Annotated in this window: 45 protein-coding genes; 20 read left to right on the top strand and 25 right to left on the bottom strand. The window is 71.6% G+C overall.

Annotation, left to right across the window (positions count from 1 at the left end):
- From ACFY3J_RS18365 to ACFY3J_RS18330, 8 genes are all read right to left on the bottom strand, one after another.
- Positions 1-1,266 (bottom strand): nucleobase:cation symporter-2 family protein (locus ACFY3J_RS18365; RefSeq protein WP_390841259.1); only part of this gene is annotated, 1,266 nt, incomplete at its 3' end.
- 320 nt (positions 1,267-1,586) lie between these two features.
- The gene (locus tag ACFY3J_RS18360) at positions 1,587-2,972 is read right to left on the bottom strand and encodes an 8-oxoguanine deaminase (protein WP_390841252.1); all 1,386 of its coding nucleotides are present in this window, start codon (positions 2,970-2,972) and stop codon (positions 1,587-1,589) included.
- A 67-nt stretch (positions 2,973-3,039) separates the two neighbouring features.
- Positions 3,040-4,449, bottom strand: coding sequence for a nucleobase:cation symporter-2 family protein (locus tag ACFY3J_RS18355; RefSeq protein WP_390841251.1), 1,410 nt, complete (start codon positions 4,447-4,449; stop codon positions 3,040-3,042).
- A gap of 62 nt (positions 4,450-4,511) precedes the next feature.
- On the bottom strand, positions 4,512-5,447 hold the full coding sequence (gene pucL / locus ACFY3J_RS18350; RefSeq protein ID WP_376403067.1) for a factor-independent urate hydroxylase: 936 nt from the start codon (positions 5,445-5,447) through the stop codon (positions 4,512-4,514).
- Between the two features lie 8 nt (positions 5,448-5,455).
- Positions 5,456-5,857, bottom strand: a complete 402-nt coding sequence (gene uraH, locus ACFY3J_RS18345; protein WP_384185219.1) for a hydroxyisourate hydrolase — start codon at positions 5,855-5,857, stop codon at positions 5,456-5,458.
- A 22-nt stretch (positions 5,858-5,879) separates the two neighbouring features.
- Complete coding sequence (gene uraD / locus ACFY3J_RS18340; protein ID WP_384185215.1) at positions 5,880-6,389, bottom strand: 2-oxo-4-hydroxy-4-carboxy-5-ureidoimidazoline decarboxylase; 510 nt, start codon at positions 6,387-6,389, stop codon at positions 5,880-5,882.
- A gap of 120 nt (positions 6,390-6,509) precedes the next feature.
- The gene (locus ACFY3J_RS18335; RefSeq protein ID WP_361412247.1) at positions 6,510-6,872 is read right to left on the bottom strand and encodes a helix-turn-helix domain-containing protein; all 363 of its coding nucleotides are present in this window, start codon (positions 6,870-6,872) and stop codon (positions 6,510-6,512) included.
- Positions 6,869-7,120, bottom strand: a complete 252-nt coding sequence (locus ACFY3J_RS18330; protein ID WP_376499508.1) for a hypothetical protein — start codon at positions 7,118-7,120, stop codon at positions 6,869-6,871. The genes ACFY3J_RS18335 and ACFY3J_RS18330 overlap by 4 nt, the downstream gene beginning before the upstream one ends.
- Positions 7,121-7,290: 170 nt before the next feature.
- Here ACFY3J_RS18330 and ACFY3J_RS18325 point away from each other — a divergent pair, with 170 nt between their 5' ends.
- The 5 genes from ACFY3J_RS18325 to ACFY3J_RS18305 all read left to right on the top strand — a co-directional run bounded on the left by ACFY3J_RS18325 (position 7,291) and on the right by ACFY3J_RS18305 (position 12,244).
- Positions 7,291-8,130 carry a TIM barrel protein gene (locus tag ACFY3J_RS18325; RefSeq protein WP_390841250.1) on the top strand — a complete coding sequence of 280 codons (840 nt, stop codon included), beginning with the start codon at positions 7,291-7,293 and terminating at the stop codon, positions 8,128-8,130.
- Between the two features lie 67 nt (positions 8,131-8,197).
- Positions 8,198-9,091 (top strand): 2-hydroxy-3-oxopropionate reductase, encoded by an 894-nt coding sequence (locus ACFY3J_RS18320; protein WP_384185208.1) that lies wholly within the window; start codon positions 8,198-8,200, stop codon positions 9,089-9,091.
- A 196-nt stretch (positions 9,092-9,287) separates the two neighbouring features.
- Positions 9,288-10,751 carry a catalase gene (locus ACFY3J_RS18315; RefSeq protein WP_384185205.1) on the top strand — a complete coding sequence of 488 codons (1,464 nt, stop codon included), beginning with the start codon at positions 9,288-9,290 and terminating at the stop codon, positions 10,749-10,751.
- Between the two features lie 463 nt (positions 10,752-11,214).
- Complete coding sequence (locus ACFY3J_RS18310) at positions 11,215-11,451, top strand: hypothetical protein (protein ID WP_141357001.1); 237 nt, start codon at positions 11,215-11,217, stop codon at positions 11,449-11,451.
- A gap of 211 nt (positions 11,452-11,662) precedes the next feature.
- Positions 11,663-12,244 carry a TIGR04222 domain-containing membrane protein gene (locus ACFY3J_RS18305; RefSeq protein WP_390841249.1) on the top strand — a complete coding sequence of 194 codons (582 nt, stop codon included), beginning with the start codon at positions 11,663-11,665 and terminating at the stop codon, positions 12,242-12,244.
- Between the two features lie 91 nt (positions 12,245-12,335).
- Here ACFY3J_RS18305 and gcl read toward each other — a convergent pair whose 3' ends face one another.
- Both gcl and ACFY3J_RS18295 read right to left on the bottom strand, forming a co-directional pair.
- On the bottom strand, positions 12,336-14,120 hold the full coding sequence (gene gcl, locus ACFY3J_RS18300; protein WP_390841248.1) for a glyoxylate carboligase: 1,785 nt from the start codon (positions 14,118-14,120) through the stop codon (positions 12,336-12,338).
- A 422-nt stretch (positions 14,121-14,542) separates the two neighbouring features.
- A complete protein-coding gene (locus ACFY3J_RS18295; RefSeq protein WP_384185195.1) occupies positions 14,543-15,298 on the bottom strand; it encodes a helix-turn-helix domain-containing protein in 756 nt (251 codons plus the stop codon).
- A 234-nt stretch (positions 15,299-15,532) separates the two neighbouring features.
- Here ACFY3J_RS18295 and ACFY3J_RS18290 point away from each other — a divergent pair, with 234 nt between their 5' ends.
- Positions 15,533-16,198 (top strand): DUF4097 family beta strand repeat-containing protein, encoded by a 666-nt coding sequence (locus tag ACFY3J_RS18290; RefSeq protein WP_384185360.1) that lies wholly within the window; start codon positions 15,533-15,535, stop codon positions 16,196-16,198.
- A gap of 190 nt (positions 16,199-16,388) precedes the next feature.
- Here the strand turns inward: ACFY3J_RS18290 and ACFY3J_RS18285 are convergent, their stop codons facing one another.
- The gene (locus ACFY3J_RS18285; RefSeq protein ID WP_384185357.1) at positions 16,389-18,002 is read right to left on the bottom strand and encodes an AMP-binding protein; all 1,614 of its coding nucleotides are present in this window, start codon (positions 18,000-18,002) and stop codon (positions 16,389-16,391) included.
- 5 nt (positions 18,003-18,007) lie between these two features.
- The gene (locus ACFY3J_RS18280; RefSeq protein WP_384185192.1) at positions 18,008-19,681 is read right to left on the bottom strand and encodes an AMP-binding protein; all 1,674 of its coding nucleotides are present in this window, start codon (positions 19,679-19,681) and stop codon (positions 18,008-18,010) included.
- 126 nt (positions 19,682-19,807) lie between these two features.
- On the opposite strand from ACFY3J_RS18280, the gene ACFY3J_RS18275 reads away from it, so the two are divergent.
- The 7 genes from ACFY3J_RS18275 (at position 19,808) to ACFY3J_RS18245 (ending at position 29,935) form a co-directional block, all read left to right on the top strand.
- On the top strand, positions 19,808-20,644 hold the full coding sequence (locus ACFY3J_RS18275) for a response regulator transcription factor (protein ID WP_384185189.1): 837 nt from the start codon (positions 19,808-19,810) through the stop codon (positions 20,642-20,644).
- A 730-nt stretch (positions 20,645-21,374) separates the two neighbouring features.
- Positions 21,375-22,676, top strand: coding sequence for a Dyp-type peroxidase (locus ACFY3J_RS18270; RefSeq protein WP_390841247.1), 1,302 nt, complete (start codon positions 21,375-21,377; stop codon positions 22,674-22,676).
- An 82-nt stretch (positions 22,677-22,758) separates the two neighbouring features.
- Positions 22,759-23,796, top strand: a complete 1,038-nt coding sequence (locus ACFY3J_RS18265; RefSeq protein WP_384185184.1) for a cytochrome D1 domain-containing protein — start codon at positions 22,759-22,761, stop codon at positions 23,794-23,796.
- Positions 23,797-24,197: 401 nt separating this feature from the next.
- A complete protein-coding gene (locus ACFY3J_RS18260) occupies positions 24,198-24,635 on the top strand; it encodes a Dps family protein (protein ID WP_390841258.1) in 438 nt (145 codons plus the stop codon).
- A gap of 10 nt (positions 24,636-24,645) precedes the next feature.
- Positions 24,646-25,842 (top strand): RNA-guided endonuclease InsQ/TnpB family protein, encoded by a 1,197-nt coding sequence (locus ACFY3J_RS18255; protein ID WP_390841246.1) that lies wholly within the window; start codon positions 24,646-24,648, stop codon positions 25,840-25,842.
- A 171-nt stretch (positions 25,843-26,013) separates the two neighbouring features.
- The gene (locus tag ACFY3J_RS18250; RefSeq protein WP_384185176.1) at positions 26,014-28,854 is read left to right on the top strand and encodes an AAA family ATPase; all 2,841 of its coding nucleotides are present in this window, start codon (positions 26,014-26,016) and stop codon (positions 28,852-28,854) included.
- A 295-nt stretch (positions 28,855-29,149) separates the two neighbouring features.
- The gene (locus tag ACFY3J_RS18245) at positions 29,150-29,935 is read left to right on the top strand and encodes a S1 family peptidase (RefSeq protein WP_384185175.1); all 786 of its coding nucleotides are present in this window, start codon (positions 29,150-29,152) and stop codon (positions 29,933-29,935) included.
- 125 nt (positions 29,936-30,060) lie between these two features.
- Here ACFY3J_RS18245 and ACFY3J_RS18240 read toward each other — a convergent pair whose 3' ends face one another.
- The 3 genes from ACFY3J_RS18240 to ACFY3J_RS18230 form a co-directional block, all read right to left on the bottom strand.
- Positions 30,061-31,200, bottom strand: coding sequence for a winged helix DNA-binding domain-containing protein (locus ACFY3J_RS18240; RefSeq protein WP_390841245.1), 1,140 nt, complete (start codon positions 31,198-31,200; stop codon positions 30,061-30,063).
- A gap of 76 nt (positions 31,201-31,276) precedes the next feature.
- Positions 31,277-31,777 (bottom strand): TIGR03668 family PPOX class F420-dependent oxidoreductase, encoded by a 501-nt coding sequence (locus ACFY3J_RS18235; RefSeq protein WP_384185170.1) that lies wholly within the window; start codon positions 31,775-31,777, stop codon positions 31,277-31,279.
- Between the two features lie 14 nt (positions 31,778-31,791).
- Positions 31,792-32,433, bottom strand: coding sequence for a phosphoribosyltransferase (locus ACFY3J_RS18230; protein WP_390841244.1), 642 nt, complete (start codon positions 32,431-32,433; stop codon positions 31,792-31,794).
- Positions 32,434-32,583: 150 nt separating this feature from the next.
- On the opposite strand from ACFY3J_RS18230, the gene ACFY3J_RS18225 reads away from it, so the two are divergent.
- Together ACFY3J_RS18225 and ACFY3J_RS18220 are read left to right on the top strand one after the other, a co-directional pair.
- Entirely contained in the window at positions 32,584-32,886 is a 303-nt protein-coding gene (locus tag ACFY3J_RS18225) for a DUF3040 domain-containing protein (protein ID WP_384185165.1), read from the top strand.
- A gap of 141 nt (positions 32,887-33,027) precedes the next feature.
- Positions 33,028-33,813: a polysaccharide deacetylase family protein gene (locus ACFY3J_RS18220; protein WP_390841242.1), complete on the top strand. Its 786-nt coding sequence runs from the start codon at positions 33,028-33,030 to the stop codon at positions 33,811-33,813.
- Between the two features lie 56 nt (positions 33,814-33,869).
- Here ACFY3J_RS18220 and ACFY3J_RS18215 read toward each other — a convergent pair whose 3' ends face one another.
- Positions 33,870-34,361, bottom strand: a complete 492-nt coding sequence (locus ACFY3J_RS18215) for a GNAT family N-acetyltransferase (protein ID WP_384185159.1) — start codon at positions 34,359-34,361, stop codon at positions 33,870-33,872.
- Between the two features lie 97 nt (positions 34,362-34,458).
- Between ACFY3J_RS18215 and ACFY3J_RS18210 the strand changes: the two genes are divergently transcribed.
- Positions 34,459-34,899, top strand: a complete 441-nt coding sequence (locus tag ACFY3J_RS18210) for an SRPBCC family protein (protein WP_225078309.1) — start codon at positions 34,459-34,461, stop codon at positions 34,897-34,899.
- A gap of 16 nt (positions 34,900-34,915) precedes the next feature.
- Here the strand turns inward: ACFY3J_RS18210 and ACFY3J_RS18205 are convergent, their stop codons facing one another.
- The 5 genes from ACFY3J_RS18205 to ACFY3J_RS18185 all read right to left on the bottom strand — a co-directional run bounded on the left by ACFY3J_RS18205 (position 34,916) and on the right by ACFY3J_RS18185 (position 41,587).
- A complete protein-coding gene (locus ACFY3J_RS18205) occupies positions 34,916-36,067 on the bottom strand; it encodes an XdhC family protein (RefSeq protein WP_384185156.1) in 1,152 nt (383 codons plus the stop codon).
- A 68-nt stretch (positions 36,068-36,135) separates the two neighbouring features.
- Positions 36,136-37,593 (bottom strand): NCS2 family permease, encoded by a 1,458-nt coding sequence (locus ACFY3J_RS18200; RefSeq protein ID WP_384185154.1) that lies wholly within the window; start codon positions 37,591-37,593, stop codon positions 36,136-36,138.
- Positions 37,594-37,746: 153 nt separating this feature from the next.
- A complete protein-coding gene (locus ACFY3J_RS18195; protein ID WP_384185151.1) occupies positions 37,747-40,128 on the bottom strand; it encodes a xanthine dehydrogenase family protein molybdopterin-binding subunit in 2,382 nt (793 codons plus the stop codon).
- A gap of 2 nt (positions 40,129-40,130) precedes the next feature.
- Positions 40,131-40,697, bottom strand: a complete 567-nt coding sequence (locus ACFY3J_RS18190; protein WP_384185149.1) for a (2Fe-2S)-binding protein — start codon at positions 40,695-40,697, stop codon at positions 40,131-40,133.
- Positions 40,697-41,587, bottom strand: coding sequence for an FAD binding domain-containing protein (locus tag ACFY3J_RS18185; RefSeq protein WP_384185146.1), 891 nt, complete (start codon positions 41,585-41,587; stop codon positions 40,697-40,699). The genes ACFY3J_RS18190 and ACFY3J_RS18185 overlap by 1 nt, the downstream gene beginning before the upstream one ends.
- 344 nt (positions 41,588-41,931) lie before the next feature.
- On the opposite strand from ACFY3J_RS18185, the gene ACFY3J_RS18180 reads away from it, so the two are divergent.
- Both ACFY3J_RS18180 and ACFY3J_RS18175 read left to right on the top strand, forming a co-directional pair.
- On the top strand, positions 41,932-43,605 hold the full coding sequence (locus ACFY3J_RS18180) for a PucR family transcriptional regulator (RefSeq protein WP_390841241.1): 1,674 nt from the start codon (positions 41,932-41,934) through the stop codon (positions 43,603-43,605).
- 167 nt (positions 43,606-43,772) lie between these two features.
- Positions 43,773-44,552, top strand: a complete 780-nt coding sequence (locus ACFY3J_RS18175; protein WP_384185141.1) for a hypothetical protein — start codon at positions 43,773-43,775, stop codon at positions 44,550-44,552.
- Positions 44,553-44,624: 72 nt separating this feature from the next.
- Here ACFY3J_RS18175 and ACFY3J_RS18170 read toward each other — a convergent pair whose 3' ends face one another.
- Positions 44,625-45,473, bottom strand: a complete 849-nt coding sequence (locus ACFY3J_RS18170; RefSeq protein ID WP_390841240.1) for a GntR family transcriptional regulator — start codon at positions 45,471-45,473, stop codon at positions 44,625-44,627.
- 182 nt (positions 45,474-45,655) lie between these two features.
- Here ACFY3J_RS18170 and ACFY3J_RS18165 point away from each other — a divergent pair, with 182 nt between their 5' ends.
- Positions 45,656-46,489: a (2Fe-2S)-binding protein gene (locus ACFY3J_RS18165; protein WP_390841239.1), complete on the top strand. Its 834-nt coding sequence runs from the start codon at positions 45,656-45,658 to the stop codon at positions 46,487-46,489.
- 327 nt (positions 46,490-46,816) lie between these two features.
- Entirely contained in the window at positions 46,817-47,854 is a 1,038-nt protein-coding gene (locus tag ACFY3J_RS18160; protein ID WP_384185133.1) for a DUF2637 domain-containing protein, read from the top strand.
- Positions 47,855-47,919: 65 nt separating this feature from the next.
- On the opposite strand, the gene ACFY3J_RS18155 is transcribed toward ACFY3J_RS18160, so the two are convergent.
- The 3 genes from ACFY3J_RS18155 to ACFY3J_RS18145 all read right to left on the bottom strand — a co-directional run.
- Positions 47,920-48,426 carry an ATP-binding protein gene (locus tag ACFY3J_RS18155; RefSeq protein ID WP_384185129.1) on the bottom strand — a complete coding sequence of 169 codons (507 nt, stop codon included), beginning with the start codon at positions 48,424-48,426 and terminating at the stop codon, positions 47,920-47,922.
- Positions 48,427-48,561: 135 nt separating this feature from the next.
- A complete protein-coding gene (locus tag ACFY3J_RS18150) occupies positions 48,562-50,304 on the bottom strand; it encodes a pyruvate dehydrogenase (protein WP_390841238.1) in 1,743 nt (580 codons plus the stop codon).
- A gap of 65 nt (positions 50,305-50,369) precedes the next feature.
- Positions 50,370-51,703, bottom strand: a 1,334-nt coding sequence (locus tag ACFY3J_RS18145) for a protein phosphatase 2C domain-containing protein (RefSeq protein WP_390841236.1), incomplete at its 5' end; no start/stop codon positions are given.

The raw sequence follows: 51,703 nt of genomic DNA, 5'->3' as shown, positions 1-51,703 counted from the left end.
CAGCGTGAAAGGGAGGTCGTCGTCATGTCCGGCAGATTCCCATGTGGGTGAACCACTCGATCCCCGAACGATCACCGAAGGTTTAATTTCAAGCTCAGGGAAGGCGTGGTAGAAGTTCGGCACCGTGATCGGGATGATGCCGACGGCGATCGAGACGGCGACGATCAGGACGTTGTTGTCCTTGTCGAGGCCGGCCCGGGCCAGGGTCTGGATGCCGCTGGCGGCCACCGAGCCGAACAGGACCACGCCCGCGCCGCCGAGCACCGGGCGCGGTACGACGGCGATGAGCGAGGCGGCCATCGGGCACAGGCCCATCAGGACCAGGAAGCCGCCGCCGAAGGCCACCACGAAGCGGCTGCGGATCCGGGTCATGGCCACCAGGCCGATGTTCTGCGCGAAGGCGCTGCACATGAAGCCGTTGAACAGGGGACTGACGGCGGAGCCGAGCGTGTCGGCGCGCAGACCGGCGGCGATCGTCTTCTCGTTCACCGGGCGTTCGACGATCTCACCGAGGGCCAGCATGTCCGCGGTGGACTCGGTCATCGAGACCACCATCACCACGCACATCGACAGGATCGCGGCGACCTGGAACTGCGGCGCGCCGAAGTGGAAGGGGGTCGGGAAGCCGACCACCTGGGCGTCCGTCACCGGGCCGAAGTCCGTGACCCCGAACGGAATCGCTATGACCGTGCCGGCGATCAGCCCGAGCAGGACCGCGATCTGCTTGACGAAGCCGCGGGTGAAGCGGCGCAGCAGCAGGACGATGACCAGGGTGATGCCGGCCAGGGTGAGGTTCGTCGCCGAACCGTAGTCGTGCGCGGCCGGATTGGGGCCCTGGGCCCAGCCGAAGGAGACGGGCAGCAGGGAGACACCGATCAGGGTGATCACGGTGCCGGTGACCACCGGCGGGAAGAAGCGGATCGCCTTGCAGAAGATGGGCGCGGCCAGGAAGCCGAGGACACCCGCCACGATCACCGCGCCGAAGATGATCGGCAGGGCGTCGGACTTGTCCTTGGTGGAGGCGACGATCGCCGTCATGGGGGCGACACCGGCGAAGGTGACGCCGTTGACGAAGGGGAGCCGGGCGCCGATCTTCCAGATGCCGAGGGTCTGCAGGAAGGTGGCGAGACCGGCCGTGAACAGGCAGGCCCCGGTGAGGAAGGTCAGTTCGGTGCCGGACAGGCCGATGGCCGCGCCGACGATCAGAGGCGGGGCGACCACACCCGCGTACATGGCGGCCACATGCTGCAGGCCGCTGGTCGCCATCTTCAGGATGGGGAGTTTCTCGTCCACGGGATGGATGGTGGACTCGGCTGGCTGTCGTGCCTCGTCACGGGACGTGGGGTGAGCGGTCACGGCGGCTCCTCCGGTCGGTTAACACGTCGTCTTCGACGTGGATGTCAAAGAGGTGGTGCGTGCGGTCGTGCGGGACCGGGGACGGGCCCTCGGCGGGGCCCGCGGGGCGAACGGAGACCGTTCCGGGGCGCGTGTCCAAGCGCGCCCCGGAGCCGGCCCGCCGCGGACCCCGCTCGGGTCCACGGCTACCGGTCGGGAGCCGTCCCTCCCGTCCGGAGTTCCTCAGTCGGTCAGCTCTGCGCGGTGATGCGCGCCAGCCGCTGTGCTTCGGCCCGCGTGGCACGGGCGATGGCGTCCTCGTCGGCGGTCAGCAACCGGCCGTCCTCGACGATCTGCCGCCCGTCCACGAAGGAGGCGGTGACCGGTGCCGCCGCGCCCAGTACCAGGGCGGTCACCGGGTCGGCGATCGAGGCGTGGGCCAGCGTGTCCATCCTCCACAGCACCAGGTCGGCCAGCTTGCCCGGCTCCAGCGAGCCGATCTGGCCGGCCCGGCCGAGCACCTGGGCGCCGCCGTAGGTGCCCAGGCGCAGCGCCTGACGGGCGTTCAGGGCCGCCTCGCGGTGTGCGCCGAGGCGGTTGATCAGCAGGGCGTTGCGCAGTTCGGTGTGGAGTTCGCCGGACTCGTTGGAGGCGGTGCCGTCGACACCGAGGCCGACCGGGACGCCCGCCGCCAGCATGTCGGGGACCCGGGCGATTCCGGCCGCGAGGCGGGCGTTGGAGGAGGGGCAGTGCGCCACACCGGTCTTCGTGCGGGCGAAGGCGGCGATGTCGGAGTCGTTCATGTGGACGCAGTGCGCCATCCACACGTCCTCGCCCAGCCAGCCCGTGGACTCGAAGTAGTCGGTGGGGCCCATGCCGAACAGTTCGTGGCAGAACTTCTCCTCCTCGACCGTCTCCGAGCCGTGGGTGTGCAGCCGTACGCCGAGCCGGCGGGCCAACTCCGCGGCCTGCTGGAGCAGTTCGGTGGAGACGGAGAACGGGGAGCAGGGGGCGACGGCGACCTGCGTCATGGCGTCGAAGGAGGCGTCGTGGTGCCGCCGAACGGTCTCCTCGGTGGCGGCGAGCGCGCCCTGGAGCGTCTCCACGGCGAAGTCCGGCGGCAGTCCGCCGTCCTTCTCGCCGCGGTCCATCGAACCGCGGGCCAGGGTGAACCGCACGCCCGTCTCGCGGGCCGCCCGGATGATCGCGCCGGACAGGTCTCCGGAGCCGTGCGGGAAGACGTAGTGGTGGTCCATGGCGGTGGTGACGCCGCCGCGGGCCATCATCGCCAGCGACCCCTGGGCCGCCGCGTACACCATCTCCTCGTCGATGCGCGCCCAGGTCGGGTAGAGCGCGACGAGCCAGTCGAACAGGTTGTGGTCGGTGGCCAGGCCCCGGGTGATCCACTGGTAGAAGTGGTGGTGGGTGTTGACCAGACCGGGCGTGGCCAGATGGCCGCTCGCGTCGATCCGGCGCACCACGTCCTTCAGCCCCTCGGGGGCCTTGCCCGCGCCGACCGACTCGATCCGGTTGCCGGCGAGGACGAGGTGTCCGAAGGCGTACTCCGTGTCGTCCGCGTCCACGGTCGCGATCGCGCAGTTCTCGATGACGACGCGCTGGGCTGCCGATGGTGCCATTGCGCTTCCTTGTCTTTGGTGGCGGCCCGTGGACGTGGGGCGTCCACGGGGAGGGCACGGCAGGACCCTAGGAGGATTTGAGTGCCGGAGCCGTGCTGCTCCGGGTGCCGAGGTGGTGGAAGAACAGGTTGAGCATGACGGCGACGATGGCGCCGGCGCTGATTCCGGAGCCGAGGACGGTCTGCGCCCAGGCGGGGAACCGGGTGTAGAAGGTGGGCGCGGCCAGCGGGATGATGCCGGCGCCGAGGGCCACGGCGACCAGGATGATGTTGGAGCTGTCGTCCAGTCCGGCCTCGGACAGGGTGCGGATGCCGCTGACGGCGATCGAGCCGAAGAGCACGATGCCCGCGCCTCCGAGGACCGGCATGGGCACCAGGGAGACGACCGCGCCGAGGACCGGGAAGGCGCCGAGGAGCAGCAGGGCGGAGCCGGCGACGGCGACGACGTAGCGGCTGCGCACCCGGGTCAGCGAGACGACGCCTACGTTCTGGGCGAAGGCGGAGGTGGGGAAGCCGCCGAAGACGGGGCCGAGCAGGGTGGCGAGGCCGTCGGTGCGCAGGCCGCGGGTGATGGTCCGGGCGTCGGCGCGGCGGTCGCAGATCTCGCCGAGGGCGAGCATGCCGGCGCTGGACTCGGTCATCAGCACCAGCATCACGATGCACAGCGACAGGATGGCCGCGGGCTGGAACACGGGGGCGCCGAAGGCGAAGGGGGTGGGCAGCGCGGCGACCGGGGCGGACGCGATGCCTCGGAAGTCGGCCATGCCGAACGGAAGGGCGGCCAGGGTGCCGATGAGCAGTCCGAACAGCAGGGCGACCTGTTTGACGAAGCCCTTGCCGAAGCGCTGGATCAGCAGGATCACCACGAGGGTGAACGCGGCGAGGGCGAGGTTCTTCATGGAGCCGAAGCCGGCGGCGGTCCGGTCGCCGCCCTGCGCCCAGCCGACGGGCACCGGCATCAGCGTGACCCCGATGAGGGTGATCACCACGCCGGTGACCAGTGGCGGGAAAAACTTCAGCAGCCGTCCGAAGAACGGGCCGACGGCCAGGCAGAAGGCGCCGGCGACCATCACCGCGCCGTAGATCGCGGGGAGTTGGTGGCCCTTGGCGTTGTTCTCGGCGATGGCGAGGATGGGGGCGATGCCGGCCGAGGAGGCGGCGTTCACGAACGGCAGGCGGTTGCCCACGAGTTGCTTGATGCCGATGGTCTGGAGGATCGTCGCGACGCCGGCGATCAGCAGGCTGGCGGCGATGAGCCGGGTGCGGCCCGCGATGTCGAGGCCGCAGGCCTGGCCGATGATGAGCGGAGGGGTGACAACGCCCGCGTACATGGCGGCGATGTGCTGGAGTGCGGCGGGGACGAGCCGCGAGGGGTGGAGCTTCTCGTCGACCGGGTGCACGGACGTGACGGCGTCCTCGGTGTGCACCGGCGGGGTGGAACACGGGCCTTCGACGGGCCCTTGAGCAGGCAGTGCCATTTCGTTCCCTCCGGTGTGGCGCGCCACCGGTCCGGAGCGGGTCCGGTGGCGCGCGTCCCGCGTCAGAGGTTTGTCATGTCGACCGGGATGAGCTGCTCGGCGCCGTCCCGCAGGATGGTGGCCTCGATCAGGCCATAGGGGCGGTCGGCGGCGTAGTAGACGGCGCCGTCCTTGGCATCGTTCTCGATCCCGAAGGGCGACAGGTCCGAGCGGAAGTGGTGCTTGTTGGGCATCGAGAAGCGGATCTCGTCGACCTCGTCGCGGGAGTTCAGCACTCGCACACCCATTTCGAAGAGGGTCTGCTGGAGCGAGTACGAGTAGGTCTCGGCGAACGCCTGCAGCGCGTGCTTGCGCACCCCGTTGTACGAGCGCTCCCAGTCGGGGGCGTGCGAGTCGATGCCGTTCCAGTTGTGCCGCCACCAGGTGGAGACGGTGGTGGCGAGGATGCGGTCGTGGTCCTCCTCGAGGGAGGTGTACTTGTCCTTCAGGAAGCCGAAGAACTCGGAGTTGGTCGAGTTCAGGACGGTCAGGTCCTTGAATCCGGAGAGCACCTGGATTCCGTGGCCGTCGTAGGTGATCTGGGCGACGCGGGTCTCCTGGCCCTTGCGGACGAAGGAGTGGGCGATCTCGTCCGAGCCGACGAAGCGCGCGCCGGACTGCGAGGTCTCGATCCGCTCCCAGGCGTACTCTTCGACGCGGATGCGGGCCCGGTGGATGGGCTCGGTGTTGTCCACGAAGTGGCGGGCGAGCTTGACGCCGAAGTCCTCGGCGCTCTGGATCCCGTGTTCCTTGGCGAAGGCGAACACCGTGTTCTTGGTGGTGTCGGTCGGCAGGACGTTCGCGTTGGAACCGCTGCGGTGGACCTCCTCCATGTCGCCGGAGAGGGCGATGGAGACGTTCAGGTCCTTGATGTGGTGCGTGTCGCCGTCACGCGTGATCTTGACAACTCGGTTCTCGGCCTTGCCGTACTGGTTCTGTCCCAGGACGAAACGGGTCATGGTGTCGGTCAGCTCCCTCGGTAAACGGAGTAGCCGAACGGGTTGAGCAGCAGCGGAACGTGGTAGTGCTCACCGGGCACCACCGCGAAGGCGATGGTGACCTCGGGGAAGAACACCGGCCGGCCGTTCTCGCTGTCCCGGAGCGCGGGGGCGTCCTGCTGGGCCGCGGCTTGTTTCTTGGCGAAGTACGTCTCGGTGTCGAACTCGAGCCGTACGTGGGTGGTGCCCTCCGGCGGCGCCGGAAGGTCCTTGCACCGCCCGTCGGCGTCGGTCGAGGATCCGCCGAGCGCCTGCCAGTCCGCATCCCGCCCGGAACGGGCCAGGATGCGGACGGCGACGCCCGCTGCGGGGCGGCCGGCGGAGGTGTCCAGGATGTGCGTGGACACGGAGGCGGTGGTCTCGGTGCTCATGTTTTCCTCTTCGGGCGTCTTCTCAGGCGTCTTCGAGCAGTCGGGCGAGCCGGATGCGGTTGATCTTCCCCAGTTCGCTGCGGACGATCTCGCGTTCCTGCTCCGGCGCGTTGCCGATCCGCTCCTTGAGCGCGTCGCGCATCTGCTCGCCGGTCCGGCCGGTGGCGCAGATGAGGAAGACGTGGCCGAACTTGTCCTGGTAGGCCAGGTTGAGGTCGAGCATCTCGGCCTTGAGTTCCTCGGAGGCGCCGGCCATGCCGCGCTGTTCGCGGGCCGAGGCCGGGTCGCCGGGCTTGGGACGGCCTATCGGCGGGTGGCCGGCCATCGCCTCCCCGAGGTCCGCGGGGGTCAGCTCCGACATGGCGGCGTCGCTCGCGGCTTCGAGGTCGTCGGGGGTGCCGCAGGGGCGGGCCGCCAGCATCCGCTCGACCCATGTTGTGCTGGCGCACGCTTCCAGAAGGGCGGCTCGGGCCGCGGCTTCGGGGAGGGCGTTGAATCGGGCGAGGCCCGGTGGCGTTGAGGTCGAAGTCACGGGAGCCTCCGTGGGCTGTTGACGGCCTTCGCGTTGAACGGGCTGCGGATAGCTAACGCCCTGTCGAACACTGCGTCAACAGTTTGTTGAAAATTCCGGGACGACGGGCCCGGTGGCGGCTCAGCCCTGCTTGTCGCGGTTGAGGTAGTTGTAGACGGTGAAGCGGCTGACGCCCAGCGCGCTCGCCACGGTCTCCACCCCATGCCGGACGGAGAAGGCTCCGCGCGCCTCGAGCACCCGCACGACCTCCTGCTTGGCCTTGCGGTCCAGGTCCGCGAGCGGCATGCCCTGCCTGCGCTCCATGGCGGCCAGGATGTGGTCCAGCGAGTCGGCGAGCTGCGGCAGGCGTACGGCGACGGCCACGGCACCCTCCCAGGAGAGCACGACGTCGTCGGGGCCGGCCTCGTCGGGCGGGAGCATCCGGCCGCCGATCGCGTCGACCAGCGGCTTCAGGGCCGCGATGAAGGGCTCCTCCCCGATCACCTCCCGTCCTCCCCGATCACGGTGACCTGAAGGGAGATCCGGGTGGCGCCGGCCCGGAGGGTCCTGCGCAGCAGGGCGTCCACGGCGTCCAGGACGGCGTCGGCACCCCCCTCGGCCGTGTTGCCGAACGGGCCGACGTCCACGGCGTCCAGCTCGGCGGCCTCGACGACCTCCCGCGCCACCACCGCGTGCGCGGGGGCCTCGTCCAGGTCGAAGGGTTCGGTCGTGAACTCCACTCTCAATCGCACGCGCACAACCTAACGTGCGGGCCGCTTTCCGGGCAGTCCCGGCGACCGGGATCCACACAGGCGCCCACACCCTCTTGACAAGCCACGACACCCCCCGGCAGTCTTCCATTAGGCAGAAACAAACTTCCGCCATACGGAATACGGCGACAACGGAAGGGAGCGCGGCCCTGATGGGATTCGCAGACCAGCGCTTCAACGTCAACCTGTCGATCCTCTTCACGGAACTCCCGCTCCTGGAGCGGCCGGCGGCCGCCGCCGCGGCCGGCTTCACCGCGGTCGAACTGTGGTGGCCGTGGATCGACTCCCCCACCCCGGAGCGTTCCGAGACCGATGCCCTGAAGAAGGCGATCGAGGACGCGGGCGTACAGCTCACCGGCCTGAACTTCTACGCGGGCAAGCTCCCGGGCCCCGACCGCGGCGCACTGTCCGTCCCCGGTGAGGAGTCGGAGAGGTTCCGCGCCAACATCGACGTGGCCGCGGATCTCGCCCAGTCCCTCGGCTGCACGGCCCTCAACGCCCTGTACGGCAACCGGGTCGAGGGCGTGGACCCGGCCGAGCAGGACGCGCTCGCGCTGGACAACCTGGTCCTCGCGGCCCGGGCCGCCGACCGGATCGGCGCGATCCTGCTGATCGAGGCACTGAACAAGCCGGAGTCGCCGCTGTACCCGCTGGTGAGCGCGCCCGCCGCCGTCGAGGTGGTGGACAAGGTGAACGCGGCGTCGGGCCTCGGCAACGCCAGGTTCCTGATGGACCTGTACCACCTGTCCATGAACGGCGAGGACCTGCCGTCGGTGATCGAGCGGTACGCCGCGCGGACCGGCCACGTCCAGATCGCCGACAACCCCGGCCGCGGCGCGCCCGGCACGGGCTCGCTCCCACTGGAGGACCTCCTCGGCCAGCTGGGGAAGGCCGGCTACGACGGCTGGGTCGGCCTGGAGTACAAGCCGGGCGACAGGCCGAGCGCCGAGGCCTTCGCGTGGCTGCCGGCCGAGGCCCGAGCGGCCCGCTGACCAGCCCCGGCACCTTCCAGGGCCCCGACTCCCAGACGCAGCACAGAAGTTAGAGAGGCACCCGCACATGACCACCACCCTTCCCAAGGTCGCCTGGATCGGCCTCGGCATCATGGGCTCCCCCATGTCCGAGAACCTGATCAAGGCGGGCTACGCCGTCACCGGCTACACGCTGGAGCAGGCGAAGCTGGACCGGCTGGCCGCCGCGGGCGGCACCGCGGCGGGCTCGATCGCCGAGGCGGTCCGGGACGCCGACGTGATCGTCACGATGGTGCCCGCGTCGCCGCAGGTCGAGGCCATCGCCTACGGCGCGGACGGCATCCTGGAGAACGCGCGCTCCGGCGCGCTGCTGATCGACATGTCCTCGATCACCCCGCAGACCTCGATCGACCTGGCCGCCGCCGCCAAGGACAAGGGCATCCGGGTCCTGGACGCCCCCGTCTCCGGCGGTGAGGCGGGCGCCGTCGAGGCGGTGCTGTCGATCATGGTCGGCGGCGAGCAGGCCGACTTCGACACGGCCAAGCCGCTCTTCGAGGCCCTGGGCAAGACGATCGTGCTGTGCGGCCCGCACGGCTCCGGCCAGACCGTGAAGGCCGCCAACCAGCTGATCGTCGCCGTGAACATCCAGGCGTGCGCCGAGGCCGTGGTCTTCCTGGAGAAGTCGGGCGTGGACCTGAAGGCGGCGCTGGACGTCCTCAACGGCGGCCTGGCGGGCTCGACCGTGCTGACGCGGAAGAAGGACAACTTCCTCCAGCGGGACTTCAAGCCGGGCTTCCGCATCGACCTGCACCACAAGGACATGGGCATCGTGACGGACGCGGCCCGCACCGTAGGCGCCGCCCTGCCCGTCGGCGCGGTGGTCGCCCAGCTGGTGGCCTCCCTGCGCGCGCAGGGCGACGGAGGCCTGGACCACTCGGCCCTGCTGCGGGCCGTGGAGCGCCTGTCCGGCGCCCAGGTCTGACGGACCCCAGACCTCCGGACGGCGCCGCCGCCGACACCAGTCATGTCGCGCCCAGGCGGCGGCGCCGTCCGGATCCACCACCCCTTGTTCAACAAACTGTTGACGCGTCGATCACACCGATCCTAGGCTCCACGCAAGCGGAAACTCCACGAAGCGGAAACGCATTTCCGCTGCTCCTCTGCACGGAAGGTCCCTGATGTCGAAGCGCGTCCTCACGACCGAGTCCGGCGCCCCGGTCGCCGACAACCAGAACTCCGCCTCCGCCGGCATCGGCGGCCCCCTCCTCCTCCAGGACCAGCACCTGCTGGAGAAGCTGGCGCGCTTCAACCGCGAGCGGATCCCGGAGCGCGTGGTGCACGCCCGCGGCTCCGGCGCCCACGGCCACTTCGAGGTGACCGACGACGTCACCGGTTACACCCACGCCGATTTCCTGAGCACGGTCGGCAGGCGCACCGAGGTGTTCGCGCGCTTCTCCACGGTGGCGGACTCCCTCGGCGGCGCGGACGCGGTGCGCGACCCGCGCGGCTTCGCGGTGAAGTTCTACACCGAGGAGGGCAACTACGACCTCGTCGGCAACAACACGCCGGTGTTCTTCGTCAAGGACCCGGTGAAGTTCCCCGACTTCATCCACTCGCAGAAGCGCGACCCGTTCACGGGCCGTCAGGAGCCGGACAACGTCTGGGACTTCTGGGCGCACTCCCCCGAGGCCACGCACCAGGTGACCTGGCTGATGGGCGACCGCGGCATCCCCGCCTCGTACCGCCACATGAACGGCTACGGCTCGCACACGTACCAGTGGACGAACGCCGAGGGCGAGGCCTTCTTCGTCAAGTACCACTTCAAGACCAACCAGGGCATCCGCTGCCTGTCCACCGAGCAGGCCCAGGAGATCGCGGGCACGGACCCGGCCTCCCACCAGACGGACCTGCTCCAGGCGATCGAGCGCGGGGTGCACCCGTCCTGGACGCTGTACGTCCAGATCATGCCGGCGGCCGAGGCGGCCGACTACCGCTTCAACCCCTTCGACGTGACCAAGGTCTGGCCGCACAGGGACTACCCGCTGCGGCGGGTGGGCCGGCTGGTCCTGGACCGCAACCCGGACAACGTGTTCGCCGAGGTCGAGCAGGCCGCGTTCTCCCCGAACAACTTCGTGCCGGGCGTCGGCCCGTCGCCGGACAAGATGCTCCAGGGGCGGCTGTTCGCCTACGCCGACGCCCACCGCTACCGCCTGGGTGTCAACCACACCCAGCTCGCGGTGAACGCACCGAAGGCCGTGCCCGGCGGCGCGGACAACTACGGCCGTGACGGCCTCATGGCGTCCAACTCCCAGGGCCGGTACGCCAAGAACTACGAGCCGAACTCCTACGACGGCCCCGTCGAGACCGGCCGTCCGCTGTCGGCCCCGCTGGCGGTGACGGGCCACACGGGCACCCACGCGGCGCCCCCGCACACCAAGGACGACGACTTCTTCCAGGCCGGCGAGCTGTACCGGCTGATGTCCGAGGAGGAGAAGCGGCGTCTGGTCGCGAACATCGCCGGCGGCCTCTCGCAGGTCTCCCGCGACGACGTGATCGAGAAGAACCTCGCGCACTTCCACGCCGCCGACCCGGACTACGGCAGGCGCGTGGAGGAGGCGGTACGCGCCCTGCGCGAGGACTGACACCGAGACCCGCGTACGGGGTCCAACGGGAGGTCATGCCCCGGACCCCGTACGCGTACGGCCCGCCCGGGCCGTCGGGCGACCCGGATGAGGGGTGGCCGCCCGATGGCCGTGCGGGCGCGTGGACCGCGGCGGCGTGCGAGCCAGTGCGGTGGTGAAGGCGACGGAGCGTTCTCCCGACCGGAGGGAGGACGTCCCGGAGCCGTCGCACCCGCCGCGGTCCCGGCCACCCGCCTCGCCCAGAACGGTCCTGCCGCGAGGCCCCTGATCCCGTCCGGCGGCGCGAATGTCCTGTCGCGCCCAGTCTCGCGCCGTCGGACGGCAACCAAGCGGACCGCAGGAGGAGCGCCGGACCCGGGTCGGAACCCGGGTCCGGCGCTCCTCGTCGTCCACCAGGTCCCGGTGTCCCCGGGGTGCGGACCGGGAGCCGGCGCAGGAGGCTGAGGGTCAGGAGGCTGAGGACATGGACAACCCCACGAAGCATCCGCACATCGTGGTGCACGCACCGGCCCTGGACGGCTCCCGGCGGGTGACCGAGGGCGACGTGACCCTCGGACTCGCGTCCCACCTGGACGACGTGGTCGAAATCCTGCGACTGGCCGACCTGGACCGCGTGGAGGTCGAGGAAAGCGACCTCATCGAATGGCAGGGCGGCGGCCCCGAGACCTGGCCGGGCCTACCGGAACACGACGACACCTGAACGTACGGAGCAGCCGGGCCGCCGCATGGCCGGCGGACGGTGCGGCTGGGGTGTCTACCGCAGTGGGCGTACCGCGGGTACGGCATGCTCAAATCATGCTCTGAAGTAGGGGCGGCAGGTATCGGGCAGCCCCGGATGCGGGCACATTCTCCTCGACGGGGCCCGCCGGTACGGGGGCGGCGGGCCCCGTGTTCCGGCCGCTGGGGGTCCCATGGACAGTGACGCAACGAACCGGCTCGCGCCGCACGAGATCGCGTTTCTACGGGGCGGCCGCCGCGCCGCCGTCACGGTCGCCGTGCTCGCTCTGCGGGCGCGGGGCGCCGTCGGTCCCGGACGCGGCGGCACGATGCGCACCACGGGGCCGGCCCACGGCGCGGGGGCGGATCTCCCCGCCCTCCCCCACCTGACGAAGACCGTGCACGCCGCCCTCTACCGCCCCGCGGGCATGCGGCAGTTGCTGGACCGGGAACCCGTCGCGCTCGCACTGATCGACCTGCGCTACGAACTCACCGTCGCCGGGCTGCTGCGCGTCTTCCCGCCCGGGCGCACCCGGGCGGGCCGGCGAACCCTGAGGGACCTGCGGGACCGGCATCCGCTGCCCGCCACCGGAAGGGGCCTGTCGTTCGACGACCGGCTGCTGGCCGTGGCCCTGTACGGGGACCGGGCGCTGACCCGGCTCATGCCGCGCTTCGCGCGGGAGGGGGGACTCCTCGGGCGGGGCGGGACGACCGAGCGGGAGCTGCCGCAGTCCTGGGGCGGCGGCTCGGGCGGCTTCAGCTGCGCTTCCGTGTGACGGCTCCGACGAGGTACGTCGGAACAGCATGAACATGAGAAGGGGACGGCCCCCTGCGGGCGGGCCGCCCCCTTCGATCGGTGTCCGTGCCTCAGACCTTCAGTGCCCTGATGGAGGTCGGGGCGTGGCCGGGCTCCGTGGCCACTTCCTCGAACTCGACCACGTTGCTGATGTCGTTGGTGCCCGACATCGAGATGTTGGTGACCCGCTCCAGGATCGCCTCGACGACGACCGGCACCCGGTGCTCGGCGGCGAGTTTCTTGGCCTCCTCGAGGGCGGCGCCGAGCTCATTGGGGTCGGTCACCCGGATCGCCTTGCAGCCCAGGCCCTCGGCGACCTTGACGTGGTCGACGCCGTAGACGCCCAGCTCGGGCGAGTTGATGTTCTCGAACTCCAGGTTGACCTGGAAGTCGATGTCGAAGGCGCGCTGCGCCTGGCGGATCAGGCCCAGGTAGGAGTTGTTGACCAGCACGTGGACGTAGGGGATCTTGTGCTGCGCGCCGACCGCCAGCTCCTCGATCATGAACTGGAAGTCGTAGTCGCCGGAGAGGGCGACGACGGACGCCTCCGGGTCGGCCTTGGCGACACCGAGCGCGGCCGGGACGGTCCAGCCGAGCGGCCCGGCCTGGCCGCAGTTGATCCAGTGCCGCGGCTTGAAGACGTGCAGCATCTGGGCGCCGGCGATCTGCGAGAGACCGATCGTGGAGACGTACCGGGTCTCCGGGCCGAAGGCCTTGTTCATCTCCTCGTAGACGCGCTGCGGCTTGATCGGGATGTCGTCGAAGTGCGTACGGCGCTGGAGCTTCGCCCGCTTCTCCTGCGCGGCGGCGGCCCAGGCGGAGCGGTCGGGCAGCCGTCCGGCCGCCTTCAACTCCCGTGCCACCTCGACGAACAGCTCCAGCGCGGCCTTGGCGTCGGAGGCGATGCCGTAGTCGGGGGCGAAGATCTTGCCGATCTGGGTGGGCTCGATGTCGACGTGGACGAACTTCCGGCCGGCCGTGTAGACGTCCAGCTTGCCGGTGTGGCGGTTGGCCCAGCGGTTGCCGATGCCGAGGACGAAGTCGGACTCCAGGAAGGTCGCGTTGCCGTAGCGGTGCGAGGTCTGGAGGCCGACCATCCCCGCGTTCAGCTCGTGGTCGTCGGGCAGGACGCCCCAGCCCATCAGGGTCGGGACGACCGGAGTGCCCGTCAGCTCCGCGAACTCCACGAGGAGTTCGGACGCGTCGGCGTTGATGACACCGCCGCCCGCGACGATCAGCGGCCGCTCGGACTCGTTGAGCAGCGCGACCGCCTTCTCGACCTGGGCGCGGGTCGCGGCCGGCTTGTAGACGGGCAGCGGCTCGTACGTCTCCGGGTCGAACTCGATCTCGGTGAGCTGGACGTCGATCGGCAGGTCGATCAGGACCGGGCCGGGACGGCCGGAGCGCATCAGGTGGAAGGCCTGCTGGAAGACGCCGGGAACCTGCGCGGCCTCCAGGACGGTGACGGCCATCTTGGTCACCGGCTTGGCGATGGAGGCGATGTCGACGGCCTGGAAGTCCTCCTTGTGGATCACGGCGGTGGGGGCCTGGCCCGTGATGCACAGGATCGGGATGGAGTCGCCGGTGGCCGAGTACAGGCCCGTGATCATGTCGGTGCCGGCGGGGCCGGAAGTGCCGATGCAGACGCCGATGTTGCCCGCGTGGGTCCTCGTGTAGCCCTCGGCCATGTGCGAGGCGCCCTCCACATGGCGGGCGAGGGTGTGGTTGATGCCGCCGGACGCCTTGAGCGCCGCGTAGAAGGGGTTGATCGCGGCGCCCGGCACACCGAACGCGGCGGTGACGCCCTCGCGCTTGAGGATCTCAACTGCCGCACGGGCAGCGGTCATACGAGCCATCGAGTTCTCCTGCTTCGGCTGTCTTCGGCTGTCGGATTCGCACGCCCGTCGCGCCCCGCGGTTGCTGCTCTTCCGTATAGCGGAAACTACTTTCTACTATCTGGAAGCAATGTAAGTGCGGCCCGCGAAGGGCGTCAAGAGTGGGCAAGGGGCGGCCCCGGCTGGCGGAAACTCCGGACAGGCGGGGGTTCGGCGGAGTCCCATGGGACGTTCCCCGACCGCCGCCCCCGCCGCGACACCTTGGAATGGGCCATGCTCGGGAGCGGCCCGCCGCGCCGCCCTGCCTGCCGCCGCGCACGCCTGAGCGCCCGGCAAGCCGGGGCGCCCGGGGAACCGCGCCGCCCAAGACGACAAAGGCGCTCATGGGTGACGGTGGCGCTCACCGCGCCGATCGGGCCGGGTGCGACCTTCGAGACGGCTGTCTATTCGTGACCCGGACCTGGCTGAGCGGGGTCGGTCGAGGTTGTTACGGGTTTGGTGTGGAGGACCTCGCGGGCCTGCTCGGCTGCGCGGGTGATGCTCTCGCTGATGAAGTCGAGAAAGCGGGCGATGTTCTCCAGGCGAGCGGCGGCGGGGGTACGGGGGCCGAGGACGGTGACGCCTTGACGTGCGGTCGCGACGAGCTGGTCGTTGGACCGGGCACTGGCGATCGTCGCCTGGTAGAAGAGTTCGTCGTCGACGATGTAGCGGTCGCGGCGGCGTTCGTCGCGTTCCCGGCGGACCAGGCTCTGACTCTCCAGGAAGGCGATCGCCTTGGAGATGGACGCCGGGCTGACCTGGAGGCGCTGAGCGAGTTGGGACGCGGTGAGGCTGCCCGCGTCTGTGGTGAACAGGCAGGTCAGCACCCGGGCCGTCATCTTGGGCAGGCCCGAGGCCATGAGGACGGTGGTGAGCGTCTCCTCGTACTCGGCCACGGCCTCGGCGTCGCGCCCGTGCGGCTGGGGGACCGACTCCGACCCGCGGGAGGGGGCGGGCCTGCGCCGGCGAGCGCGGTGTTCGGTGGCGCGGTGGGCCAGGTCGGCGCGGTAGGCGGTGGGGCCGCCGTTGCGCATCACCTCGCGCGTGACCGTCGAGGTCGGACGGTCGAGGCGGCGGGCGATCTCGGCGTAGGCGAGGCTGTCGGCCAGCCCCAGCGCGATCTGCTGGCGTTCCTGCTGGGTGAGCCTGCCTCCCGGCATCGCGATCTCCTCGGTGGTCCTTCGTGGTGGTCCCGCCGCCACCCTAGCGTTCACTCTTCACCCATTGCAATGATCGGAGCAGTCTCCGTTGCGTTACTAATGAGTCCGTTGCAACACTTATTCGGCCTCCACCTGCATCGATGCTAATTCTGTGCAACAAGTATGTTGATGGCTCCTGGAAAGCAACGTAGCGTTTCTGGCATCGGAAACAACGAGCGAGCACGGGAGAGCATGATGCAGAAGTTCGACAGCCCCGCCCCGATCTCCGCCGTCCTGGACATCCCCGCCGGACGCGTCCAGTTCATCGCCGCCGACCGCGCCGACACCACCGTCGAGGTCCTGCCCGCCAACCCGTCCAAGAAGCGCGACGTCCAGACCGCCGAGCAGACCACCGTCGCCTACGCCGACGGCGTCCTGCGGATCCGCACCGCCGAGCCCAAGAACCAGCTCTTCGGCCCCTCCGGGTCCCTGGAGGTCACCGTCCAGCTGCCCGCCGGCTCCCGCGTCGAGGTCAAGGCCGCCGGATCGGAGCTCCGCGGCGTCGGCCGCCTCGGCGACGTCTCCTTCGAGGGCGCGTACCGTCAGATCAAGATCGACGAGGCCGCGAGCGTCCGTCTCACCGCGCTCGACGGCGACGTCGAGGTCGGCCGACTGGGCGGCCCCGCGGAGATCAGCACCGCGAGGGGCGACATCCGGATCACCGAGGCCGTGCGCGGCACGGTCGTGCTCCGCACCCAGTCCGGCGACATCTCGGTCGCCGCCGCCGGCGGCGTCTCGGCCACCCTGGACGCCGGCACCGGCTACGGCCGCGTCAGCAACTCCCTCAAGAACGACGGCACCGCCGAACTCGACATCCGCGCCACCACCTCCCACGGCGACATCACCGCCCGCAGCCTGTGAAGGAGCAGAGCCAGGACCATCCGGCCGGGCCCGGGGCGATCGGGATCCTGCCGGTCGTCGCCGAGGACGTCTACGGAGCGTTTCGCCGCGGCGCACCGGGCCGACCGGAATCCGGACCGCACCCCGCGGCCGGTGAACCGCACGGCCGACGCCCCGCGCACCACGGGTGCGTGAGGCGTCGGCCATCCGTTCACAGGGTGTACTTCTCGCGGAGTTCCACCTTGCGCACCTTCCCCGAGACCGTCATCGGGAAGGAGTCCAGGATGCTCAGCCGGCTCGGGATCTTGTAATGGGCCAACTGGCCCTCGCAGAAGGCCCGCAGGTCCTCCAGGGTCAGCGGGTCGGCCGCGTCCAGCGGGATGACGCAGGCCAGCACCTCCTCGCCGTACTTCTCGTGCGGCACGCCGACCACCTGGACGTCGCGGATCTTCGGGTGGCCGTAGAGGAACTCCTCGATCTCGCGGGGGTAGATGTTCTCGCCCCCGCGGATGATCATGTCCTTGATACGGCCGACGATCTCGACGTACCCGTCCTCGCGCATCACCGCCAGGTCGCCCGTGTGCATCCAGCGGCCCGGGTCGACGGCCTCGGCGGTCTTCTCGGGCTCGTTCCAGTAGCCGAGCATCACGCTGTAGCCGCGGGTGCACAACTCGCCTGCCACGTCACGGGGTTGGGTGACGCCGGTGGCCGGGTCGACGACCTTGACCTCCAGGTGCGGCAGTACGCGGCCGACCGTGCCGGTGCGGTGTTCGAGGTCGTCGTCCATCCGGGTCTGGAGGGAGACCGGCGAGGTCTCGGTCATGCCGTAGCAGATGGAGACCTCCTCCATGTGCATCTCGGCGACCACCCGCTTCATCACCTCCACCGGGCAGGGCGAGCCCGCCATGATGCCGGTGCGCAGGGAAGTGAGGTCGTACGACGCGAAGTCGGGGAGGTTCAGCTCCGCGATGAACATCGTCGGCACCCCGTACAGCGAGGTGCAGCGCTCCTGCTGCACGGCCTCCAGGGTGGCCCTCGGCTCGAAGGACGGCGCCGGGATGACCATGCACGCGCCGTGCGAGGTCGCCGCCAGGTTGCCCATCACCATGCCGAAGCAGTGGTAGTAGGGCACGGGGATGCAGATCCGGTCCCGTTCGGTGTAGCCGACCGTACGGCCCACCCAGTAGCCGTTGTTGAGGATGTTGTGGTGGGAGAGCGTGGCGCCCTTGGGGAAGCCCGTGGTGCCCGAGGTGTACTGGATGTTGACCGGGTCGTCACAACTCAACTCGGCCTGTGTCGCCATCAGCTGATCTGCCGTCACACCGGCTCCGGCGGCCGTCAGCGCGTCCCACGACGGGTCGCCGATGTAGACGGTCTCCCGCAGCTCGGGGCACTTGCCGCGGACCTGCTCGACCAGCGCCCGGTAGTCGGTGCCCCGGTGGGCCTGCGAGGCGACCAGCAGCGAGATGCCGGCCTGCCGGAGCACGTACTCCACCTCGTGGGCCCGGTAGGCCGGGTTGATGTTCACCATGATCACGCCGATGCGGGCGGTGGCGTACTGGACGAGCACCCACTCGGGGCAGTTGACCGCCCAGATCCCGACCCGGTCGCCCTTGGCCACGCCCTTGGCGAGCAGTCCGCGCGCCACCTCGTCGACGGCGGCGCCGAACTCGGCGTAGGTCCAGCGGCGTCCGGAGGGCACGTCGACGAGCGCCTCGCGGTCGCCGAAGGCGGCGACCGCCCGGTCGAGGTTGGCGCCGATGGTGTCGCCCAGCAGAGGGGTGCCGCTTGTTCCGTGGGCGTAGGACAGTTCGGTCGCCGCCAGTGCGCTCACCGGAAGTCCTCCTCGCGGTACTCGTTCGCCGAGCCCTCGGCCGTGGCCTCGCGCAGCTCGATCCGGCGGATCTTGCCGGAGACGGTCTTGGGCAGCTCGCCGAACTCCAGGCGGCGGATGCGCTTGTAGGGGGCGAGCACCTCCCGGGAGTGCTCGAAGAGCGCCTTCGCGGTGCCGGTGCCGGGCTCCCACCCCTCGGCGAGGACGACGTACGCCTTCGGCACCGCCAGGCGCAGCGGGTCCGGTGCGGGTACGACCGCCGCCTCGGCCACGGCCTCGTGCTCCAGCAGGGCGCTCTCCAGCTCGAACGGGCTGATCTTGTAGTCGGAGGCCTTGAAGACGTCGTCCGACCGCCCGATGTACGTCAGATATCCCTCCTCGTCCCTGGAGGCGACGTCCCCCGTCCGGTAGTAGCCGCCGGCCATCGCCTCCGCGGTGCGGTCCGGGTCGCCGTGGTAGCCGGTCATCAGGCCGACCGGGCGCGCGGAGAGGTCGAGCGCGATCTCGCCCTCGGCGGCGCCGGGCGCGCCGGACACCGGGTCGAGCAGTTCGACGCGGTAGCCGGGGCTGGGACGTCCCATGGAGCCGGTCTTCAGCGGCTGGCCGGGGCTGTTGGAGACCTGCACGGCGGTCTCGGTCTGGCCGAAGCCGTCCCTGATGGTCACGCCCCAGGCACGCCGGACCTGCTCGATGACCTCGGGGTTCAGCGGTTCGCCCGCGGCCACGGCCGCGCGGGGCGGGGTGCGCAGCTGGGTGAGGTCGGCCTGGATCAGCATGCGCCACACGGTCGGCGGGGCGCAGAAGGTGGTGACGCCCGCGCGGTCCATCTCGGCCATCAGCCGGGCGGCGTCGAAGCGGGTGTAGTTGTGGATGAAGACGGTCGCCTCGGCGTTCCACGGCGCGAACAGGTTCGACCAGGCGTGCTTGGCCCAGCCGGGCGAGGAGATGTTCAGGTGCACGTCACCCGGCTTCAGGCCGATCCAGTACATGGTCGCCAGGTGCCCGACGGGGTACGAGACGTGGGTGTGCTCCACCAGCTTGGGGCGGGCCGTGGTGCCCGAGGTGAAGTACAGCATCAGCGGGTCGTCGGCGAGGGTGGGCCCGTCCGGCACGAACTCGGCGGGGGCGGCGTACGCGTCCTCGTAGGGCTCCCAGCCCTCCTCGGGCAGGCCGCCGACCGAGATACGGGTGTAGGCGCCGGGGACGTCGACGAACTTCGCGGTGTCGGCGGCGCGTGCGATCACGTGCTTGACCCGGCCGCGTTCGACGCGGTCGGTCAGGTCGGCGGGCCCGAGCAGCGGGGTGGCGGGGATGACGACCGCGCGCAGCTTCATCGCGGCGAGCGCGGTCTCCCACAACTCGGCCTGGTTGCCGAGCATGACGAGGATGCGGTCCTCGGCGGCGACACCGCGGTCGCGCAGCCAGTTCGCCGCGCGGCTGGAACGCTCGGACATCTCGGCGAAGGAGAGGCGGGTCTCGGTGCCGTCCTCCTCGACGATGTGCAGGGCGGTGCGGTCGTTCCCCTCGGCGACGGCGTCGAACCAGTCCAGTGCCCAGTTGAAGTGGGAGGGGCGGGGCCACTCGAAGCCGGCGTAGGCGGTGGCGTAGTCCTCACGGTGTTCCAGCAGGAAGTCCCGTGCCCTGCGGAAGAGCTCCGTCGCCGTCGTCATCTGTCCTCCTAGGTTCCGGACCATTGCCGGGCGGCTCTCTGCCATCGTGTAATCCGTGATGTGCGTCTCACCACCCCCGAACGGGGGTGTGGTGGGGCGGGAAGGTCCACGGCGAAGGGGCGAGCGGTGAGGACGGAGGCGTCCGGGGCGGCGGAGATCCGCGGTGCGCTGGTACGGCTGCGGCGTGCGACGGGCCTCCCGGTCGCCTTCGGCGGCCTGGTCGAGCCGGGCCGGCCGCGGGTGCGGATCAGCGAGCTGACCGGCACGACGACGCTCGCGCTCAGGGCGCTCGCGGTGAGCTCCGGCAACGGGCTCGGTGGCAAGGCGGTGGCGCTCGCCCGCCCGTGCGCGGTCACGGACTACTCGCTGTCCCCGCGGATCAGCCACGAGTACGACGTCCCGGTCGCCGCGGAGGGACTGCGCTCGGTGCTGGCCGTGCCGGTGGTCGTACGGCGCCGGGTGCGCGGCGTGCTGTACGGTGCGCTGCGCACGGCCCAGCCGCTCGGCGACCGGACGCTGAGCGCGGCCGTGGAGGCGGCGCGGGACGTGGAGCAGGCTCTGGTGGCGGAGGAGCAGGCGCGGGACCTGCTGGCGGCGTCCCGTACGGCGCCCGCCCCGGACCCTGCGGACGGGGTCGCCTGGGAGCAGGTCCGCGAGGCCCACGCGGCCCTGCGCGCCCTGGCCCCCCGGATCTCCGACCCCGGCCTGCGCGCCGAACTCCTCGACGCCTGCGGTCTGTTGACCACGGTGGCCACCCCGGTGGCGGGCGTGAGCCTGGCCCCCCGCGAGATCGACGTACTGACCTGCGTCGCCGCCGGCGCGACCAACGCCGCCGCGGCGACCCGCCTGGGCCTGAGCCCGGAAACCGTCAAGAGCTACCTCCGCGCGGCCATGCGCAAACTGGGCGCCCACACCAGAGGCGAGGCAGTGGCAACGGCCCGCCGGGCGGGGGTTCTGCCGTAGGCCCTGTTCGGTGCCAGTGGCCGTCCGGGGCCTGGCGGGGTGGGCGGAGGGCCGCACTGTGGGCGGGTCGTAAGGCTGTGAGGGGCGTAGGAGTGCCGTGGGAAACGCTGGATCCAGTTTCAGCTGAAACGGTCGCCGGGAGCCGGGTCACCACTATTCTTCATGAGTGAAATGGAAGTCATATGCACGGGAAGAGGACGTCATAAGCCGCCTCGGTCATACGGCAGCTTCGTATACGCATCGCGTCTTCTTTGCCTCAACGCCGCATTTCTGGGTGGTTTCTCCTCGGGAGCAGTGTCTCCTGACAGGCGGACTCCAGAACAGGCTGGAATGCGCGCTCATTCGCACCGAGGATGGCATACCGCCCGACCCGTACATCGACCTTCTGCATTCGGCCACGAAGGCGCCGGCCGTATGCCCAGCCACCGTTGTCCCGGCGGAGGAGTCCGACGAGTTCGACGTTTCACGCCGGGCCTCCGGGTGCGGTTGGAGGGTGCCAAGGAATGGGGGAGAACGGGAACTCCCCCTTGCCGAGCACGGTCGCAGGACCGCCGTGTCCCTGCCGGACGCGGGCCGTCCCACGGCATGGTGACCGGCACAGGCAAGAAGACCTCCATGTGCGTCGCGCAGCCTTTGCCAGGCTTGACCAAGGGCACATCGACTCCCAAGTGGCACAAGCGGAACAACCGGCTAGCTTGGCTCTATGGGCATGTAGTCGGTGGAGGGCACGATGGCCGACGAGACAGCGGGGAACCCAGAAGTGACGTGGATCGGTGGGGACTGCCCGATGGCCGGGTTCCCGCGCCGGGCGTTTCTGCAGGGCACCGCAGCCGGAGTGGCCGCGGGAGCGGCGGCCGGAAGCGTGTGGAGCGGCAGCACGGCGGCCGCCGCCGACGGCTCCAGGGCCAACGCGCCACCGGCTTCCCGTGTGATTCCCTTCCACGGTGACCATCAGGCCGGCATCCTCACGCCGCCCCAGCGGGTCGCGATGTGCGTGGCGTTCGACGTGACCGCGGCCGACCGCAGGGAGCTGACCGAGCTGTTCCGCACGCTGACGGAGCGTGCCCGTCTCCTCACAGTGGGCGGAAAGCCGCCGCGAGTTCCCGCGACCGAAGCTCCGTCCGACAGTGGAATCCTGGGACCCACCCTCGCGGCGGACGGACTCACCTTCACCGTCGGGGTGGGCGCCTCTCTCTTCGACCGCTACGGATTGCACGCGCGCAAACCCGTTCAGCTCGTCACGATGACGCCCTTCCGCCACGACGACCTGGACAGCGCGCTCAGCCAGGGGGATCTGCTGCTCCAGATCTGCGCCGACAACCGGGACACGACGGTGCACGCGCTGCTGGACATCCTGACGCACTCGAAGTCCGCGATGAAGGTGCGCTGGCGTATCGACGGCCAGCGCAATCCGGAGCGTCCCGTCGGCATCCCGCGTGACTGGCTGGGCTTCAAGGACGGGATCACCAACCCCGACGTCACCAACAGCACGCAGATGAACCAGCTGGTCTGGGTCCAGCCGCACAGCGCGGAACCTGTCTGGGCAGCGGGGGGCACCTACCAGGTTGTGCGCATCGTGCACTTCTTCGTCGAGGCGTGGCAGAAGCTGCCCGTCGCCCAGCAGGAGCGTGTCATCGGCCGCCGCAAGGCGAGCGGAGCCCCCATGTACGCGGTGGGCGAGAACGCCCCGGACACGCTCGACCCCATCTACACGAATGATCCGCAAGGCCTGATCACCCCGCTCGACAGTCATATCCGGCTCGCCAACCCTCAGACCCCGAAGACGGCTTCGACCAGTACCATCCTGCGCCGCAGCTACGACTACGACCGCAGCCCCGGCCTGCCGGAACTCGACATGGGGCACGCGTTCATCTGTTTCCAGCGGGAACTCCACACGTACATCGCCATGCAGACCCGGCTGGAGGGCGAGCGACTGGTGCCGTACATCAGCCCTCGGGGCGGAGGCTACTTCTTCGACCTCCCCGGCGTACGGGACGAAAAGGATTACTACGCCCGCGGACTTCTGACGTGAGCCCCGAGACACGCGGCGGGCGGATGTCGGCCGCACGGAGCCCGCATGGCGGACGGCTCACAGCACAGATGAGGGAGGCGCGATGTTCCCCGTCCCGCGGCCCGCGAACGAAGGCAGCCTCCGAGGCGTCGGCGGGACGCTCCGGCCTGCACTCGCGGGTGTCGCCGCGCTCCTGGTCTCCTTCACGCCCACCGCCTCCGTGCACGGGCAAGCCGCGACCGCCGCTCCTCCCCCGAGCGCCGACAACCGCGTCTACGTCACCAACCAACAGGACGACACGCTCTCCGTGATCGACGCCCGCACCCACAAGGTGCTCGCAACCGTGCCGACCGGTGTGGGGCCCGAGGGAGTGGCGGTTGCCAAGGACCGCAGGCACTTGTACATCGCCGACAGCGGCTCGGCCCAGGTCTCGGTTCTCGACACCGGGAGCTACAAGACCGTGGCGAGAGTGGCGGTCGGCAAGAACCCCACCGGGGTCGGCCTCAGCCCCGACGGCAGGTCCCTCTACGTGACCAACGGCACGTCGAACACCGTCTCCGTGATCGACACCCGCAGCGACCGGGCCTCCGCCACCATCCCCGTCGGGAAGTCCCCGGTAAAGGTGGCCTTCAGCCGTGACGGTGCCCGGGCCTATGTGGCGAACTCCGGATCGGGCGACCTGTCCGTGATCGACACCCACACTCGCCGCGTCGTCCGGCAGATGCCTGCGGGACGCTCCCCGGTGGCCGTTGCCGTCACCCCGGACGACAAGTCCGCCTACGTCGCCGACGAGGTGGGTACGCAGGTCCTCGCCATTCCGACCCTCAGCGGGAAGGCGACCTCCGTCAACGTCGGCGAGGGCCCCTTCGACGTGGCGGTCGGCCCGGACGGCCGGTTCGCCTACTCCACCGATCTCGGCCCCGGCAACGTCTCCGTGATCGACACCGGCAGCAAGCGTGTCTCCGCGACCATCGCTCTGGGGCCGCCCGGCACCGACCCGTTCAACCTTGAGGTCACGAGCCATCGGATCTACGTCACCAACCAGGGAGCGGGCACCCTCTCGGTCGTCGATCCCTCATCCCACAAGATCGTCGCAACGGTGCCGGTCGGCACCAGTCCCTACGGCGTGGCCGTGAGCTGAACCCGAATGCCAGACCGGATCGCAGACGCTCAGCGATCACCGGACACCATTGGAACCCAGGAGGGCTTCGTCAGCACACCCTGTGGATCTCGGTCGTGAACTCCGATCTGAACGAGCGGCGAGAACGGAGCTCTTCTTCTTCCACGGTGGGCGTCCTTCCACGGTCTCACACCCTGTTCCCGAATATTCGCCCAAGCGGATCAGGCGCAATTGCGGCAGAGAGACCTACGTAGGCTCGATCGCGCCGGAAGACGGGCCTCTTGTTCCAGGGGCTGCTGTGCGGTGCTGTCAAAAGGAGACACGCCATAACCGCTTCCTCTGGGATTTCTCAACGTTCCGAGACTGATGCCGCCGGATTCACGGCCTCGCCGCGGTCGGCTCGAGCGTTGCAACAGATCTTGGTGGATCTCGTCGAACCGCATCTCCGGGGGAAGCAGGCCCACTGGAACGTGGTCGGCCACAACTTCCGGGACCTGCACCTGCACCTTGATCAGTTCGTCGACGATGCCCGGGGGTCGGCCGACACCATCGCCGAACGCTTGCGCGCTCTCGCCGCCCGGCCGGATGGCCACTCCGACACGGTCGGCAACGAGCACCACACCCCCACGTTCCCGGAGGGAGAGCTGCGTGTGAGCGCCGTTGTCATTACTTGTCACCACATGCCTGCGTGCCACACGGTTCTGACGGCGTCAGCGGGCTTGCCAGGACAACACCGCCGTGTTCGCGCCCGCCCAGGCACACGGTGTTTGCATCGGTGGCACTCAGGGGGCAACCGCGAGCGGCCGGAACCGCCCCCTGAGCCATGGACACGCCGATACCCCCACAATGTGATCTGCTAGCTTGTGAAGAGTGACGGCCACTCAGGTGAAGCGGGCGTTCAAGTACCGCTTCTATCCGACCGACGCGCAGGCAGCCGAGCTGTCGCGCACGTTCGGCTGTGTGCGGAAGGTCTACAACATGGCGCTCGCCGCCCGTACCGAGGCGTGGGCACGGCAGGAGCGGGTCAACTACAACCAGACGTCGGCGATGCTGACGGAGTGGAAGAAGACCGAGGAACTGACGTACCTCAACGAAGTGTCCGCGGTGCCGCTCCAGCAGGCGCTGCGGCACCTGCAGGCGGCGTTCGCGGGATTCTTCGGCAAGCGAGCCAAGTACCCTCGGTTCAAGTCTCGGAAGAAGTCGCGCCGGAGCGCGGAGTACACCACCTCGGCGTTCCGCTACCGGGACGGGGAGCTGACGCTGGCGAAGATGGACCAGCCGCTGGACATCGTCTGGTCCCGGCCCCTCCCTCAGGGCGCGGTGCCGTCGACGGTGACCGTCTCGCAGGACGGCGCGGGGCGCTGGTTCGTGTCGATGCTGTGCGAGGACCCGAGCGTGCGGCCGCTTCCGGCCACCAACACCGCGGTCGGGATCGACGTGGGTCTGGACCACCTGCTTGCCCTCTCGACGGGTGAGAAGATCGCCAACCCCAGGCACGAACGCAAGGACCGCGCCCGCCTGGCCAGGGCCCAGCGGGAGCTGTCCCGCAAGGCCCAGGGCGAGGGCGCCAACCGGGCCAGGGCGTGCCGCAAGGCCGCCCGGATCCACGCCCGGATCACCGACCGCAGGCGTGACCACCTGCACAAACTCACCACACGACTCGTGCGTGAAAACCAAACGCTCGTGATCGAGGACCTGACCGTGCGGAACATGGTCAGAAACCGGAGCCTGGCCCGCGCCATCAGCGATGCGGCGTGGTCGCAGTTCCGGAGCATGCTGGAGTACAAGGCCGCCTGGTACGGGCGGGAAGTGATCGCCGTCGACAGGTGGTTCCCCTCCTCCAGGCTGTGCTCCCACTGCGGCAGCCTCCAACCGGAGATGCCGCTCCACGTCCGTACCTGGACGTGCGCCTGCGGGACGACCCATGACCGGGACGAGAACGCGGCGAAGAACCTCCTGGCCGCCGGGCTGGCGGTGTCTGTCTGTGGAGCCGGTGTAAGACCTCAACGGAGAACTCCGGGCGGGCAGTCGGCGACGAAGCAGAAAACCTCGCAGCGCGAGCCGTGAGAATCCCCCTCCTCCAGGAGGGGGAGAAGCCAATTCCCTCACCACACTGGTTTGTTGGTTGTGGTGCGTGCGTCCTGGCCGGCAGGCCCGGGCAGCGGCCGGCGGCAGCTGTCCGAAATTCATGGGCGGGTTGCCTAGAATTTGGCCCGAACACGACACTCGAGGGGAGCGGTGACCGTGCGACGGGACTTCAAGGGCCCTGCGAGCTGCCGTTCCGAGCTGGTCATCGGTCAGGAGGAGCCGTCCGCGGCGGCGCGGGAGCAGCTCGCGCGCGGTGGGAGTGTGCTGCTGCACGGGCCGGCCGGAATAGGAAAGTCGACGGTGCTGCGGGCATTGGCCGCGGAATACGCCCCGAACGCCCGCACCGTGTTGCGCTGCTCCGCCACCGAGTCCGAATCCCACCTGCCCTTCCTCGCCCTGGCCGACCTCTTCGGCCTGGTCCTGGACGAGGTGTCCGGCAAGCTGCCCGCCGCCCAGCACACCGCGCTGGAGTCGGCGCTCACCGGCCGCGGCGAGTCCACCCTCCAGCGCGACGGCCTCGCCCTGCGCCTGGCCGTGCTCTCCACGCTGCGCGCGCTCGCCGCGAAGGGCCCCGTCCTGATCGTCGCCGACGACCTCCAGTGGCTGGACTCGGCCAGCGCCGAACTGCTCGGCTTCGCCGCCCGGCGCCTCGGCGAGACACCCGTGCAGATGCTGTGCGCGGTGCGGACCGAGGAGGAGGAGTACGACCGCCATCTGCGCGCCTGCCCGCCCGACACCCTCTCCGTCCGGCTGGGCCCGCTGACCCGTACCCAGGTCTCCGCCCTGCTCGGCCACCGCGGCTACGCCGGCCTGCCCCGCTCCACGGTCCGCGACATCCACCGCACCAGCGGCGGCAACCCCCTGTTCGCGCTGGAACTGGGCCGCGCCCTGGCCGAGAGCCCCACCCCGCCCCGGCCGGGCGAGCCGCTGCCGGTGCCGACCTCGCTGCGCGCGCTCGTCCTGAGCCGGCTGGAGATGCTGTCGGACGAGGCCCGCCGCACCCTGCTGGTGGCCAGTGCCGGCGCCCGCCCCACCCCCGCCCTGCTGCACGCGGCCGGCCGCGGCAACGCCGAGGCCGAGTGCGCGCAGGCCGCCGAACTCGGGCTGCTGGCCACCGAGCCCGAAGACCCCGCCGTTCGGTTCGCGCACCCGCTGATATCGGCCGCGCTCTACGCGGAGGCCCCCGCCCAGGAGCGGCGTGCCGCCCACGCAGCGCTGGCCACAGCCGCCCCCGACCCCATCGAGCGGGCCCGGCACCTGGCGCTGGCCACCACCGGCACCGACCCGGAGGTGGCCGCCCGGCTCGCCGAGGCCGCCGCGCTGGCCCGGGACCGAGGGGCGCCCTCGGTGGCCGCCTCGCTGGGCCTGCTCGCCGCCCGGCACACCCCGGCGGGCAGCGGGCCGGGCCCGGACGGCCGGCGGTTGCAGGCCGCCGAGGACGCCATCACGGCCGGCGAGGTGGACCTCGCCCGGGACATCGCCCGCGAGGTGCTGACCCGGGCCACCGTGCCCGCCGAACGCGTGCGGGCCTGGATGGTGGTGATCGAGTCGGCCGGCCAGGCCCTCGGGGACGTCGACATCGTCTTCCCGCAGGCGCTGGCCGACGCGGGCGACGACCCGCGGCTGCTCGCCCTGGTCCACTACCAGCTGGCCTGGCGCGGGCTGGTCGTGGAGGGCGACTTCGCCGAGGCCCGCCAGGAGGCCGCGCACGCCGCCGAACTGGCGGAGCGCGGCCGGGACCGGCGCACCGAGCTGATGGCGCTCGCCTTCCAGGCCTCCACCGAGACCCTGATGGGGCATCCGAACGCCCCCGCCACCATCAAGCGGGCGCTGAGGGAGCCTCAGGACCCGTACGTCGCCTGCCATCACAACGGCGTCGGTTCGGCCCGCTACCGCTGGCTGCTGATGAGCGACCGGCTGGCCGAGGCCCGGGCGACCATCACCGCGCTGCTGCGCGAGGTCCGGCGGCGCGGCATGGTCGAGAGCGAGGTGCACTTCCTGCGCCTGCTCGCCGAGACCGAACTGCGCTCCGGCCACTGCGGCCGGGCCCTGGACCTGGCCCGCGAGAGTCTGCGGATGGCCCGGGACACCGGCATCGGCGAGAGCGCCTCGGCCACGCTGGCCTCCCTCGCCGAGGCCTCCGGCGGCAGCACCGACCGGGCGCTGGCACTGGCCCGGGAGGCGGTGGGGCACGCCGAGGAGGACGGTGACCAGATGTATCTCTCGCGCGCCCTGACCGCCCTGGGGCACGCCCAGTTGGTGGCCGGGGACGACCAGGCCGCCGTGACGGCGCTGCGCCGGGTGCGGGAGCTGGAGCTGGGGCTCGGCATCACCGATCCGGCGCGCGGCCGCTGGCACGGCGACCTCGCGGAGGCCCTGGTGCGGACCGGGGAGCGGGCCGAGGCCCAGCGCGTCATCGACGTGGCCCGCGAGCACGCGCTGCGGCTCGGCCGCGAGAGCGTGCTGGCCGTACTCGACCGGTCCGAGGCGCAGGTGCGGGCGGCCCGCGGCGAACAGGACGCGGCCGTGGCCCAGTTGACGTCCGCACAGGACCGGCTGGCGAAGCTCGGCAACGGGCTGGAGGAGGCCCGCGCCGCGTTCGCGCTGGCCCGGCTGCGCACCCTCGCCCCGGCCCTGGGAGTCGGCCGGGCAGGGGCGGCCCCCGTGCCGGGGCCGACGTCGTACGACGAGGCGGCGCGGCTGTTCCGGCGCTGCCGCGCGCTGCCGTGGCTGCGCCGGGTGGAGGAGGCCGCCGCCGCCCGGCCCAAGCGGCAGCCGGAGGTGGCCCCGGCGGCGCTGGACGGACTGGCGGCGATGGAGCGCCAGGTGGCGGCGCTGGTCATGGAGGGCGCGACGAACCGGGAGATCGCCGCACGGCTGTTCATCAGCGTCAAGACGGTGGAGGCGACCCTGACCCGGGTCTACCGCAAGCTGGGGATCCGTTCGCGCGTCGACATCGTCCGATTGGCGGCAGGCCGGCGCGCGAAGTGAGCGCGGCGCGGGTTGACTGACCGCGTGGACGACCGCGTGAACGCAGTGAGGACCGGCACCGGAGCGCGCCGCGGGACGAGAGCGGACCACCGGGGCCCACCGGGGCCCACCGGGTGGGACCGAGGGATTTCCCTGCCCGACTCCCCTAGGGAGTTCCCTCATTGGAGGAGGGTGGGCCCGGTCCTAGCGTAAGGGGCGTGCCGCTCGCCCGGGCACACGGGACCCGAGCACGGACCCCACGGCCCCGTGCTCCCCCGCCCGCGCGATCCCCCACCGGCCTGCCCCGAGGAGACGCATGTTCGGCCTCACCCGCGCCAGACGGACCGCCGCCGCGGTCGCGTTCGGCGCTGCCGCGGCCGCGCTGCCCACCGCCTCCTCCGCGGTCGCCGCCCCCCGACCCGTCGTCGGCGGCACGACGACCACGACGGCGGAGTACCCGTTCGTCATGCAGATCACGGACGCGACCGGCGGCCAGTTCTGCGGCGGCACCCTGGTCGCGCCCACGAAGGTGGTCACCGCCGCGCACTGCGTGGTCGGCGAGACCGCGGGCAACCTGCGGGTGGTGGGCGGGCGCACCCACCTCGACGGCACCGACGGGACGGTCAGCGAGGTCAGCCGGATCTGGTTCGACCCCGACTACACGGACGTCGTCGACGGCGGCGACGTGGCCGTGCTCACCCTGGCGACGCCGATGCCGTACGCCGCGGCGGCGTACGTCTCCCCCACCGGCACCGGGGTGTACGCGCCCGGCACGACGGCCCGCGTCCTGGGCTGGGGCAGCACGGGCGAGAACGGCGGCTCCTCCGGTCAGTTGCGGATGGCGACGCTGCCCGTCGTGTCCGACACCGAGTGCCGCGACTCCTACGGCTCCGACTTCGTCGCGAGCGACATGGTTTGCGCCGGATATCCATCCGGCGGCGTCGACACCTGCCAGGGCGACAGCGGCGGTCCCCTGCTCATCGGGGGCGTCCTGGCAGGGATCACTTCCTGGGGCAACGGCTGTGCCGAGGCGGGCCGGCCGGGTGTCTACACCCGGCTGGCCTCCTTCTCCAGCCTCGTGACCGAACAGGTCCTGACCTGAGCCGTGCCCCGGTGAAAGCCAGGGGGCGTTGCGAGCCACCACGAGCGGCCCGCAACGCCCCCTTTCCATGGCCTCGACGGCCCCGGTGACGCCACCGCCGGGTCCGCGTCCCGGCCACCAGGCGCTTACCGCCCTACGACGGTCCCGAACCGTATGTCGTACGACGCACCCGGGTGCAGGACGGCGAGCATGCGCTCGGCCTCCGCGGTCACGTCCTGCCGCTGGGCCCTGGTCAGCCGGCCGAAGGGCTCGACCACCAGCGTGTCGCCCTCCGGTTTCCACAGCCCCGCCAGGAAACCGTCGACGAGGAGGGTGCGATGGGCCAGGTTCCCCTGTGCGTTGCGGCCCCGGTACCGCTCGGGCACCACGCGGGCGCGGTCGGCGTGGGACAGGAGCAGGTTGTCGAACTCGGGCAGGAAGCGGGGCGGTGCCGGGGTGTCCGGGTCGGGGCGGGGAGCGTCGGGAAGGTCGAACAGCTCCGTGCCGCCGTCGTCCCGGAAGGTGACGAGCCGGGGGCGGAGGCGTTCGAAGACGGGGCGCAGCCGGGTCAGGCCCGCCCAGGTCTGCATGTCCCGGACGGAGGCCGGACCGAAAGCGGCGAGGTAGCGCAGGACGGTGGCCTCCAGGGCGGTGGGGTCGTCCCCTTCCGCAAGCCCGGGAGAGGCGCCCGTGGACCGGCCTAGCCAGTGCTCCGCGGTCGTGAGGGCGACCTGCCCGCTTCTGTCCCACAGTCCGCGCGGAGTGACCTGCACCAGCGGGAGCCGGCAGCGGGCGGCGAGGCCGAGGGCCTGCGGGTCGGCGTCGGGCCACTCGGCGCCGAGCGCGGCGCGCAGTTGCGTCATCGTGCGCGGCCCGGCCTCGACGAGGTCGCGGACGAGCGCGGTGAGCCGGTCGAGGTCGACGCCGTCCAGGCCCTTGCGGAACTGGTTGAGTTCGCGTTCGCGGGCGCCCTGGACGAGCGGTCGCAGGGTGAGGCAGTCGTCGGCGGTGTGGGTGTGGATGGTCGAGCGCAGGGTGACGATGCGGACCACCTCGCGGCCGGCCATCAGCTCCGACAGCCGCTCCGGTGCGAAGCCGTCGAGGCGGGCGGCGAGGGCGTAGTACGGCGGCTTGACGTTCTGCGCCTGAAGGCCCACCAGGTGCTCCACGGCCGCCTTGGCCTGCAGCGGTGCGCGGCGCAGCAACAACTGCCGGTCGAGAGTCGCCCGGTTGAGGGCGCGTACGCCCAGCACGGGGGCCGACGCGGTGGTCGTCGTCTTCGTCATGTCCGCACGGTAGCGGCCATTGAGGAAAGCATCTGTCCTCTTTCGTCTGTCCTCTCTTTTCGTCTGTCCTCTTTCGTCAGGGTCCCGGCCCTCGGTCACCGTGGTCCTGGCCGCCGGGGCCGGCGGTGGGCGGTTCGGTGGCGTACCAGCCCGTCCAGTGGCGGACGGTGATCGCGATCACCGGTCCGTTCGGCGGGATCTCGCGGTACTGCGGGTACTTGCGCAGCAGCCGGGCGAGCGCGGTCCCGTACCGCACCACGGTCCGTTCGTCCTCCGCGTCGGGTGGCACGATCCGGGCGTCGCCGTCGGCGCGGGCCCACCACAGGCGGTTCCAGTCCTCGTCGTAGTCGTCCGCCAGCAGGGACACGGACCCGGTGGCCTCGATGTTCCGCAGGCGCTTGAGCCGGGTCGTGGTCTTCGGCTTGCGGTCGACGGCCGTCACGATGCCGTCCTCGCCGAGAGCGGCGAACACCGTCGGCACCAGGTACGGGCGGCCGGCCGCGTCCACCGTGGCCAGCCGCGCCACCCTGGCGGCGAGGAACCGGCGGCGTGCCTCGCCGGGGTCCATGCGGGGCACGGGCGTGCCTCCTCTCAGCCGTCCGTCAGGGCCCGCAGCACCTCCTCGTCCGTCAACTGCTCGAAGTCGTCGTACCAGACGCCCACGGCGGTGAAGACGGGCGGCTGGTGGAGGCAGATCAGTTCGTCGGCCTCGCCGCTCAGCGCGCGGACGGCGTCGGGGGCGCCGACGGGGACGGCGAGGACGGTGTGCGCGGGTGCGCCGCGCCGGACGTGCCGCAGCGCGGCGCGGGCGGTGGAGCCGGTGGCCAGGCCGTCGTCGACGACGATCGCGGTGCGTCCGCGCAGGTCCGGAGCGGGGCGGCCATGGCGGTAGCGCCGGGCTCGGCGGCGCAGTTCGGCGCGTTCGCGCTCCACCACCGGGGCGAGGTCCTCCTCGGTCAGGCCGAGCAGGTGGAGGGCCGTCTTGTCGAACAGTGGCGGGTCGTCCCCGGCGATCGCGCCGAGGCCGTACTCCTCCTGCGAGGGGGCGCCGATCTTGCGGACCACGACCACGTCCAGCGGGGCGTCCAGCACCCGTGCGACCTCCCGGGCCACCGCGACGCCGCCGCGGGGCAGCGCCAGCACCACGGGGTCGGGCAATGCGCCCGCCTCGTACCGGGGGCGCAGCCGTTCGGCCAGTTGCCGGCCGGCCTGCGCGCGGTCACGGAACCTCATGGGCGTCCCTCCTTCCGCCCCGCGTGCCGGGTACCCCGCGGGGCCCGGCCGACCACATCCCGCCGGCGCCGCCGGCCCGGCCGGTTAGGCCGAGGTGTGAGGGGCAGTCGGAGAGGACTCACGGCAGACCGGTTCCCCGTAGGAGCAACAGTGTCGACAGGCCGACTCCCCGACCGCGAACAGCGGATCCTGAACGAGATAGAACGCGCCCTCAGCCGTGACCGCCGTCTGGTCCGGCGGCTGCGGTCGGCGCGCAGACCACCGGCCCTCTCCCGGGTGGCGTCCTACGCTCCTGGGATGTGGACCGTGGTGCTGCTGGTGGCGGTCTCCGTCGCCCTCCTGACGGCCGGTGCCGTCACCTCGGAGCCGGGCGTGATCTGGGCGTTCGCGGCGGTGTGGCCGGTGACGCTGTTCTCCGTCCTGCGGCTGCTGTGCCGCCGGGCCGAGTCCTGACAACTCCACCGACAGGCCTGGTCCCCGCCGTGGCCGCCGTGGTGCCCCTTCGGCCTGCCCGGACGTTGCCTGACTTCACTTTCGATCAGTTATTCGACCCCGCTATACACTGCGTCTATACACGCCGCATATAGTCCCGGCATGCCTTGTGTGACCAGGAAGACGACGAAAACGGGGGCCCGGTTCCGGGCATCGACGGCACTGGCGGCACTGACGGCCGCGTGTCTCACGCTGACCGGCTGCGCACGCGACGGCACGGCACCGAGCGCGGCCCGCGCGCACCCCGCGGCGGGCGCGCCGGCCGAGTTCGGCACGGTGGACTGCCGTCACGCCAAGTGCATCGCGCTGACCTTCGACGCGGGGCCGAGCGAGAACTCCGCCCGGCTGCTCGACATCCTCAAGGAGAAACAGGTACCGGCGACCTTCTTCCTGCTCGGTGCGCGGCACATCGAGAAGTACCCGGAGCTGGTCGTCCGCATGGCGGCGGAGGGCCACGAGGTGGCGAACCACACCTGGGACCACCAGATCCTGACCCGTATACCGGCGGAGCGCGTACGCGAGGAGATACGGCGCCCGAACGAGGAGATAGAGCGGCTGACCGGGCACAAGCCGACCCTGATGCGGCCGCCGCAGGGCCGCACCGACGACACCGTGCACCGGATCTGCGAGGAGCTGGGCGTGGCCGAGGTCCTGTGGAGCGTGACCGCCAAGGACTACACCACGACCGACTCCGCGCTGATCACCCGGCGCGTCCTCGACCAGTCCTCCCGGGACGGGATCATCCTGCTGCACGACATCTACGCGGGCACGGTGCCCGCGGTGCCCGGGATCATCGACGCGCTGAAGGAGCGGGGGTACGTCTTCGTCACCGTGCCGCAGTTGCTGGCGCCGGGCAGGGCGGAGCCGGGCAAGGTCTACCGGCCGTAGGACGACCCGCGAAATGGCTTCCCACCGGGCCGCGCTCTCCGGGCGCGCGGCCCGGTTCAGCCGCCGTCGGCAAGGCGGAGCCGGTAGCGCCTTCCCGGCCGCCCGCCGACGATCTCCTCACCCACCGCCCTGAACCCGGTGCGTGCGAGCACGGTCATGGACGCCGCATTGTCGAGGGTGGTGACCGCGGTGAGCTCGGTGAGCCGGTACGTCACGACGGCGAGCCGGCTCACCTCCCGCACGGCGGCCGTCGCCACGCCCCGGCCCGCGGCGCGCTCGCCGATCCGGTACCCGAGTTCGGCGCACCCGTCGGCGACGTCGACGAGGTTGACGCGGCCCACCAGTTCGCCCTGTTCGTCCACGACGACGTGGAAGTGGCAGACGCCGGCGTCCTGTTCGGCGAGGAGAGCACGGTGGCGGGCGGCGAATCCGGTGAAGTACGCGTCCCCCCGGTCCGGCACGGAGCGGGCGAAGTAACGACGGTTCTCCCGCTCGAAGGCCAGCAGCGCCTCCGCGTGTTCGGGGCGCAGCCGCTCCAGTATCACCATGATCGGGAGCATACGCGGAAGGACCGGGCGATGAGCCAACCGTGTGAGCCGGGGGCGAACTCGTAAAGCGAGGCCACCGATTGCCTACGATCATGGCGTGGTGAACTTCTCGCTCGAACGCACCGCGCCGCTCCCCCTCGACGAGGCGTGGCGGCGGATCACGCGGTGGTCGCGGCATGCCGACGCGGTGCCGTTGACCCGTATCAACGTGGTCACGTCCGCGCCGACCCGGGAGGGCACGGTGTTCGTGGCCCGCTCGGGGATCGGTCCACTCGGCTTCGACGATCCGATGGAGGTCACCGTCTGGCGTCCGCCGGCCGACGGCGAGCCGGGCCTGTGCCGCGTGGAGAAGCGGGGCCGAGTGGTGCTGGGCTGGGCCGAGTTCGAGGTGCGGCCCGGCCCCGGGGGCCGTACGCGGGTGGTGTGGCGGGAGGAACTGCGGGTCCGCTTCCTGCCGGGCCTGTTCGACGAACCCCTGCGCGGCGCGGCCCGGTCGGTGTTCGGACGGGCGCTGAACCGGCTCCTCAGGCAGCCCTGAGAAGTCTGGCGTCCCGTCAGGCCACCGAGCCGATCCGCTCGGTGGCCGCGGGCATGCCGTCGTGGTGGATCGGGGTGTGCGCACCGGTGAGGGACACACCGCTGCCGCCGCGCCGGTCGGCGACGATCTCGGAAGCGATCGACAGGGCCGTCTCCTCGGGCGTACGGGCGCCGAGGTCGAGGCCGATCGGGGACCGCAGCCGTGCCAACTCCAGTTCCGTCACGCCGACTTCGCGCAGGCGGCGGTTGCGGTCGAGATGGGTGCGGCGGGAGCCCATGGCGCCGACGTAGGCCACCGGAAGGCGCAGCGCCAGCTTGAGCAGGGGAATGTCGAACTTGGCGTCGTGGGTCAGGACGCACAGCACCGTGCGGGCGTCGACCCCGGTGCGGGCCAGGTACTCGTGCGGCCACTCGACGACGATCTCGTCGGCCTCCGGGAAGCGGGCCCGGGTGGCGAAGACGGGCCGGGCGTCGCACACGGTGACGTGGAAGCCGAGGAACTTGCCGATGCGCACCAGCGCCGAGGCGAAGTCGATCGCCCCGAAGACGATCATCCGGGGTGGCGGCACCGCGGACTCGACGAGGACCGTGAGCGGGGCGCCGCAGCGCGAGCCCCGCTCGCCGATCTCCAGGGTGCCGGTGCGTCCGGCGTCCAGGAAGGCGGACGCCTCGCCGACGACCGCGCGGTCCAGTTCCGGGTGGCCGCCGAGGCCGCCCTCCCAGGAGCCGTCCGGGCGGACCAGCAGTGCCCTGCCCAGCAGTTGGGCCGGACCGGACACGATCCGCGCGAGGGCCGCCGCCTCCCTGCGCGCGGCGGCGGCCAGCGCGGAGGCGGCCACGGTACGGGCCGGATCGGCGGCCCGTACCGGTGTGACGAGGATGTCGATGACGCCGCCGCAGGTCAGGCCGGCGGCGAAGGCGTCCTCGTCGCTGTAGCCGAAGCGCTCCAGCACGGTTTCGCCGTCCTCCAGCGCCTGCCGGCACAGCTCGTAGACGGCGCCCTCCACACAGCCGCCGGAGACGGAGCCGACGGCCGTGCCGTCGGCGTCGACCCCGAGAGCGGCACCCGGCCGGCGCGGCGCGCTGCCGCCGACTGCCACCACGGTGGCCACGGCGAAGTCGCGTCCCTGCGCGACCCACCGGTCCAGTTCCTCGGCGATGTCCAGCATCTGTCGGTCTCCTTGCGGCGGTCGTGGGGAGGGCGCGTCGGTGACGAGCGGGAATTCGACGACAGGGCCTAGCGCACGCCCAGCCGGCTCTCGATGGGGTTGAGTGCGAAGTACACGAGGAAAACCGCCGTCAGGCCCCACATGAAGGCGCCGATCTCCCGGGCCCGGCCCTGGGCGGCCTTGATGGCGGTGTACGAGATGACGCCGGCCGCGACACCGGTGGTGATGGTGTACGTGAACGGCATCAGGACCACGGTGAGGAAGACCGGGATCGCGGTGGACCGGTCGGCCCAGTCCACATGCCGGGCGTTCATCAGCATCATGGCCCCGATGACCACCAGCGCGGCGGCCGCGACCTCCTGCGGGACGATCGCGGTGAGCGGGGTGAAGAACAGGCAGGCCGCGAAGAACAGGCCCGTGACGACCGAGGCGAGGCCCGTGCGGGCACCCTCGCCGACACCGGTCGCCGACTCGATGAACACGGTCTGCCCGGATCCGCCGGCGACGCCGCCGATCGCGCCGCCCGCGCCGTCGACGAACAGCGCCTTGGACAGGCCGGGCATCCGGCCCTCGGCGTCGGCCAGCTTCGCCTCGGTGCCGACGCCGATGATGGTGGCCATCGCGTCGAAGAAGCCGGCCAGGACCAGAGTGAAGACGATCATGCCGACCGTCATCGCGCCGACCTGGCCCCAGCCGCCGAACTCGACGTGCCCGAAGAGCGAGAAGTCGGGCATCGACACCGCGCTGCCGTGCAGTACGGGCGCGCCGCCCGCCCAGGCGTCGGCCTTGATGACGCCCGCCCCGTTCAGGACGGCCGCCGCCACGGTGCCGCCGACGATGCCGATGAGGATGGCGCCGGGGACGTCGCGGGCCTGGAGCATGAAGATCAGCAGCAGGGTGCAGGCGAAGAGCAGCACCGGCCAGCCGGCGAGTTCGCCGGCCGGGCCGAGGGTGACCGGGGTGGTCTTTCCCTGGTGCACGAAGCCGGACTTGTAGAAGCCGATGAGCGCGATGAACAGGCCGATGCCGATGGTGATCCCGTGCTTGAGCGCCTGCGGGATGGCGTTCATGATCATCTCGCGTAGGCCGGTGACCACCAGCAGCATGATGACCACGCCGTAGACCACGCACATGCCCATCGCCTGCGGCCAGGTCATCTGCGGCGCGACCTGCGAGGACAGGACGCCGGAGACGGACAGACCGGCGGCGAGGGCGAGCGGCACCCTGCCGACGAGGCCCATCAGCAGGGTGGTGAGGGCCGCGGCGAACGCGGTCGCGGTGATCAGGGCCTTCTGGCCGAGGGTGTCGCCGGCGGCGTCCTTGCCGGACAGGATCAGCGGGTTGAGGAGCAGGATGTACGCCATCGCCATGAAGGTGGTGACGCCGCCGCGCACTTCACGCGCGACCGTGGATCCCCGCCGGGATATGTGGAAGTAGCGGTCGAGCCAGGACCGGCCCGCGGGGACGCGGCTGCCCGCGCCCGCGTCCTCGGCGGTGGTCCTCGGCTCCACTGACTGCTGGGTCATGGGGCCATCTCCCAAGGTTCACAGGGACACCCGAAGCCGTCGACGGCATGCGGGATCTGGGAATGGACGACCCGGGGGACGGCCCGAGACGAACAGTCGGGGTCCCCGGGGGCGGACTCCCCCCGGGGGTTCATCGGTTCGTACGCCGCGGGCTCACATGCCGGTGAGGTGTTCCGGCCGGACCGGCGTGCGGTTCAGCTCCAGCCCCGTCGCGTTGCGGATCGCCGCCAGGACGGCGGGTGTGGACGACAGGGTGGGGGCCTCGCCGACGCCGCGCAGCCCGTACGGCGCGTGGTCGTCGGCGAGTTCGAGCACGTCGACGGGGATGGTCGGCGTGTCGAGGATGGTGGGGATGAGGTAGTCCGTGAAGGACGGGTTGCGCACCTTCGCCGTCTTCGGGTCGACGACGATCTCCTCCATGACCGCCACGCCCAGGCCCTGCGTGGTGCCGCCCTGGATCTGGCCGACGACGGACAGCGGGTTGAGCGCCTTGCCGACGTCCTGGGCGCAGGCCAGCTCGATCACCTTCACCAGGCCGAGTTCGGTGTCCACCTCGACGACCGCACGGTGCGCGGCGAAGGAGTACTGCACATGGCCGTTGCCCTGACCGGTGCGCAGGTCGAAGGGTTCGGTCGGCCGGTGCCGCCACTCCTCCTCCACCTCGACGGCCTCGTCCTCGAGGACGTCCACCAGGTCGGCGAGGGCCTCGCCACCGTCGGTGACGACCTTGCCGCCCTCCAGGAGGAGTTCGGCGGTGGCCCAGGCCGGGTGGAAGGAGCCGAACTTGCGGCGCCCGATCTCCAGGACCCTCTCGCGTACGATCTCGCAGGCGTTCTTGACCGCGCCGCCGGTGACGTACGTCTGCCGGGAGGCGGACGTCGAACCGGCGCTGCCCACCCGGGTGTCGGCGGGGTGGATGGTCACCTGGCTGACGCCCAGCTCGGTGCGGGCGATCTGCGCGTGGACGGTGACGCCGCCCTGGCCGACCTCCGCCATCGCGGTGTGCACGGTGGCGACCGGCTCGCCGCCGACGACCTCCATGCGGACCCTGGCGGTGGAGTAGTCGTCGAAGCCCTCGGAGAAGCCGACGTTCTTGATGCCGACCGCGTAGCCCACCCCGCGTACGACGCCTTCGCCGTGCGTGGTGTTGGACAGGCCGCCGGGCAGCTGCCGGACGTCGGCGCCCTCGGAGCTCTCCCACTGGCGCTCCGGCGGCATCGGCATCGCCTTGACGCGGCGCAGGAGTTCGGCGACCGGGGCCGGGGAGTCGACCGGCTGTCCGGTCGGCATGATCGTGCCCTGGGACATGGCGTTCAACTGCCGGAACTCCACCCGGTCCATGCCGACGGCGTCGGCGAGCTTGTCCATCTGCGCCTCGTAGGCGAAGCACGCCTGGACCGCGCCGAAGCCGCGCATGGCGCCGCAGGGCGGGTTGTTGGTGTAGAGGGCGATGGCCTCGATGTCGACGTCGTCGACCTCGTAGGGGCCGATGCCGAGCGAGGCGGCGTTGCCGACGACCGCCGGGGAGGCGGAGGCGTACGCGCCGCCGTCCAGCACGATCCGGCACTTGACGTGGGTGAGCTTGCCGTCCTTGGTGGCCCCGTGCTCGTAGTACAGCTTGGCCGGGTGGCGGTGGACGTGTCCGAAGAAGGACTCGAACCGGTTGTAGACGATCTTGACGGGCTTGCCGGTGCGCAGCGCCAGCAGGCACGCGTGGATCTGCATCGACAGGTCCTCGCGCCCGCCGAAGGCGCCGCCGACGCCGGCCAGCGTCATGCGGACCTTCTCCGGCGGCAGGCCGAGCACCGGCGCGATCTGGCGCAGGTCGCTGTGCAGCCACTGGGTGGCGATGTAGAGGTGGACGCCGCCGTCCTCCTCGGGCACGGCGAGCCCGGACTCGGGGCCGAGGAAGGCCTGGTCCTGCATGCCGAAGTGGTACTCCCCCTTGACGACGAAGTCGGCTCTCCTCGCGGCCTGTTCGGCGTCGCCGCGGACGATCGGCTGGCGGTGGACGATGTTGGGGTGCGGGACGTGGGAGGCGTGGGGGTCGTTACGGCTCTCGTGGACGAGGATCGCGTCCGGCGCGGTCGCGGAGGCCTCGTCGGTGATCACCGGCAGGTCCCGGTACTCCACCTTGATCTTGGCGGCGGCGCGGCGGGCGGTCTCCGGGTGGTCGGCGGCGACGACGGCGACGGGCTCGCCGTGGTGGCGGACCTTGCCGTGGGCCAGGACCGGGGTGTCCTGGATCTCCAGGCCGTAGTTCTTCACCTCGGTGGGCAGGTCGTCGTACGTCATCACGGCGTACACGCCCGGCATGGCGAGGGCCTCGGCGGTGTCGATCGAGACGATCTCGGCGTGCGCGACCGTGGAGCGCAGGATCTGGCCCCAGAGCATGTCCTCGTGCCACATGTCGGAGGAGTACGCGAACTCGCCGGTGACCTTGAGGATGCCGTCGGGGCGGAGCGTGGACTCGCCGATGCCGCCCCTGGTCTGCGAGCCCTGGGTGATTTTGGTGGGAGCGCCGTTGGCCGCCATGCTCAGACCCCCTCGGACTGCCGGGCGGCCGCCAGGCGGACCGCGTCCATGATCTTCTCGTAGCCCGTGCAGCGGCACAGATTGCCCGACAGGGCCTCGCGGATGTCCGCGTCGCTCGGGTTGGGGTTGCGTTCCAGCATCTCGTCGGCGGCGACCAGCAGGCCCGGGGTGCAGAATCCGCACTGGACGGCGCCCGCGTCGATGAACGCCTGCTGGATCGGCGAGAGTTCACCGCCCACGCCGGTCTGCGCGCCGCGCGCCTGCCACCGCTGGGCGTCCTCCAGCGTCGTACCGCGGGCCTCACCGCCGCCGGACCGCTGCTCGGCGAAGTCGGCCAGGCCCTCGACGGTCACGACCTCGCGGCCCTCGACCTGCCCGGCGGCGACCAGGCAGGAGCACACCGGCACGCCGTCCAGGCGCACCGTGCAGGAGCCGCACTCGCCCTGCTCGCAGGCGTTCTTGGAGCCGGGCAGCCCCAGTCGCTCGCGCAGCACGTACAGCAGGGACTCGCCCTCCCAGACGTCGTCGGCCTGCTGGGGGCGTCCGTTGACGGTGAAGTTGACGCGCATCACGCGGCTCCCTCGTTCGTTCGGCGGGCGCCGCGGTACGACTCCCAGGTCCAGGTGAGCGTCCGGCGGGCCATGACGCCCACCGCGTGGCGGCGGTAGCTCGCGGTGCCCCGGACGTCGTCGATCGGGTTGCAGGCGGCGGAGCACAGCTGCGCGAACTGCCGGGCGACGGAGGGGGTGATGATCTCCCCGCTGTCCCAGAAGCCGCCCTCGTCGAGTGCCGCGTTCAGGAACTCCTCGGCGGCCCTGGCCCGGATGGGCGTGGGCGCGGCCGAGCCGATGCCGGTGCGCACCGTACGGGTCTCCGGGTGCAGGGCGAGGCCGAAGGCGCACACGGCGATGACCATGGCGTTGCGGGTGCCGACCTTGGAGAACTGCTGCGGTCCGTCGGCCTTCGCGACGTGGACGGCGCGGATCAGCTCGTCGGGCTCCAGGGCGTTGCGCTTGACGCCGGTGTAGAAGGCGTCGATCGGGATGCGGCGGGAGCCGCGCACCGACTCCACCTCGACCTCCGCGCCGGCCGCCAGCAGGGCGGGGTGGGCGTCGCCGGCCGGGGAGGCGGTGCCGAGGTTCCCACCGACGCCGCCGCGGTTGCGGATCTGCGGGGAGGCCACCGTGTGCGAGGCGAGGGCCAGGCCCGGCAGCTCGGTCCTCAGGTTCTCCATGATCTTCGAGTACGGAACGGAGGCGCCGAGCCGCACGGCGTCCTCGCCGACCTCCCACTCGTAGAGGTCAGGGACGCGGTTCAGGTCGAGCAGATACTCGGGCCGGCGGTGGTCGAAGTTGATCTCGACCATCACGTCGGTGCCACCCGCAATCGGCACAGCGGCGGGGTGCTCGGCCTTGGCGGCGAGCGCCTCCTCCCAGCTGGCGGGGCGAAGGAAGTCCATGACCGGCTCTCTTCTTCGTCTCGTGAGTCGTACAGATTGAGCCAATCCGTGTGCGGCGGGCCCGGCTCGTTCCTGTCCCTTTTACGCGGAGTGGGGTCAGTACACCGTTGCCCGCTCCGGCTCGGTCAGTCACCGAAAACATGAAGGGTTTGGCTGGTCGGCGCGGGCATCTTGTAGATTCGTATGAACCGAGGTCTTCAGAAACCTCTTCGGTTCCCCTGGAAACAGAGGCGGCCGAGGGGACGCGGACTCACCTCTTGGCGAAGCTGCTGCCCGGCCGCGCGGCCGGGCCCTCGCCACTTGATCCATCGTAGTTTTCGAGACACAGAACGGCGGCGACGAGAATGCGGCTGCGCGCACTGCTGGACACCGATGCGCTGGGCCTGAAGCTGCTCGGCGGGGAGGAGGAGCTGGACCGCACCGTCCAGGGTGTCATGACCACGGACCTGCGCGATCCCAGCCGCTACCTCTCCGGCGGTGAGCTGGTGCTGTCCGGGCTCGCCTGGCGCCGGGACCCCGCCGACTCCGAGCCGTTCGTACGGATCCTGGTGCGGGCCGGAGTGGCCGCGCTGGCGGCCGGTACGGCCGAACTCGGCCCCGTGCCCGACGACCTGGTGGTGGCCTGCGCCCGGCACCGGCTCCCGCTGTTCGCGGTGGAGGAGTCGGTGGCGTTCGCGACGATCACCGAGCACGTCGTGCGGCAGGTGTCCGGCGAGCGCGCCGGTGACCTGGCGGCCGTGGTGGAGCGGCACCGCAGGATGATGACGGCCGGCCCGGCGGGCGGCGGCCCGGACGTGGTGCTGGACCTGCTGGGCTCCGACCTGGACCTGCGGGCCTGGCTGCTCTCCCCCACCGGCCGGCTGATCGCCGGGCCCAAGATGGCGGGCCCCGCGCTGCCCGCCGACGTGTGCGCCCGGCTCGCCGCCGAGCACCTGGCGGCCGCCCGCACCGGCCGGCGCGGCCCGCACCGGGTGGCGCTGGGCCCGACGACGTACTCCCTGTTCCCCATCCGCGGCGGCGGCCGTTCCCCGCAGGCCGCGCGGGACGCGCGCGAGACGGTGCTGTCGGACTGGCTGCTGGCCGTGGAGGCGGACGCGGGCGAGTGGCCCGAGGAGCGGCTGGATCTGCTCCAGGGCGTCACCCAGCTGATCGCGGTCGAGCGGGACCGCCGGGACGCGGCCCGCACGGTGCGCAGGCGGCTGGCCCAGGAGGTGCTGGAGTTGGTGCAGAGCGGCGCGGCGCCCGCGGAGATCGCCGCGCGGCTGAGGGTCGCCGCGCCGGTGCTGCTGCCCGGCCTCGGGGCGGCCCCGCACTGGCAGGTGGTCGTGGCCCGTGTCGAGTGGGACGACGGGGGGAGCGAGGGCGGGCTGATCGCCCAGTCGCTGCTGGAGGAGATCCTTGTCGACCCCCACACCACCGGTCCCGAGCCCTCCGACCGGATAGCCGTCGCCCACACGGGCGACGAGGCGGTCGCGCTGGTCCCGCTCCCGGCCGTCTCGGCCGAGCACGACGGCTCCGAGACCGGGATCGTCGCCGACGCGCTGCTGGAGGCTGTGCGCGACCCGCTGTCGGCCGGCCTCGACGACGACGGACGGCTCACCCTGGGCGTCAGTGCGGCCGTGCACTCGGCCGAGGGACTGCACGGGGCGCTGGAGGAGGCCCGGCACGCCCGGCGGGTCGCGGCGGCGCGCACGGGACGCGTCTGCGCGGCCGGGCACCAGGAGCTGGCCTCCCACGTCCTGCTGCTGCCCTTCGTCCCGGACGACGTGCGCCGCGCCTTCACCGCGCGGCTGCTGGACCCGCTGCGGGACTACGACCGCCGGCACCGCGCCGAGCTGATCCCCACCCTGGAGGCCTTCCTCGACTGCGACGGCTCCTGGACCCGCTGCGCCACCCGGCTCCACCTGCACGTCAACACGCTGCGCTACCGGGTCGGGCGCATCGAGCAGTTGACGGGTCGTGACCTGTCCCGCCTCGAGGACAAGCTGGACTTCTTCCTGGCGCTGCGCATGAGTTGAGGCCGCGGCGGACGAGCACGGCACGCCACCTGCGGCCTCCTCCGTCCCACGACTTTGTGAAATTTTTCACCCATCCTCTTGGCCGGGCCACGGATTTCGTGCTGAGATGCCGCCACCACTCAAGGCTCGATGGCGTGCTCGGGGAGGGCAACGTGGCGCATACCGCCATGTCTGGTAACGGAACGACCCCTGGTGACGATCCACTCCAGACCGCGGTATGGCGGCTGCGCTCACGCGCGTGCTGGGCCGACGCGGCGGCGCTGCTCCAGTCGGCCACCGCGGCCGCGGCGCTGCAGAGAACCGCGCTGCTGGTCGAACGCTGCCTCTACACCGAGGCGGGCTGGGAGGAGGCCGAGGACGCGCTGCGCACCGCCGAGGCGCTGGCCCACACCGACGAGGAGCGGGGGGCCGCCGCTTGTGAACGCGGGTACCTTGCCTACGCGGCCACGCTGCACGGCGTACGGGACCGGGCGGACGAGGCGCGGTCGGCGCTCGGCCGGGCCGCGGCGCTGATCCCGCCCGGGGTGCCGGGGCGGGCCCTGCTGGACTTCCGGCGCGGTCTGATCGCCGAGAACCTCACCCGCTCCCCGCAGGCCGCGCACGCCGCGTACCGGCGCGCGCACGCGGGCGCGATCGCCCACGCCGATCCGCTGCTGCTCTCCTTCACCTGGCGCCATCTGGCCGGATTGGCGATGCGGGAGGGCGAGTTGGCCGAGGCCCGGAACGGGTTCGCCGAGTCGCTGCGGATCCGTGAGGAACTGGGCTACCTCGTCGGCACCGCGCCGGCCCTGGTCTCCCTGGCCGACACGGAGACCGAACCGGAGGCGTCCCGCCTGCGCGAGGAGGCACGACGGCTGTTCCGGCTGCTGGGCGGCGTACCGACATGGCTGGCACAGCAGTTGACCCCGGCACCACCGGCACCAGCACCGGGCGCGGCCACGGCCTGAACGGCGAGGGCGGGGGCACGGACCACACTCGGTCCGAGCGCAGGGCGCGGGCCGCACTGGGTCGCGCTGCCCTCAGTCCGCGCCCGCGAAGTGCTCGGCGACCAGGGCGCGGACCACGTCGACGTCCCGTGCGACGAGGGCGTCCAGGAGGGCCGTGTGCTCGGCCGCGTCGGCGACGAGGTCGGCGCGGGCCGGGCGCGCGGAGCCGCCGACGAGCGGCCCCTGGGCGCGGCGGTACAGGTCCTCGGCGATCTGGACGAGCTGGTCGTTCCCGGAGAGGGACAGCACCGCGCGGTGGAAGGCGCGGTCGGCCTCGGCGTAGGTCGCCCGGCACCCCGAGGACGCGGCCCGCACGGTGGCCTCGGCGAGCGGGCGCAGTTCGTCCCAGCGTTCGACGGGCACACGGCGGGCCAGCCGCAGCATCACCGGCACCTCCAGCAGGGCCCGCACCTCGGCCAGTTCGGCGAGCTCGCGATCGCCGCGCTCGATCACCCGGAAGCCGCGGTTGGGCACGACCTCCACGGCGCCCTCGAGCGTGAGCTGCTGCATCGCCTCGCGTACCGGGGTCGCGGAGACCCCGAACCGCTCGCCGAGCGCGGGCGCCGAGTAGACCTCGCCGGGTTTCAGCTCCCCCGCCACCAGTGCGGTGCGCAGGGCCTGCAGGATCTGGCCGCGCACCGAGGAGCGCCGTACGAGGGTCCGGGGGCGCGGGACGGGTGGTTCGCCGTGCGTGTGCTCGCCGCGGACGCCCGTCCGGGGGAGGTCCGCGGCGGCGGGGGCTTCCTGGTCCCGCCGCGGCTCCCCGGCTTCCTGGTCCCGCCGCAGGTCCGCGACCTGCGCCTGGCGCGGCACGCGAGGCACGGCGCCCCGGCCGGCCCCGGGGGTCCGGGTACCGGCGGAGTCCTGTGCGCCCTGCTTCACGGTTCTCCTCCAGGCTGGCGGTGCTTGGGGCACTTGGGGTACTTGGGGTACTTGGGGTCATTACGGCGGCTTGTCGCTCTGCCGTCAAGCACCTTAGGCACTGTAGGCCAAGGCTTCACATTCCGATCGACTGAAGTAAGGTAAGCCTTACCTACAACCGACCGGGAAAACGGTGGTCCGGCATGCCTGTGCCCTCTTCGGCCGTAGCGGACGCCTACGCCCGCCTCACCAAGGCCTTCCCCGGACTCGCGGTGACGGAGACGGGCCCCGGCGAGAGCGTCCCGGACGGCGGCGACTGGACCTCGGCCGCCTCCCTCGCGGCGGGCGGGAGCGGCCTGGACGCGTTCCTGGCCTGGGACGACGCCCAGGTGCTGCGGGACTACGGCACGCACGCACGCCCGGACGTCGTGGCGAGCTTCGGACTGCACCGCTACGCCTGGCCCGCCTGCCTGCTGTTCACCGTGCCCTGGTTCCTGCACCGACGGGTGCCCCGCCTCCCCGTGACCCACGTCTCCTACGACCGGGCCGCCGGCCGCATGGCCGTACGCCCCGCCGCCTTCGCCTGCCTGCCGGGCGACCCGGCGGCCGCACTGCCCGGCGCGCGCGTCGTACACGACGAGGAGGCGCTGCGGGCCGAACTCCGCTCGGCCGTCGCCGAGCACCTGGAGCCGGTACTGGCCGGATTCGGCCCCCGTATGCGGCGGCGCGGGCGCGCCCTGTGGGGCATGGCGACCGACGAGGTCGTCGAGGGACTCTGGTACGTCGCCCATCTGCTCGGCGAACAGGAGCGGGCCGTGCGCGAACTGGAGATGCTGCTGCCGGGGGCGACCCGGCCGTACGTCGGCTCCGCCGCCTTCCGGGAACTGACGGGGCCGGACGGCGAGTCCCTGCCCACCCGCGACCGGGCCAGCTGCTGCATGTTCTACACCGTGCGCCCCGAGGACCTCTGCGTCACCTGCCCGCGCACCCGCGACGCGGACCGGATCGCCAAGCTGACCGCCAGTGCGATGGGCTGAGTCACCGTCACACCGGGCCGAACCCGCCCCGGCGGTCCGGCGCACCCCCGCGATCGCGTAAGATCACTCGCGACTGGGACACCCACAAGGTCACAGGTGATTCACAAAATCCTCACCTGCCACGGGAACTTTCCGCGGAACCACCGGTACGGGTAGTCTTATTCGAACTCAACTCCCGCCCCTCAAGCGGCAGTTCGAGCAGAACGCCGCCCCGGGCATCCCCCTTGCACTTCCTTGGCGGCCTCTTGCCCCGAAAACCCCTGAGGGCCGACGGGATTGGGCCACTATGGCGGGCGTTACGCCCTATCCCAATGCAAGGGACCCCAGATGAGACTGACCGACATATCGCTGAACTGGCTGCTTCCGGGCGCCGTGCTGCTCCTGGGCGTGCTGGCGGCGGTGGCGGTGATCGCGCGCGGCAAGCGCTCCTCCGGGGAGAACGCGAGCACGGACGACTCGTGGGAGCGCAGCGAGGAGCGCCGCAGGCGCAAGGAGGCCATCTACGGCACGGCCTCATACGCTCTGCTGTTCTGCTGTGCGGCGGTCGCCGCCGCACTCTCCTTCCACGGCCTGGTCGGCTTCGGCGAGCAGAACCTCGGCCTGTCCGACGGCTGGCAGTACCTGGTGCCGTTCGGCCTGGACGGCGCGGCGATGTTCTGCTCCGTGCTCGCGGTGCGCGAAGCCAGCCACGGTGACGCGGCGCTCGGCTCCCGGATACTCGTGTGGCTGTTCGCCGCCGCCGCGGCCTGGTTCAACTGGGTGCACGCGCCCAGGGGCATCGACCACGCGGGTGCGCCGCACTTCTTCGCGGGCATGTCCCTCTCCGCCGCGGTCCTGTTCGACCGCGCGCTGAAGCAGACCCGCCGGGCCGCCCTGCGCGAGCAGGGTCTGGTGCCGCGCCCGCTGCCGCAGATCCGCATCGTCCGCTGGGTGCGGGCGCCGCGCGAGACCTACAAGGCCTGGTCGCTGATGCTCCTGGAGGGCGTGCGGAGCCTGGACGAGGCGGTCGACGAGGTGCGCGAGGACGAGCGTCAGAAGGCGGAGAGCCGGCGGCTGCGGCGCGATCAGGAGCGCATGGAGCGGGCGCAGTTGAAGGCGCTCAGCCGGGGCCACCGCGGCTTCATCGGCCGGGGCGGCCGGCAGGTCGAGCAGCAGGCCCTGGAGCGCGGCTCCACGCAGGTCACCGCGGAGCCTGCCATAGCGGCGGCGGAGCTTCCCGTGCGCGCGCGTCCGTCCCTCCAGCCCGTCCGCAAGGGGTCCGAGAACTCCACCCTGGACCTCACCGCGGAGGACGACACAATGGCCCTGCCGCGCCTCGACTCCCTGGAGCGCAAGCTCAAGGACCTGGAGCAGCAGTTCGGCTAGGAACGAGTCGACTGGACCGGTGAACGGGTGGGGGGCGCGGCCGGCGGGCCGCGCCCCCCACCCGTTCACGCGGCGTCCGCGCCCAGTTCGAACCAGACTGACTTTCCGACCCCGTGCATGCACACGCCCCAGGTGTCCGCGAGGGACTGCACCAGGACCAGGCCCCGGCCGCCGGTGCCGTCACCCGTCCCCGGTGTCCGGGGCCTGGGCCGGCGGGCCACGAAGTCCCGTACCTCCACGCGTAGTCCGCGCGGTGACACGGTGGCCGTCAGGATCGCGTCGTCGTCGGTGTGGACGAGCGCGTTGGTGACCAGTTCGCTGGTGAGCAGTTCCGCGACCTCCGACGTGCCGGGCCTGCCCCAGTGGCGCAGCAGTGCGCGCAGCGCCCGTCGCGCCTCGGGCACCGCCTTGAGGTCGGCCCGCCCCAGCCTGCGTCTGAGCTGCGGCGGGGCGGGCCGTCCCGGGCCGCCGTCCTTCTCTCCGCCCGTCGGTCTCTCCGTGTGCTCCTCCGTCGTCCGAGCCGAGGAGGCCCCGACCGTCGCGGGACCGCCCCCTCGTGCGTGCCTTTTCATGTCCCCCGTCCGCGTGCCGATGTCGGTTCCCCTCCGGTTCGAACACGTTCACGGAGATCCATGCCCCGTCGGGCGCGGGCCAGTCATGTGGAATGGCCCACGCCAGTTGTCCGGCGCTCCCCTGTCCCGACGGGCCTACGGCCGGGGCACGTTGCGCAGGTTGGAGCGCGCCATCTGCACCATCCGGCCGACGCCTCCGTCCAGCACCATCTTCGAGGCCGACAGCGCGAACCCGGTCACCATCTCGGCCTTGATCTTCGGCGGGATCGACAGGGCGTTGGGGTCGGTGACGACGTCCACGAGGGCGGGGCCCTTGTGGCTGAAGGCCTCCTTCAGGGCGCCTGCGAGGTGCCTGGGCTTCTCCACCCGGATGCCGTGGGCGCCGCAGGCGCGGGCGACGGCAGCGAAGTCGGGGTTCTTCATCGCCGTCCCGTAGGCGGGCAGGCCCGCGACCATCATCTCCAGCTCCACCATGCCCAGCGAGGAGTTGTCGAACAGGACGACCTTCACCGGCAGGTCGTACTGCACCAGGGTCAGGAAGTCGCCCATCAGCATGGCGAAGCCGCCGTCCCCGGACATGGACACCACCTGGCGGCCACGGTCGGTGAACTGCGCGCCGATCGCCATCGGCAGCGCGTTGGCCATCGAGCCGTGCGAGAAGGAACCGATGATGCGGCGGCGCCCGTTGGGCGAGATGTAGCGGGCGCCCCAGACGTTGCACATGCCCGTGTCGATGGTGAACACGGCGTCGTCGTCGGCCACTTCGTCCAGGACGGCGGCCACGTACTCGGGGTGGATCGGGACGTACTTGTCCACCTTCCTCGTGTACGCCTTGACGACCCCCTCCAGGGCGTCCGCGTGCTTCTTGAGCATCCGGTCCAGGAAGCGCCGGTCCGTCTTGACCCGCACCCTCGGCACGAGACAGCGCAGGGTCTCCTTCACATCGCCCCACACCGCGAGGTCGAGCCGGGAGCGGCGGCCGAGGTTCTCGGGCCGGACGTCGATCTGGGCGATCTTCACATCGGTGGGCAGGAAGGCGTTGTACGGGAAGTCGGTGCCGAGCAGGATCAGCAGGTCGCACTCGTGGGTGGCCTCGTAGGCGGCGCCGTAGCCGAGCAGCCCGCTCATGCCGACGTCGTACTGGTTGTCGTACTGGATGAACTCCTTGCCGCGCAGCGCGTGCCCGATCGGGGACTTGATCCGCTCGGCGAACTCCATCACCTCGGCGTGCGCGCCGGCCGTGCCGCTGCCGCAGAACAGGGTGATCCTGTCGGCCTCGTCGATCATCTCGACGAGCCGGTCGATCTCGGCGTCGCCGGGCCGGACGGTGGGCCGGGAGGTGACGATGGCGGTCTCGGCGGCCCTCTCGGGCGCGGGCTCGGCGGCGATGTCGCCGGGCAGCGACACCACGCTGACGCCGCTTCGGCCCACCGCGTTCTGGATGGCCGTCTGGAGCAGCCGGGGCATCTGCTTCGGGTTGGAGATCAGCTCGCTGTAGTGGCTGCACTCGGCGAACAGCCGGTCGGGGTGGGTCTCCTGGAAGTACCCGAGGCCGATCTCGCCGGAGGGGATGTGCGAGGCGAGGGCGAGGACCGGGGCCATGGAGCGGTGGGCGTCGTACAGGCCGTTGACGAGGTGCAGGTTGCCGGGACCGCAGGAGCCCGCGCAGGCCGTCAGACGGCCCGTGATCTGGGCCTCGGCGCCGGCCGCGAAGGCTGCGGTCTCCTCGTGGCGGACGTGGATCCAGTCGATGGCGGCGTTGCGGCGGACCGCGTCGACGACCGGATTGAGGCTGTCACCGACCACGCCGTACAGGCGTTTGACTCCGGCGCGGACGAGGATGTCGACGAACTGCTCTGCGACGCTCTGCTTGGCCATGGCGCTCGGACACCTCTTCGGTCTGCCGCGGATCCTCCGCCTCCATGAAGGCACAGCCCAGGCGCTCACGCCTCCCACACGGCAGCGGCCGTACGGTCGTCCGCGTAGCCCTTGACCCGCACCTGGGCGTCCGCCAGGAACGCGGCGAGGCCCGGCGGGGCGGGGTCGGACCACCGTCGCGCGAGGTGGGCGCACAGCTCGGGCTCGCCGCGCAGCGGGTCGGCCAGACCGGCGGTGCACATGAGGAGCGTGTCACCCGGTTGGGCCACGGACGCGCGGAAGCGGAAGGGTTCGCGGGGCGGTTCCGGGGCCGGGTCGTAGGGGTTCGGCGGGGTGGTGATGCCCAGGTCCATGGTGAGCCGGTCGCCGTCCGGGGTCTCGGACGGTCGCGAGCCGAAGCCGACCGCGGGGTGGCCGGGTGTCTCGGCGACGCCGGGTTCGATGTCCTGCCACTCGCCCTCGCGCAGCCGGAACAGGCCGCCGGCGCCGACGCCGAAGAAGACCCGGACGCGGCAGTCGGGGTCGGCGGGCAGGAGCAGGCAGCGCAGGGTGGCCGTGTACTGCTCCGGGTCGACGCCCTGTTCGGCGGCGCCCGCGCGGAGTCTGCCGAGGCTGCGGTCGGTGAGGCGGTGCAGCCCCGACTTCAGGTCGCCGCGCCGGGCCGCGCCGATGTCCTCGGCCAGCCGTGCGTGGCTGCGCCCCACGGCCTCGGCGATCCACTGGCACACCTCGCCGGCCGCGCGGTGCGCGCCCGGGGTGGCGCGCGCGCCGGTCGCCATCGCGACCAGCACCAGCGCCTGGTCCCCCGCGCCGAAGCGCGCGGTGAGCAGCGCGTCGCGCCGCGACTCGCCCCGGTACCGTGCGGAGTCCCCCCGGATCGACACCGCCCGCAGCGTGCACGCCCCGTAGGCGGCCCCGTCCAGCACGGTGTCCGGCACCGCGACGTCCAGCCCGTCCGGCTCGGCCACGGGCAACGCGGTGGGCTCGGCCGCGTAGGTGGGCGGCCGGGACCCGACATGCCCGACGGCAACGCCGGCCCCCCGAACACCCGGTGCGACGTGCGCCTCCGCGCTGCGCGGTGCGGCGTACGCCTTCCCGTCGCCAGATGCGGACTGCGCCTCCTCGGCGGCTGGTGCGTCGTACGCCTCCCCGGCGGGCGGTGCAGCAGGCGCCTCCCCGGCACCCGATGCGTCGTACACCTCCCCGGCACCCGAAGCGGCGAACGCCTCCACACCGCCCGAAGCGGCGTACGCCTCCTCGGCGACCGGTGCGTCGTACACCTCCCCGGCGGGCGGTGCAGCAGGCGCCTCCCCGGCGCCCGGTGCGTCGTACACCTCCCCGGCACCCGAAGCGGCGAACGCCTCCACACCACCCGAAGCGGCGTACGCCTCCTCGGCGA

This window comes from Streptomyces sp. NPDC001231 (assembly GCF_042896885.1).
Taxonomy (GTDB): domain Bacteria; phylum Actinomycetota; class Actinomycetes; order Streptomycetales; family Streptomycetaceae; genus Streptomyces.
This window is presented reverse-complemented; position numbering and strand designations above follow the sequence as displayed.

Bases quoted from the DNA above. Each gene is read 5' to 3' on its own strand.
- ACFY3J_RS18265 (WP_384185184.1), top strand. From the start codon at position 22,759: ATGTTCCCCGTCCCGCGGCCCGCGAACGAAGGCAGCCTCCGAGGCGTC.
- ACFY3J_RS18355 (WP_390841251.1), bottom strand. From the start codon at position 4,449: ATGGCACTGCCTGCTCAAGGGCCCGTCGAAGGCCCGTGTTCCACCCCG.
- ACFY3J_RS18295 (WP_384185195.1), bottom strand. From the start codon at position 15,298: ATGCCGGGAGGCAGGCTCACCCAGCAGGAACGCCAGCAGATCGCGCTG.
- ACFY3J_RS18280 (WP_384185192.1), bottom strand. From the start codon at position 19,681: ATGACGACGGCGACGGAGCTCTTCCGCAGGGCACGGGACTTCCTGCTG.
- ACFY3J_RS18220 (WP_390841242.1), top strand. From the start codon at position 33,028: ATGCCTTGTGTGACCAGGAAGACGACGAAAACGGGGGCCCGGTTCCGG.
- ACFY3J_RS18315 (WP_384185205.1), top strand. From the start codon at position 9,288: ATGTCGAAGCGCGTCCTCACGACCGAGTCCGGCGCCCCGGTCGCCGAC.
- ACFY3J_RS18325 (WP_390841250.1), top strand. From the start codon at position 7,291: ATGGGATTCGCAGACCAGCGCTTCAACGTCAACCTGTCGATCCTCTTC.
- ACFY3J_RS18160 (WP_384185133.1), top strand. From the start codon at position 46,817: ATGAGACTGACCGACATATCGCTGAACTGGCTGCTTCCGGGCGCCGTG.
- ACFY3J_RS18230 (WP_390841244.1), bottom strand. From the start codon at position 32,433: ATGAGGTTCCGTGACCGCGCGCAGGCCGGCCGGCAACTGGCCGAACGG.
- ACFY3J_RS18245 (WP_384185175.1), top strand. From the start codon at position 29,150: ATGTTCGGCCTCACCCGCGCCAGACGGACCGCCGCCGCGGTCGCGTTC.
- uraH (WP_384185219.1), bottom strand. From the start codon at position 5,857: ATGAGCACCGAGACCACCGCCTCCGTGTCCACGCACATCCTGGACACC.
- ACFY3J_RS18185 (WP_384185146.1), bottom strand. From the start codon at position 41,587: ATGGACTTCCTTCGCCCCGCCAGCTGGGAGGAGGCGCTCGCCGCCAAG.
- ACFY3J_RS18290 (WP_384185360.1), top strand. From the start codon at position 15,533: ATGCAGAAGTTCGACAGCCCCGCCCCGATCTCCGCCGTCCTGGACATC.
- ACFY3J_RS18270 (WP_390841247.1), top strand. From the start codon at position 21,375: ATGGCCGACGAGACAGCGGGGAACCCAGAAGTGACGTGGATCGGTGGG.
- ACFY3J_RS18200 (WP_384185154.1), bottom strand. From the start codon at position 37,593: ATGACCCAGCAGTCAGTGGAGCCGAGGACCACCGCCGAGGACGCGGGC.
- ACFY3J_RS18320 (WP_384185208.1), top strand. From the start codon at position 8,198: ATGACCACCACCCTTCCCAAGGTCGCCTGGATCGGCCTCGGCATCATG.
- ACFY3J_RS18165 (WP_390841239.1), top strand. From the start codon at position 45,656: ATGCCTGTGCCCTCTTCGGCCGTAGCGGACGCCTACGCCCGCCTCACC.
- ACFY3J_RS18215 (WP_384185159.1), bottom strand. From the start codon at position 34,361: ATGGTGATACTGGAGCGGCTGCGCCCCGAACACGCGGAGGCGCTGCTG.
- ACFY3J_RS18305 (WP_390841249.1), top strand. From the start codon at position 11,663: ATGGACAGTGACGCAACGAACCGGCTCGCGCCGCACGAGATCGCGTTT.
- gcl (WP_390841248.1), bottom strand. From the start codon at position 14,120: ATGGCTCGTATGACCGCTGCCCGTGCGGCAGTTGAGATCCTCAAGCGC.
- ACFY3J_RS18195 (WP_384185151.1), bottom strand. From the start codon at position 40,128: ATGGCGGCCAACGGCGCTCCCACCAAAATCACCCAGGGCTCGCAGACC.
- pucL (WP_376403067.1), bottom strand. From the start codon at position 5,447: ATGACCCGTTTCGTCCTGGGACAGAACCAGTACGGCAAGGCCGAGAAC.
- ACFY3J_RS18360 (WP_390841252.1), bottom strand. From the start codon at position 2,972: ATGGCACCATCGGCAGCCCAGCGCGTCGTCATCGAGAACTGCGCGATC.
- ACFY3J_RS18205 (WP_384185156.1), bottom strand. From the start codon at position 36,067: ATGCTGGACATCGCCGAGGAACTGGACCGGTGGGTCGCGCAGGGACGC.
- ACFY3J_RS18155 (WP_384185129.1), bottom strand. From the start codon at position 48,426: ATGAAAAGGCACGCACGAGGGGGCGGTCCCGCGACGGTCGGGGCCTCC.
- ACFY3J_RS18190 (WP_384185149.1), bottom strand. From the start codon at position 40,697: ATGCGCGTCAACTTCACCGTCAACGGACGCCCCCAGCAGGCCGACGAC.
- ACFY3J_RS18180 (WP_390841241.1), top strand. From the start codon at position 41,932: ATGCGGCTGCGCGCACTGCTGGACACCGATGCGCTGGGCCTGAAGCTG.
- ACFY3J_RS18310 (WP_141357001.1), top strand. From the start codon at position 11,215: ATGGACAACCCCACGAAGCATCCGCACATCGTGGTGCACGCACCGGCC.
- ACFY3J_RS18150 (WP_390841238.1), bottom strand. From the start codon at position 50,304: ATGGCCAAGCAGAGCGTCGCAGAGCAGTTCGTCGACATCCTCGTCCGC.
- ACFY3J_RS18175 (WP_384185141.1), top strand. From the start codon at position 43,773: ATGTCTGGTAACGGAACGACCCCTGGTGACGATCCACTCCAGACCGCG.
- ACFY3J_RS18240 (WP_390841245.1), bottom strand. From the start codon at position 31,200: ATGACGAAGACGACGACCACCGCGTCGGCCCCCGTGCTGGGCGTACGC.